The organism is Streptomyces sp. NPDC051064 (genome assembly GCF_044455985.1).
Classification (GTDB): Bacteria; Actinomycetota; Actinomycetes; order Streptomycetales; family Streptomycetaceae; genus Streptomyces.
The window spans coordinates 1-56,475 of sequence record NZ_JBITFK010000007.1; the positions used below are offsets into that span (position 1 = coordinate 1).

Here is a 56,475-nt window from a genome sequence, read left to right on the forward strand (position 1 = left end):
CTGTAGGCGAGGCGGGAGTGGTCGTCGACGGCGGTGTGGATATAGCTGTAGCCGGCTTTGGAGCGGGTCTTGCGGCCTGCCTGTCGGCCCAGGGCTTTGTGGCCGCCGCCGTCGGGGATGTTGCCGAGTTTCTTGATGTCCACGTGCACGAGTTCGCCGGGCCGGTCGCGTTCGTAGCGGCGGATGACGCGGCCGGTGGCCCGGTCGAGGTGGGTGAGCCGGGCCAGGCCGTATCGGGTCAGGACGCGGTGCACGGTCGATGGCACCAGGCCGAGCAGATGGGTGATGCGGGCCGGTCCCCATCGGCGAAGGACACGGACCTTGATGATGCGTCGTTCGGTGCGGGTCGGGGTCCTGTGGGGGCTGTGGTGCGGGCGGGAGGAGAGGTCCGTCATCCCCGCCTCGCCCAGGGTCCGGTAGCGGCCGGCCCACCGCTGGGCGGTCGTGGGCGAGACCTGGAAGCGTTCGGCGGCCCGGCGAAGCGGCCAGCCGTCCTCGACAACGCAACGCGCCGGCCGCAGGCGTCCGGTCTCGGTCAGGGGTGCATTACGGTGGGGCATGAGGGCCTTTCGGGCTGGTGTAGACGTCGCAATCCACACCGAACCCGGAAGGCCCTCACTCGTTCAAGATCCCCAGACGGTGATCACTGTCACCGCACCCAACCTCCGCGGACAGAACACCTAGAGCTGCGACGCCCCTCCGTCGACAGGGAACTCCGTTCCCGTCGAGAAGGTCGCACCGAACGCCAAGTACGCCACCGCGGCGGCCACTTCCTCGGACGTCCCCAGCCGCTGCATCGGGTTGGTGCTCCGGTAGGTGTCCTTTATCGTCTCGGCGACATCGGCGGGGACGGAGCGGTCCAGGATGCCCGTGTCGGTCGGGCCGGGGCTCACGGCATTGACCCGCACCTCGTGCGGCAGCAGCTCGCGGGCCAGGGTGCGCGTCATCGACCGCAGGGCTGCCTTGCTCGCCGAGTAGACACTGAGCGTGTCGAGGCCCAGGACGTTCACCACCGACGTGGTGAGGACCACGCCGCTTCCCTTGCGCAACAGCGGCGCCAACGCCTGCACCGTGAAGTACGGGCCCTTGGTGTTGATGTCGAACAGCGTGTCGTACATCTCCTCCGTCGTCGAGTCGAACGGCGCGGACTCGGTGACGCCGGCGTTCACGAACAGCGCGTCCACCGCACCGAACCGCTCCTGGACCGTGCCGGCCAGCGCCTTGATGTCCTTCAGGGACGCGGCGTCGCTGCGGACGCCGACCGCCTTGTCCCCCAGCTGCTCAAGCGCGGCGTCCAGAGTGGATCGGGTGCGGCCGGTGATCAGTACGTGCGCCCCACCGTCCGCGAACAACCGGGCCGTAGCCAGGCCAATACCGCTGCTTCCGCCCGTGATCACGATCTTCTTGCCGTCATAAGTGGTCATGCCCTCAAGCCAATATCCACCCGCACACCCTGTCCAAGACCTGTTCCGTATGCCGTCATGCCCCAGGCGTATGACGACGCGCGACGTACCCTGAGCGAATGGACATCGATCTCCGGCTCGTGCGCTATTTCACAGTCGTGGCGGAGTACGGCAACTTCGGCCGGGCCGCCACCAAGCTGCACCTGGCACAGCCGTCGCTGAGCCGCCAGATCCAGCGACTTGAGGCTCAGCTCGGTGTCCGGCTTTTCGACCGCTCGCCGCAGGGCAGCAGCCTCACCGACCCCGGTCAGGCATTCCTTCCCAGGGCCCGGATACTGCTCCAAGAGGCCGAGCAAGCCGCTCGCACGGCCAGAGCCGCCGTCCAGCCCCGTATCGTCACCGTCGGCTGCGCCGAAGGACTGGTCATCACCGCCTGTGTGCAGGAACTGCGCCGCCGGCACCCCGACGGCCAGGTCCTCACCCGGCACCTCGACTGGCGGGACACGCGCGCCCTCGCCGAGGGGCGGGTCGACGCCCTCGTTGTGTACAGGCCCCTGCCCTTCCCCACGGACGGCTTCCGGGTGACCAAGCTCCATCAGGAATCGCGGGTACTCGTCACATCGGCAAGCCATCATCTGGCGAACGAGAAAGCCGTCAGCCTGCGGGCTCTGTCGGACGAGGAACTGGTGGCCTGCGTCAGCACTCCGGTTGTCTGGAGCACGCCCAAGCCGGTCGACGACCGCCCGGCACCACCCCCACCCGCGATCGACGACAGCTACGAGGACAAGCTGGAACTCATCGCCACCGGCCACTGTGTCGCGATCTTCCCTGCCGCCGATCGACGCCCTGCTGTGCGCGAGGACATCGCCCTGGTGCCCGTCATCGACATCGATCCCTGCGAGCTCGTGCTCGTCACGCGCGCTGGCGACCCAAACCCGCTGCTCGGATCCCTGGAAGACGTCGCACGTACATTGCTCGGCACAGCCTCCCGACAGGAGAACAGCACGCTGCCGATCGGCTGACCCCTCGCGGCGGTGTCTCCAAATGATCTTGTTTGGTGGATCATGGTCGGGTGATACGTCGCCATGAACTGTCCGACGCCGAGTGGGAGTTCGTCCGTCCTCTGTTGCCTCGGTCGGAGCGAGGGCGGAAGCGGTCGGATGACCGGACGGTCCTCAATGGGATCATCTGGAAGTTCCGTACAGGCACGGCCTGGCGGGACGTGCCGGAGCGGTACGGATCCTGGGCCACGCTGCACACTCGCTTCCGCCGATGGGCCAAGGACGGCACCTTCGAGCGGATGCTGCGGGAAGCCCAGGCACGGGCGGATGCGGCCGGTGAGGTCGATTGGCTGGTATCGGTCGACTCCACCATCGTCCGGGCCCACCAGCACGCGGCCGGGGCCCGAAAAGGGGGCTCCGGAACCCCGCGCTCGGCCGCTCCAGAGGCGGACTGACCAGCAAGATTCACCTGGTCTGCAACGCTGTCGGCCGACCGCTCGCCTTCGTTCTCACCGGCGGGAACACCAATGACCGCACCCAGTTCACCGCCGTGATGGAGGCGATACGGGTGCCCCGCATCGGTCCTGGCCGACCCCGCGTACGGCCCGATCAAGTCCTGGGAGACAAGGGCTACAGCTCGAAGGCGATCCGGGCCTGGCTGCGGCGCCGGGGCATCACGCACACCATCCCGGAACGAGCCGACCAGATCCGCAACCGGGCCCGGCGCGGCAGCCTCGGTGGACGTCCGCCAGTGGTCGATCGCGAAATCTACAAGCAGCGCAACGTTGTGGAACGGTGCTTCAACCGCTTGAAGCAATGGCGCGGCATCGCGACCCGCTACTACAAAACCGCCGCGTCCTACCAGGCCGCCGTAACCCTCGCCTCGCTGCTGATGTGGGCGTGACACTTTGACGACAACTCCTAGGACAGTCCGGGTCACCGTGTCCGCGGGCATCGCGGGCGCGACGGTGATCGGTCTCGGTGCGGGGGTGCTGCCCTGGTGGCGGGTACTGGCACTCGCCCGGCCCGCGACCGGACTCGCGGGCTGGACCGGATCGCGGATCGGCCGTATCGACGGCATCCGCGCCGCCCGTCTGGAACCCGGGGAACGCGTGATCGGCACCTACGCGGTGCGGCCCCCGTACACCGAGCACACCCCGCCTTCGCCCCACGAAGGGGTGCAGTACCACCTCCGTGTCACCTCACGCGGCGTGGAGATGTGGGAACGCGCCGAGCTGCTCTGGAAGCACCCCTGGCCCGAGCTCCGGGTGATCGTCGACGGTCCCCGCCTGCACATCCACCACCTGGGGCAGGAAGCCGGAACGATGCTGCTGGAACAACCGGGCGCGGTCGCCGAGGTCCGACTGGCTGCCCAACGCCACGGCGTCGAGGGGGGCTGGGAGATGGACCCGAGGACCTGGCCCACATCTCGCCGTACCTGACCGAGCACATCCGCCGCTTCGGCGAATACTCCACCCACGAACTCGGCATCCAGCCCGAGGCGTACGACCCGCACCTGGACGTCGATTTCAGCCCGCTGCGCGGCGACGACCCCGGCACGGACGGATACGGCCAAGCGGCCTGACTCCGCCCCTGCCGGGGGCCCACAGCCTGCCCCTAAAACGTAGGACAGCTTCTCAGCTTGTCCTTTGACCTCCGTCAGCGCCGTGAGTGCCGGGCCGTTGGATCTACTCCATCTGGCTGAACCAGTGACTGTTTGCCCTGGTTGGCGCCGCCCCTGACGCCATGATGGGGCCGCTATGAGTACCGACATGTCTCGCACCGTAGTGCTATTCCGCCATTCGAAGGCCGACTCCTCGTTCGAGGGCGATGATCACCAGCGTCCGCTCGCCGAGCGCGGCCGCCGTTTTGCCGGTAACCCGGGGGACGGACAGGACCATCCCCTGGGCGCGGGCTTCCCAGGGGGCACGGACAGTCAGCGGAACAGGCGGAAGAACCCGCGCACCTGCTTGACCAGCGACTCCGGCTGCTCCAGTGCGGCGAAGTGGCCACCATGCGGCAGCTCCTCGAACCAGCGCAGGTCGGTGAACCGCAGCTCGGCCTCCCGCCTCGACGGGCGGGTTATGTCGCGCGGGTAGACCGACAGCCCGGAGGGCGCGGTCACCTTGTCCCGGAAGTTGGCGAAGCTCTCCCAGTACAGGCGCGCCGACGACGTGGCCGACGCGGTGAACCAATAGACCGAGATCTCGTCGAGGATCGTCTGCCGCGACAACGCGTTCTCGGGATGGCCGTCGTTGTCCGTCCATGCCCAGAACTTCTCGGCGATCCAGGCGGCCTGCCCCGCCGGGGAGTCGGTGAGGGCGTAGCCGAGCGTCTGCGGCCGGGTCGCCTGGATCGCCGAGTACCCCCGGCCGGTGCGCTGCATCTCCTTCTCGGCCTTGAGATTCGCCAGCTCCGCGGGCGTCGGGTCCTCGAACGTGCCCGCCGCCACGGATCCCAGGTTCAGGTGCACGCCGGCGACCCGCTCGGGCGCCACCCCGCCCAGCACCGCGGACACCGCCGAACCCCAGTCACCGCCCTGCGCGCCGTACCGTTCATAACCCAGCGAGACCATCAGCGTGTCCCAGGCGCGCGCGGTGCGAGTGATGCCCCACCCGGTCGTCGACGGCTTGTCACTCCAGCCGTACCCGGGCAACGACGGCGCGACCACGTGGAACGCGTCCGCCGGGTCACCGCCGTGCGCGCGCGGGTCGGTCAGCGGGCCGAGGACCTCCAGGAACTCAAGCACCGAACCCGGCCACCCGTGCGTGAGCACGAGCGGGAACGCGTCCGGCTCCGGCGAGCGGAGGTGCAGGAAGTGGATGCCCAGCCCGTCGATCGTGTCGCGGTACTGCGGGAACACGTTCAGCCGCTCGGCGAACCCGAAGTCGTAGTCCTGAGCCCAGCTGCGGCAAAGCTCCTGCGCGTACGCCAGCGGCAAACCCTGTGACCAGTCGTCCACCGGCTCGCGCTCGGGCCACCGTGTCCGTCGCAATCGTTCACGCAGGTCCGCGATCTCGGCTTCGGTGATGCTGACCTCGAATGGCTCGGCGGACATGGCAAGGCTCCTTACTGGTCAAGGCGTCAAAGGCGTTATCGGATCAGGTGCAGGTGGACCGTCATCGCGGGCTCCCACGCGTGGCGTCGGGTTGGGGGCGGCGGTCGGCGGTAGGGCGCCGGGTCAGGCTGAGGACGAGTCCGGCCAGGGGAAGTGCCGCGAGCGCGGCGAGGGCCACCGGCACCGGCACGATGCCGGACAGACCCGCGACAGCGGCCGGACCGATCCCGCCACCCAGGGCGTTCATGAAGTTGAGCAGGCTCTGTGCGGTGTCGCGGTCGGCCGCGGCGACCAGGTCCGGCGCGAGGCTCACCAGTACGGCTTGGGCGCCGGCGAACCCGCACACCGTCAACGCCGTGCCGACGACAACGGGGATCGGCCCGGTGAAGATCGCGACCACGAGCACGCCGACGACGGTGAGTGCCGCAAGCCCGGCCGACACCTGCCAGCCGGTGAACCGGTCGGTCAAGGTGCCGACCAGCCGCCCGGCCAGCACCGAGCAGGCGGCGGCCGGGACCAGGAGCACGCCGGCTTCCAGGGGGCCACCGCCCGTGGCCTGCTCGATCAGGGACGGGGCGCGGAACAGCACCCCGTAGTAGCCGGCGAAGACGGTCCCGCCGATGAGCCCGGCCGCCAGGAAGCCGCGGGATGCGATCACCCGCCGAGGCACGAACCCGTCGGGCGTGCTTCGCACGCGCCACCACAGTCCCACGGCGGCGAGCGCCCCGGCGGCAGCCACGACGAGGGTGACCGGAACGGGCAGGCCGACCGAGTGTGCCTGCAGCAACGTGATCAAGGAGCCGGCGAGCACCGACAGCACGGCCGCGCCGACGATATCGAGTTGCCCGGTCGAGCCGTTTCGCTCACCGCTACCGCTCCGCGTCAGCGCGCGCCTACTCGGCAATGCGGCCAGCAGGAGGGGCAGCGCGAGGACCGGGATCGCGAGCACGGCACGCCACCCGAGCCATGTGGTCACCGCCCCGCCCAACAGCGTCCCGCACCCCGACGCCGTCGCGCTGGCGGCCGCGATGATTCCCAGGGCGCGGATCCGTTGCCGCCGGGGGAGGGCGGTGGCCGCGGCAAAGACGGCGATCACGGTCGCGCCCGCCCCGGCGCCGCCGATCAGCCGGCCGACGATCACGACGGACAGTGTCGGCCCGGCTCCGGCGAGCGCGGAGCCCGCGGCGAGCGTCACGACCCCGGCGACGAGGACCTGGAAGGGGCTCCAGCGGACCAGCAGCCGACCCGCGACCGGCATCGCGAGCGCGGAGGTCAGCGACCACGCGGCGAGAATCCATGCGGTGGCCCCGAACGGCACCGCGAGTGCGCGGCCGATGGCCGGCAGGGCCACCGACGGCGCTCCCAGTGCCACGTACATCGGCAGCACCAGCATCCCCAAAGTCAGCCCCAGCCGACGCCCGTCCGGGGCGTCGGTTCGCTCCGGTGCCGGGGCCCTTCCAGACGGGATCGTCTGCGGCGTCGTCCTCTGCCGGGTCTGTTGTGACATGCTAAAGCTCCTTTGGGTGTAACATTACGGAGCAGTGAGGAGACACGTCAAATGCGGGATGCGTATTACAGCCCATTGGTGGTCCAGACGGCCGTCGACCTGGCCAACACCTTGAGGCCGATCAAGGGAGAGGACGCGCTCGAGACCGTGGAGCAGCTCCGGGACTTCCTTGACGACCATCCCGCGGCTGAGCCTCCGAGTTCGGCCGCGAACCAAGGGACCGGTCCGCGGCATCTCACCCGCGCCGACCTGGCGGAAGTCCGCGCGTTGCGCGAGACGGTGCGTGAGGTGCTCGAACGGGCGAACGCGGACGCGGTCGAAGCTGCGGCTCTGATCAACGACGGTCTGCGTCGCAGCCGCGCCACCCCGGTACTTCGCCACGAGGACGACCGCTGGTGGACCGAGGTGACCTCCGACACCGACCGCTGCTCGGCGCACCTTGCCGCGACTACGCTCAGCGCACTGGCCTCCGTGATCACCACGCTCGGTCCCGCTCGTCTCGGCGTATGCGCCGGGCCGACCTGCCGGGCCACTTTCGTGGACCTCTCGCGCAACGGCTCGAAGCAGTACTGCACCCGAACCTGCTCACACCGGGCCAGCGTCGCGGCCTACCGGAGTCGGCGCAGCCCGCGTTGAGCGCCGGCACCTGACCCTGCCAGGCCGGCTCCGGGGTTTCGTCCGAGCCCGCCTTCGACGAACTCGTTCGGGCCTCCGAGGGCGCTCCTCACGATGCAATCTGCATCGCCGCGAAAGCCGCAATGCAGGCCCGAGACCGCAAGATCTCCGCAGAAGCTCCTCAATGTCGAATGCCGGTTCGCGCGGCCTGTTCCACTCGGGCGACGAGGCGGCTGTTGTGTGCGGCGTGCTGGAACCCCGGGGTGTGTTGGGTCCCGTTCGCGATGTCGCGGGCCAGGCCGGCGTAGACCTCGCCGACGTTGATGGATGCGCCTGTCCAGATGTCGGCGGCGGTGGCGCCGGTGCCGGTGGCGACGGGACGGTCCGGAGCCGCGAAGTCGACGTTCGACGACAGCGTGAGGTCTCCGACCTGCACACCGGCCGGGTGGTGGCCCGTCAGTCTCAGCCAGCCGTCCGATCCTCGGACTTCCAGGCAGAAGTGGGCGTCGGGGGCGGGTACACCCGCCAGGATCTGTATCCCCACCGGGGCGCCGGACGAGGTTTTGACGATGGCGTCGAGATGGTCCGGGACCTCGCGGACGGATGTCTCGCCGGTGTCCACCAACTTCACGTGTGGCCACAGGAGTTCGGTGCGGGCGTCGATCTCGGTGATGTCACCGAGAACCGCCTCGACCACGTCCAGGACGTGCGCCGCGGCGATGGTGAGGAAGCCGGCTCCTGCCGCCGCCTTGTCGAAGTACGCGTACGGGCTCGCCGACTCCGGGCCGTTGCCGAAGGTCGTCGCCGAGACGCGCGCCGAGAGCAGCCGGCCGAGCCCACCCTGGGCGATGATCTCGGCGGCGCGGCGTACGGAGGGATTCTGGCGGCCCTGGAGTCCGATGGCCGTGTGGAGCGAACCGGCCGCGGCGGCCATCTCCTCCGTCTGCGCCGGGGTCGCCCCGAGGGGAGACTCCGAGTACACGGCCTTCTCGGCCGCGAGGGCCGCGAGCACGAGGTCACGGTGGGCCGGGACCTTGACCGCGACGGTGACGAGATCGATCGACGGATCCTGGATGAGTGCGAGCGGGTCGGCGAACCAGCGTTCGGCGCCGAAGGTCTCGGCGGCGCGGCGGGCGCTCTCCTCGCGCCGGGTCGCTACGGCCGCCAGGGTGAACTGCGGTTGTGCCGCCAGGGCGGGGATGTGTGACGCTCCTGCCCAGCTCGCCCGGGTGTCGGCGCCGATGACGCCGACGCGAATCGGATTCTTCGACATGCTGCGATGCTCCGTTCAACGGTTTGGGAGGGCGGCACGGCCGTTCCGTGCCGTCCTGCACGTGGTTCTGTCGGTTGGCACCTGGTCGCGGCCGAACCGCTCTCAGAGATCGACGACAGCCATGTCAGCCGGTGCGTGCCGGTCACCGGACGCCGGTGTCAGGCCGCCCAGGCGCGAGATCTGATCGACGGTGAGCCGAACGGCGTCGGCGGCGCTGTTCTCCTCGAGGCGGTCGACGCGCTTGGTGCCCGGGATGGGCGCGATGCCCTCCCCTTGAGCGAGCAGCCAGGCCAGAGCGACCTGCCCAGGCGTTGCCCCGACCTCGTCGGCGATCTCGCGCACCTCGTCGATGATGCGCAGGTTGCGGGTGAGGTTCCCGCCGGTGAACCGGGGGTTGGTGCGGCGCCAGTCGTCGGCGTCCAGCCCGTCGAGCGAACGGATGCCGCCCGTGAGGAAGCCGTGCCCGAGAGGTGAGTAGGGAACGAAGCCGATTCCCAACTCCCTCAGCGTCGGCAGGATCCGGGCCTCGGGGTCACGGGTCCACAGGGAGTGCTCGCTCTGGACGGCGGCCAGCGGGTGGGTCGCGTGGGCCCGGCGGATCGTCGCCGCGGCCGCCTCGGACAGTCCGATGTGGAGCACCTTGCCCGCGGCCACCAGTTCGCTCAGCGCTCCCACCGTCTCCTCGATGGGCGTGCCGGGATCTACCCGGTGCTGGTAGTAGAGGTCGATGCGGTCGGTCCCGAGCCGCCGCAGGGAGCCTTCGACCGCCGCGCGGACATTGGCGGGGGTACTGTCCGGACCCGGTCGGCCGGTGTGGGACACGAGGCCGAACTTGGTGGCGAGAACCACCTCGTCCCGGCGGGCCCTGACGGCACGGCCCACCAGTTCCTCGTTGACGTAGGGCCCGTACACCTCGGCGGTGTCCAGATGCGTGACACCGAGGTCCACGGCGCGACGGATGGTGCGCACCGCTTCCCCCGCGTCACGGCCTGCACCTGTGTAGTACGCCGACATTCCCATCGCCCCCAGGCCGATGCGCGGCACCTCGAGCCTGCCCAGACGCGTGATCCGCATCCTGGTCCCTCCTTTCGGTCGACTGCCCGCGTCACGCTCCCCCGGGAGAGCCTCCGGGAAGATTCGAACTTGACGCGTCAACATCGAAACACGCTCGTACTTGATGCGTCAAGAAGTCGAGGTAGAGTGGCCGGCATGGCCAGGACCACGAAACGAGAGACCGACCCGGGCACCGGTGCGGAGACGTCCGCGACGAGAACGTCCGAAGCGGCGGAGTCCGCCGACCCGGCTGCCGACACGCGCTGGCTGAGCCGCGACGAGCTGGAGGCATGGCTGGCCAACTCCGCGATCATGATCAGCCTGCCGGCCGCCCTGGACGCACGCATGCAGCGCGAGGCGGCACTGACGTTTTTCGAGTACATGGTGCTCTCGGTGCTGTCCGAGCAGCCGGAACGCACCCTGCGGATGAGCGATCTCGCCACGAGAACGTCGGCGTCGCTGTCACGGCTCTCGCATGTCGTCGGACGGCTGGAGAAGCGTGAGCTGGTCGAGCGAGCCCGGGTTCCGGGCTCCGGCAGGCGCACGGTCGCGACGCTGACGGAGACCGGCTATCAGGTGGTCGTGGCAGCTGCGCCGGGGCACGTCGCGGCGGTCCGCGAGTACCTGATCGACGAGATCGAGCCCCGTGACCTCGCAGCGTTGCGTCGCATCGGCGCGGCAGTGGACGCTGCCATCAACCGCGAGACCCGCTCCCCGCAGCAGGGGTGATGCGAGGGGGTGGCGGCTGCTCGGCAGGACCCCGTGGTGTGGTGCCCGAGGTCGCGACCCCGCGCCGCTGCGGCCCCTGCCCGACCTGCTGACGGCTCCGCACGGCGATGTCGATGCCTGGCGGGCCGTGCAGGAGGCCGGCGGTCCCACCACCTTGCGGACCAGAGTTCACCAGACACCGGACGCTTCGACAGATCGGCGCCCACGACCGGCGGTCGTGCCGCACGTCACGTCACATCACCTCACGTGGGACAGCCTCTGAGCCTTGACCGGTGCGGCCGACCTGGCGGCCTGCTCGATCTTCGCGCGGTAGGCCGCACGCCCTTCCTTGTCGAGCTGCCTCTCGTGCTCGCCGCCCGGGCTCCGCGCCTGGATCGCGCGCTGAAGAAGGTCGCCCGCGCCGGCGGCGTGGTGGTCCTCCTCGACGGCACCCTGGTCCGCACCCGCCGCCGCACCGGAGTGGACAACCGGAAGAACTGATGAGTCGGCACGGAGCGCGGTGCCGGTGTTGCCATCGGTCCGTTTCTCCGTGCCGCTCGCCGAACCCGGCGTGCGGCTCTCACCGCACCGGGCTCTCCACGGTCTCTGCCGTTCAAGCGTGGTTGAGTGTCCAGGGGTTGGGGATCGTGTTGCCCCGGTAGCGATAGCGGGTGACCGCCGTCGAGACCATGGGGAACAGTTCGATCCCGTCCGCCGAGAGCCTGTGCCACCGGCCGTTGTGGTCGGTGAAGCGTCGGCGGACGTCCTTCCACCTCCAGCGGTGCAGCACCATCCACCAGCTGGTCACCCGTCGCCATACGAACTGGTCCAGGGCTTTCAGCGTGGTCTTGCATACCGCATGCTTGAAGTAGTTGACCCAGCCGCGCAGAATCGAGTTGATCCTCTTGAGCACGGTCCCCGGGTCCTGCTGCGACGTTCTGTTCGTCAGGGCACGGATCTTGTCCTTCAAGTGCCGGATGGGTCTCTCGGCGATGAAGGTGTAGACGTACCACTTGTTCGAGCCTCGCTTGCAGCGCCATTGGATGTGGAACCCCAGGAAGTCGAACCCGTCCGACATGTGCACGATCTGGGTCTTGGCCGGTGACAGCCTCAGCCCGAGAGGGTGCAGTACGTTGGAGATGTCCTCGCGCAGGCGGGCGACGTCGTCACGGCTGCCGTCGACCAGCACAACGAAATCGTCCGCGTAGCGGACGATGCGCCAGTTCGGGCGGCCGTGGTGACGGTGGTGCGCCCGCCTGCCTCTGGTGGACATCCGACCGCCTGGTTCCCACGGCCCCATCACGTGCTCGTCGAGCTCGGACAGAGCGATGTTCGCCAGAAGCGGGGAGAGGATGCCGCCCTGCGGGGTGCCGGTGAAGGTCTCTTCGCGGCCGCCGCCCTCGGTGAGGACACCGGCCTTGAGGAACGCCTTGACCAGCCGCAGCACACGCTTGTCCTTGACTCTCGCGCGCACCCGGTCCAGCAGGGCCGTGTGGTCGATGGAGTCAAAGCACGCCTCGATGTCCGCGTCCAGCACCCAGCGATAGCCGTTGGTGCCGTAGCGGTGGATCTCGGCGATCGCGTCGTGTGCGCGCCGCATGGGCCGGAAACCGTAGGAGACCGGCAGGAAGTCGGCCTCGAAAATCGGCTCCAGCACCAGTTTGAGGGCTGCCTGGACCACACGGTCGGAGACGGTCGGGATGCCGAGCTTGCGCACCTTCCCGCTCCCGCCGGGTTTGGGGATCTTGCGCTCGCGCACCGGCAGCGGGCGGAATTCACCCGTCTTCAGTACGCGTCGTAGGTCCTCCAGGTAGCCCGGGAGGCCGAGTTCCCGTTCGACGTTGACGATGGTGAGGCCGTCGACGCCCGGGGTTCGGGCTCCCTTGTTTCCCGCGACCCGTTCGAACGCCACGAGCAGCGTCGCCGGGTCGCATACGAGGTTGAACAGATCGTCGAACCTGCGGCCATGGTCGGCCGCCGCCCAACGGTGAAGCTTGGTCTGCATCCCCGATACCCGCTGGTGAGACCCCAACGGGGCCTCGGGGGCACTGCTGTTCAGCAGCGCGTCTTTCGGCATTGCAGCCTCCTTCCCTTCTTGAAACCGCTGCCGCCCTTCCCCATGTGCCGGGCTCTCCCCGGCTCGGAGTACTACGGCGGCTCCGCCCCGTCCCGGCCCGATCGGCCGACGATGGACCCAGCCCATCCGCCGTGCTGGAGGCGCGGTTTGAGGGCGGGGCCGGGACGGTTCCCGTGTTCACTCGCTGTTCGATCGTCGGAGTAGGAGCCCGGCTATGCCCCCGCGGCCTCGCCACGGCTACCCCGCAGCACTTCACCGTGGCCTCCCCGCGCGACCGAAGTAGACCGCGCGGAAAGTTCCCCGCCAACGGACCAACCAGCGGGGACGCACCGCATCCAGCCCAGATCCACCAGGTTTGAGCTGGCGTGCCTTAAGGAGGCGTAGACGCCGGTTCCTCGCGTACTCCTCTCCGTCTCGCTCGCCGGACCCGCGCCATCTGGCAGTACTGGCACATCCCGGCTTTGTCAGGGCTGCTTCCCGCCCTCCCCGGCACCTCCCGGGTCAGGCTGCCCCCAGCTTCAACCGCCCTGCTGCGACAGCGCGGCGGTGGTGGTCTTTCACCTCCACTCGAACAACAAGCGCCTCACGGCGCACACAGCGGGAAGCACAAGGCCCATGGCCTGCTCTTCCTCGCGCTCACCGACGAACGCGGCAACCTGATCTGGATCTCCGCCGCCCGGCCCGGCCGGTCCAGCGAGATCACCACCACCCGCCACAGCAAGGTCGCCCACCACCTGCGGGAAGCCGGCCCCGGCGCCCTGGCCGACCTCGGCTTCGTGGGCGTCGACGACACCGCCGAAGCCGACGACGACCCGGTGATCATCACCGGCCGCGAAGCCGTGCGCAACCACCGCCTCACCGCCGCCGAGAAGGAAGCGAACCGGCTGCTGAACCGCGAACGCGCCGCGGTCGAGCACGGCTTCGCAGACCTCAAGAACTGGCGCATCCTGACCAAGCTCCGCACGAACACCCGCCAAGCGACCACCCAGTTCAGAGCCCTGCTCGTCCTGACGGACACCGAACTCCAGAGGTGACCGACGATCTCGCCCCGACGATCAGCCCGGGCACCTGCGCGAGCATCCCGACGGAACACCACACCAGAACCCTGACCAGCACTTTTAGGATGAAACTCCTCATTGGACGCCCGCCGCGCCTGTCGTCATTCGTTCGTTTGGCGACAGGGCGGGAAGCGGCGGGGCGGAACGGTGGCGTCGGACGCTTCGAGGGTGTCGATCTGGGACTGGGGCTTCTACGTCCGGCGGGCTCGACCGCCTCAAACCATGGTCATCGTGCTGGTAGGCGCGGGCCCACAGAACCGGCCGGCGCCGCAGTCCCCGAAAGGTTCCTCGCAAGATCCACCTCCGTGCCTATGGTGAGGCTTGAGGTGCTGTCGCAGCGAAAGGGACGCGCGGGTGACGAACACAGGTGAACGTGCGGCGCAGGTCCGCGAGGTGCGCCGACGACTCGTGCAGGACGGTCCGCCGCGCACGCGGGATCAGGAGGGAGACTTCGAGACCGTCACGGTGCCCGAGCAGCACTGCGACCAGCTGCGCGACCTCCTGATCGCCGAGGAAGCAGAGACGGTCGTCGAGGTAGGTCTCGCCTATGCCAGTTCCGCGCTCGCGATTGGCGAGGCGCTGGCAACCATCGATCATCCCAACCCCCGGCACATCATCATCGACCCGTTCCAGGAGCGCGAGTTCTCCAACGCCGGCTGGGACCTGCTCTGCTGGGCGGGGCTTGAGACGATCGCCACGCTCATAGCCGAACCGTCCTCTCTCGCGCTCCCTCAACTGCTGACCGAAGGCTTCGTCGCGGACGCTGCCTTCGTGGACGGCAGCCACCGGTTCCATGAAGTCTTCGTCGACCTGTACTTCCTGCGCAAGGTCGTCCGGCCCGGTGGGCTGATCGTCATCGACGACAACTGGTGGCCGTCGGTGCACACCGCCGTGCAGTACTACGAGAAGAACCTGGGATGGACGGGGATCCCCGACGCATTCCCCGTTGAGACGGCCGGCGTCGGACCGAAGGGCAACCACGGGGCCCGGTGCAAGGCCTACCGCTTGCCCGATGCTCCGTTTGAGCCCTCCTTCGAGGACTTCCGCGCGTTCTGAGCCGGACCTCAACTGACTGGTTCGAGAGCCCCGACGATCTGTACGCCGAAAACGTTGATGCCCAAGAGGAAGAGGAGGAGGGGGACGACGATCCGCAGTGGATGCCGTTGCGGTGAGCCGTGGCCCCCCGAGTGGACGGCTCAGGCCGAGGCCTTGCTGCGGCGTGGGTGAGCTTGCCGTTCCCGGCCTCGCCCGGTCAGGCCGCGGTCCCGAAGCCCTCGTCGCGCAGGTCCTGGTCGCGGAGCTGGGTGAAGTCGACGTCGAGTTCCGGGTCGTACGCCTCGGGCTGGATGCCGAGTTCGTGGGTGGAGTACTCGCCGAACCGTTTGATGTGCTCGGTCGGGTACGGCGAGATGTGGGCCAGGTCCTCCGGGGCGATCTCCCAGCCCTCCTCCAGGAGCTGGCGGATGATCTCCGCGATGTCCAGGGCGTTGTGGAAGATCACCGCGTTCGTGAGCAGGGCGTTGAACTTCATCGCCTTTTCCTGCTCGATGGGGTCGTTGTCGGCGAGGACACCCTGGTTGCCGAAGCCGACCCACTGCGAGAACCTCGTGGCCCTCGGCCTGGAGCTGGGCGACGGCGGCGTCGAGGTAGCGGGTGGTCCAGAGCACGATGGCGTTGAGGACCAGGCCGAGCGCGCCGAGCTGGTCCTCCATGCCGTCGCGGTACGCCTGGTGGATGGTGCCGCGCTTGCCGTGGCACACGTCCCGGGCCAGCTTGGGGCGGGACTCCTGCACCGTGAGCTGCCGGTTCATCTGACGCCGGTAGGTGTCGTCCACCGGGTCGACCACCCGCAGCAGGTGCTCGGTCTTCGCGATCCGCCCGTACTCCGCGAACACCGTCCCCAACGGAGTCGGGCGCCCCTCGCGCCCGAACATCCGCAGCAGGTCGTACGCGCGGACCTGGTTGGCGACCAGAGAACCGGCGACCTTCAGCATGTCCGGCCGGTGCGTGATCACCTTGTTCAGGTTCACGCGGTTGCGGACCAAGTCCTCCACCGCGAGCACGCCGAAACCTCGATGCTCGCCCTGCACCTGCTCCAGTCGAGCCTTGTGCACGTCAACACGCTGCTGTTGCAACAGGTCTTGGCCGAGCCAAAGTGGGCGGAGAAGCTCAGCGCCGAGGACCGGCGGCCTGACTGCGCTGTTCTGGTCCAACGTCAACCCGTACGGCACATTCCGCCTCGAGATGGACAAGCGGCTCGGCTTCGGCCTACCGCTCTCCGTGCCGTAACCCCCTACCCCTGCGGACGCCGGCGACCGGCCCCGGGCGGAGAAGCGATGAGTGCCGGTGCCGCCCGAGTGAGGAACCCGTTCACCACGATCATGTCACTCAGGCCGCGGCGCGTTCAGCAAGTGGGCGGCGCCGCAAGGCGGTGTCGGTCAGTGATCGCGGAGGGAGGGAGGCGTATGGATCGTACAGGTTCACCCCGGGTGGCACGATCTTGTCGATCCGGTCGAGCGTCGCGTCGTCGAGGGTTAGCGCGGCGCCCTTGAGCAGACCCTCCAGCTGCTCCATGGTCCGCGGCCCGATGATCGCCGAAGTGACGGCCGGATGGGCCACGGTGAAGGATACGGCGAGCTCCGGAAGGGTGCAGCCGATGCTCGTCGCGAGTTCGATGAGCTGCTCGACGGCGTCGAGCTTGGCGGCGTTCGCCGCAATTGCGGGATCGAAGAGTGCCGGCCGGATCGCGGCACGGCCGGTTTCCAGGTCGATCGGCTGGTTCTTGCGGTGCTTGCCGGTGAGGAACCCGAAGGCGAGCGGGCTCCAGACGAGTGCGCCCATGCCGTGGCGCGCGACGGCGGGCAGAAGCGATGCCTCGATCCCGCGGGCCAGAATCGAGTAGGGCGGCTGGGCGGTGCGGAAGCGCCCGAGGCCGAGCCGCTCGGAAACGTGGTGTGCTTCGACGATCTCATCGGCCGGGAAGTTCGAGCAGCCAAAGGAGCGGATCTTCCCCTGGCGCACGAGGTCGCTGAGCACGGACAGCGTCTCCTCGATGTCCGTGGTGTGGTCGGGGAAGTGAACCTGGTATAGGTCGATCCAGTCGGTGTTCAGGCGCCTGAGGCTGTCCTCGACCGCCTTGAGTATCCACCGCCTCGAGTTGCCACTGCGGTTACGGCCCTCGCCCATCGAGAAGTGCACCTTGGTGGCGAGCACGATGTCGTCACGACGCCCCCGCAGCGCCTTCCCCACGATCTCCTCCGACTCGCCCTGTCCGTACATATCCGCGGTGTCGACGAAGTTGATCCCCTGGTCGAGGGCAGCGTGGATGATGCGGACACAGTCGTCGTGGTCGGAGTTACAGCCATCCTGGAACATCATCGTCCCGAGGCAGTGGACACTGACCTCGATACCAGTTCTGCCGAGGGTGCGATAGCGCATGGCGATGCTTCCTTACTGGGTCAACCGATGAGGCAGACCGACAGATCGTCGACCGCACGAGCCACCCTAGGAACTAGAGTCCCCTCTAGATCAACCCCCGATCACCCCCAGATACCCTGGCGGCATGGCTGAGGTCACAACAACTCTGAGCATCGGAGAGGTCTCCGAGCGCACCGGCTTGAGCGTCCACGCGCTGCGCTTCTACGAGCATGAGGGCCTCTTCATCAACACCGTGCGACGCGGACCTAGCGGGCGCCGCGCCTACAGCCAGGACGACGTGGCCTGGCTGAACGTCTGCATCATTCTCCGCGCCTCAGGAATGCCCGTGACCGCGCTCCGCCAATACGCCGACCTCGTCAGAGAGGGCGCCGGCAATGAGGAAGAGCGACTCGCGCTCATGCGCCAGCACCAGGAGCGCGTCACCACCGAGATCGGCAGGCTCACTGAGTCCCTGGACCTGATACGGTTCAAGGTCGGGGTGTACGAGGACCTTGTCGACCAAGGCAGCGCCGCCGCCCACCAATGTCATGCCCCATCCCCTTCGGCTGACGAAGAACGCACGCCACTGCTTCGCCACAAAGTAGTGGTCGAGTAACCGGCAACGCACTACGATCGCCCGTCGCGCTTCGCAGGGACCTTCACCGTCCGACCAGTGGGCGCAACCGCCAGACCTCAGCCATCGCCCCCCTGCCCGACACCACCTTCGATGGCCTGCCTGCCACCCACTCGCGGGAAGCGGCCAGAAGCTCGAACGGCAGATCGACGCACTCACCACCGCCGGATGCCGGAAGATCTTCGCGGACAAGAAGTCCGGCAAGACCGCCCTCCGCCCGGAACTGAAGGCGTGCCACGCCTTCCTCGACGCCGGCGACACCCTCGTCGTCCCGAGCCTGGACCGCTACGGCCGCAGCCTCCAGGACCTCATCACCATGGTCGCCGAACTGCGCGAGCGTGGCATCGGCTTCACCTCGCTCCACGAGAACCTCGACACACCACCCCTGGCGGCCGACTCGTCCTCCACGTCTTCGCCGCCCTGGCGGAGTTCATCCGCGAACTCATCGTCCAGGGAACCCGCGAGGGCCTGGCCGCCGCCCGCGCCCGCGGCCGGGTCGGCGGACGCCCCACCGTCGCTACCGAAGAAGTCATCCGTGCCGCCCGCGACCTCCTGCCCGACCCCGGCCGCTCCATCACCTCGATCGCCAAGCTCCTCGGCGTCTCCCCCGGCACCCTCTACAACCACATCCCCGACCTCCGCGAACTGCGCGACAGCACGGTCCCGCATCAGCTCGAAGCCACGGAGCGGTGATCACTTGCCGATCCGAGAACCGCGACCGGCATCCCGCCGACTGGCCAGAGATCTCCACTACGACCGTGAACACCACGCCCACACCCGGACCCAGGCCCGTCGTACCGCGCTCGAAACCAGCGGGCAGCTGACGTTCGAGCTGTAGGCGAACGTACCAAGATCAAGTGCTTAGCGTTACTGGCTGTTCTATTGGTCCCCAAGGCCGTCCTCCCTCACCCACCTCGGCGAGCAGGGCGCTTCCCTGTTGATGCTGATGGCGAAGTCCCGGCACAAGAAACCGGAGAACGTCCGCCGCTGCTTCAAGCCCTCCCCGGAGGCCATCGCCGAGCTCACCAGCCTGCTTGCGCCGGGTGACAGCAGACGCTAAGTCACCCGGCAGCCGGAGTCAGGCCCTCAGGGCCGGCTTGAGTACGTCCTGGCACCACTGGCGGAAGCTGGTCGGGCCGGCGGTCTGCAGGGTGCGCTGCTCGGCGTCGTAGATGCCGTCGTTCTGGGCTGTGGCCATGTCGACCAGTCCCTGTGCGAATCCGTCGGTCATCCCGTACTGCAGCATCGTCGTCTTGTATGCCTCGCTGCTGACCTGCTGGAAGCGGACCGGTCGTTCCAGGACCTCGGACAGAACCTCGGCCATGCCGTTGGGGGACAGCGCGTCGGGGCCGATCACCGGGACGCTGCCCTGTCCGCTCCAGGAGTCGTCGAGCAGCAGGTCGGCAGCCGCCGCGGCGATGTCGCGGGTGGCGACGGTCGCGAGGGGGCGGTCCGCGGAATTCGCCAGGAAGAACATCCCCTGGCTCTTGATCGCCTCGACCTGGCCGAGCAGGTTCTCCATGAAGAACGGCATGGCCAGCGACCGGTAGTTCACGCCGGTGCTCTCGAACAACTCGTCCACCGCGAACGCGGGTGACAGAAGCCCGGCGGGCTTGCCGTACGCACGGCCCAAGCTGGAGACGCCGATGACGCGCTTGACTCCTTGGCTCTTGATCGCGTCGCACGCCGGCCGGGTGAGGTCCAGGTAGTAGTCCTCGATGTTGTCGGCCTGGGGGTTCGGGGGCACCAGCCACAGCACGCTGTCGGCGCGCGCGAACGCCTCGGCGACAACGTCGCTATCGCCGTGCGACCCCTGGACGATCTCGACGCGCTCGCGGACCTGCGGGGAGAGGCGGGCGGGGTCGCGGGCGATCACGCGGAGCGGCTGACCGCTGTCGAGGAGCCTGGCAAGGGTCTGGTGGCCGATCTGGCCAGTGGGGGCGGTGATGACGATCATGGAAACCTCCGGGAGGGATTGCTTCGAGGATGTGACGGTGTGCCTTCGGATCGCTGCCCGTCGACACCGTTTCCACTGATAACGAAAATACGTTATCAGTGAATCCATCAATCGCTAACGAGCTTCCGTTAACATTGGAAACATGGAGACCGATCGCTCTGCCTCTGCGGACAGCTACCGTTCCCGAATCATCACCGCCGCAGCCCGGCTCCTCGCCGAAAGCGGCCGCGAGGCGGTGTCGACCCGGGCAGTGAGCGCTGCGGCCGGCGTCCAGGCCCCGACCATCTACCGGCTCTTCGGCGACAAGCAGGGCCTGCTCGACGCGGTGGCCGCCCACGGGTTCGCCGCGTACCTGGACGAAAAGACCGACCTCACGCCCAGCGGCGACCCGGTCGAGGACCTGCGCGCCGGATGGGATCTGCACATCGGCTTCGGCCTCGCCAACCCAGCCCTGTACGCCCTCATGTACGGCGAGCCCCGCCCCGACGCGACTCCGCCGGCAGCGCTCGCCGCAGCCCAAGTCCTCGCCGCCCACATCCACCGGATCGCCGAGGTGGGCAGGCTTCGGGTCGATGAGGAACGCGCCGCGCAACTCGTCCACGCCGTCGGCGGCGGCACGGTCCTCATGCTGATCGCCACTCCGGAAGACCGACGAGACCTCACCGCGTCCGACCTGGCACGGGAAGCGGTCATCGCCGCGATCATCACAGACGCCCCCGCCCCGGCCGAGCCCGGGCCGGCCGGCGCTGCGGTCGCCCTCCGTGCAGTCCTCCCGCAGACTTCCGCACTGAGTGCCAACGAGCGCAGCCTGCTTACGGAATGGCTCGACCGCATCGCCAGATGCTGATACCCCTCCTCACTCGTCGTCGGTGCGTCCGGATCGCGCAGCGGCCGCAGGCCACCAGGCAGTTCGGGAAGCTGGAACGAGTACCGGCCCGAGCATGTTGATGTGGTGCCGGACGAACGGGGAGAGACGGGCCACATCCTCGTCGCGGACATCGAACCCGTGCTCGCGCAGTTGCTGCACGGCGGCGTCCATGTACCGGGTGTTGAAACAGCACCAGCGCGTTCAGCATCAGGCCCAGTGCGCCGATCTGGTCTTCCATGCCGTCCTGGTAGCGCTGGTAGAGCTGTCCGGCCTTGCCGTGGAAGCTCTTCCGGGCGAGCGCGTGGCGGCCTTCCTGGAGGTTAGCCTGCACTTTGATCTTCCGCCGGTAACCGGGCTCGTCGGCCAGGCGCAGGATGTGCAGGGTCTTGGCGATCCGCCCGTAGCGGGCGATCGCGTCGCCCAGCGGGGTGGGCCGGCCTCCCGGGACAGCATCCGGATCACGTCGTAGGCACGCACGGCATCGGTGTGGATGGAGCCGATGATCGGCAGGATGTCCTCCCAGTGCCGCTCAATCCGGACCAGGTCGACTCGGCCGCGGGCCGCGTCCTGGAACACGCCGTAGTCCGCCGCGCGGTCGATGCGCCACATCTTCTGGTCCGGCAGGTCCGCCCACTGCGGTGCATAGGTGAACCCCGCCAACGTCAGGAGGCCGAACACAATGTCGGACGGCCTTTGTCTCGATCGGTGCACCTTGGTCGGAGCACATGATCAGGCGAAGGCCGCTTCAATGTCCGGCGACTGCCCAGGTGAGTGATCCAGTTCGAGATGTCGTTCGATGCCAGGAGCCAGGCACGGGCACTGATGCCTCAGCTGGCGAGCAGGGCCTGCATCCACTGGTCTTCGCGTTCCTCGATGTATTCGGCGTCGTTTCGCCAGGCGTCGCCGTGGCCTTCAGCCCACAGCCTTGCCCAGGGCGGGGTTCCTTGGGCTGCCTGGTCGCGCAGGAAGTCGTACATGGAACGCGTACGGCGCCCCAGTAGAGGGACCAACCGACGGCGTTCGGACTCAGCCAGACCGTAGGCGTCGGCGAAGACTCGCAGCCGGTCCGCCGCGTCCGGGCTCTGCCAGTCCGGATGCGCGGACAGCGGGATGAACCCGTGCATGGCGTATGCGACATCCCACAGGCGCGAGCCGGGACCTGCAGCGTCCCAGTCGATGAAGGCCCACCGCGCCTCGTCTGCGACCACGAGGTTCCAGGGGGCCAGGTCGTTATGGGCGATGATGTCACTGCCCTCAGCGGGGATCAGCGTCTGCCACCGCGCATCGGAGGGCGCCGTGAAGTCCTGCACGGCGTCGTGGAAGTCCCGGATCAACCGTGCCACGCGAGCCAGTTGTCGAGCGGGTTCCATCAGCGAGAACCGGTCGGGCCAGACCACGTCTCCCGGCATGAAGGTCAGGACCTCACGCCCCTGATCGTCAATGCCGAGCGGACGGGGCGCCGCGCCGAATCCCACCTCGTGCAGGTGGGCAAGCAAGGCATGCACAGCGGGAGTCCATGGTCCGGCCGGACGGCGAACGGTGTCCCCGACGCGAACGACACCATCACTGACGTTGCCACCGGACAAAGGCTGTTCATCATCATGCCGCATCGAACCAGTGTGTCGGATCAGCTCGTCATGATCACCCCATTAAGGGGCAGCGTCAGAGTAGGGACGGAGGTTGAAGAACAAGCTGAGAACTTCGCATGATCGTAGGCGTTGATCGAGCACTTCCACGCGATCATGAGCAGCGGTAACGGTCCGTAGCTGTCGGCATTCGCGTGTTAGCGATCTTCTGGTTTGGGTCGTGCGTATACCGCCGCCCGGCCGGGGCTGACTTCATCTCCGCGGTGTACGGCAGGTGAGATCAGATGGTAACTACGATCTTTCCCTGCACGTGTCCGCGCTCGGAGTGGGCGTGCGCCTTCGCGATCTCCTCCAGGGGGTAAGACTGTTCGATGCGCGGCACGTAGCGGCCCTGCCCGCCGAGAGCGCCCGCTTCGGCCAGGAGCGTGGAATCGTTGACCGCGTTGGCCACCCGGACGCCCAGACGCTGAGCGTTCACGTGGTCGGCGACCGTCACCACGCGGTCCGGGCCGCCGGCGATCTTGACGAGATCGGGCAGGGAGCCGGAAGCGGCGGCATCGAGGACAAGGTCGACCCCGTTCGGGGCCAGGCCGGCGAGACGCTCCCCCAAGCCCGCACCGTAGGTGACGGGAAGGGCGCCCAGGGAGGTGAGATACGCGTGGTTGCGCTCACTGGCCGTCCCGATCACGGTGGCCCCTAGGGCGCGGGCGATCTCAACCGCCGCGCCGCCGACTCCTCCGGCAGCCCCTTCAACCAGCAGGGTGCGCCCCTCCAACTGACCGAGCGCCTTGAGTCCGCCCAGCGCCGTCACGGACGCCAGGCCTGCCGCGGCAGCCTCCGTATCACTCCAGTTGGCGGGGGCAGGAGCCCAGGCCGAGAGGACCGCCAGCTCGGCCGTCGCGCCCGTCACTCCGCCCAGGCCGAAGACACGGTCACCGATGCCGACCGAGCTGACTGCCTCGCCGATCCTGTCCACCAGACCTACGGCGTCGCGCCCCGGGATCGCGGGCAGATCGACCGGGAAGTAGTCGCGCACCGAGCCGTTGCGCACCTTCCAGTCGACGGGATTGACGCTGGCCGCCGTGACCCGGACGCGGATCTCCCCGGGACCGGGCAACGGGGCCGGGGCCTCCTCGACGACGAGGGTGTCCGTACCGCCGTACTCGTGGTACCGAGCTGCGCGCATGATGACCTGCCTTGTTTGTGCGGATGGCCTGGGATGCCTTGACATCGACTACGCTAGAACCTGACGTCAACGTGAGGTGCAAGTCGAGACTTCAGCCGGGAGGAAGGAGGACGCGTGCGGATCGGTGAGGTGGCCCACCAGGCCGGGGTGAGCGTGAGGGCATTGCGCTACTACGAGGAGCAGGACCTGCTGCACGCCGAACGTAGCTCCGGCGGCCAGCGCCAGTATCCGGACTCTGCCGTCGACCGGGTCCACCTGATCCAGCAACTATTCGCCGCCGGGCTGCCGAGCAGGGCTGTGCGAGAGGTCCTGCGCTGCGTGTACTCCGGCACGGTGGAACCGGGCCTTCTGGATCAGCTGGAGAGCGAGCGCGCACGGATCAGCGAGCGGATCACCGGCCTCGTCGCTGCGCGCGAACGGCTCGACGGCGTGATCGCCACCACCCGCAACCCTCCACCCGAATGCACCCACGCACGGGTGCTGGGTGCCCCAGCTCGCAGCGCTGCACCAAGTTGATCCCCGCGTTACCGTTCCAGTGGTGCTTCGTTACCTTGAGCGATCTTGCCTGGTGGTGGGCATCTTTGAGGTGTGAAGCTGGGGGATGTCGAGCGGCTCCGGGGTGAGTTGGCGGAGTTCGTGGGTGATGTGTTCGGGTCGTTGCCGCGGCGGGATCAGCGGGGGTGGGGCGCGTGTTATCTGCGGGGCCCGATGCTGGAAGGCCGGCGCAAGTCGATCCAGCTGATGGCTGAGCGGTTGCCGGACGGGAACATGCAGGCGCCGGTGGACGCCTGGCCTTCGAGGGGCTGCTCGCGGACGTGTACTTCTCTGCGAGTGACTCACCGCAACCGCCGCTGCACACCGTTCCACCGTGCGTCACACCCTCTTCCACAGCGCAGGGCGGCTTGTGGGGTGCATGCTCGCTCGACAGTCCCGTGCCTTGACGCGGGTCGGAGTCATCGGTGCGAGGGCGGCTCCGAGGTGTCAGCAGGGGATGGCGAGGCGGAACGTCGTGTTTCCGGGGCTGCTGGTGACGGTGGCCGTTCCGCCATGGGCGGTGATGACGGCGTGGACGATGGCCAGGCCCAGACCGGTGCTGCCGGTGGCGCGGGAGCGGGCGTGGTCGGCGCGGACGAAGCGGCCGAAGACCTCGGGCTGGATCTCTTCGGGAATTCCAGGGCCGTTGTCGCTCACCTCCACGGCGACGCCGGTCCGATCGGTGGTGAGGGCGATGGTGACGTCGGTGCCGGGCGGAGTGTGGGTGCGGGCGTTGGCGAGAAGGTTTCCGATGGCCTGCTGGAGGCGGTGTGCGTCGCCGGTCACCATGACGGGTTCTCCGGGGAGGTCGAGGAGCCAGTGGTGCTCGGGGCCTGCGGCGCGTGCGTCGTCCGTCGCGTTCAGGATCAGCAGGGTCAGGTCCACCGGCTCGTGTTCGAGGGGGCGCCCGGCGTCCAGGCGTGCGAGGAGCAGGAGGTCGTCGACGAGGCGGGTCATGCGCTGCGACTCGCCGTCGATGCGTTCCAGGGCGTGGCGAACGGTGGCGGGGACGGGGCCGGGGTGGCGCAGGGCGAGTTCGGCGTGGCCGCGGATGTTGGCGACGGGGGTGCGCAGTTCGTGGCTGGCGTCCGCGGCGAAGTGCCGCAGACGTTCCTCGCTGGCCTGGCGGCTCGTGAGGGCGTTCTCGACGTGGCCGAGCATGTGGTTGAGGGCGGCGCCGACCTGGCCGACCTCGGTGCGCGGGTCGGTGTCCGGCAGCGGTCCGGGCATGGCGACCTCGCCGCTGGCGAGCGGTAGGCCGGCTACCTCCGAGGCCCGGGCGGCGACGCTCCGGAGCGGGCGCAGGGAGACCCGTACCCACAGGGCCCCGGCGACGCCCATGGCCAGGAGTGCGGCACCGAACAGCACCGCCTCGACCGCTGCGAGACGGTGAACGGTCTCTTCCACCGGGTGCAGGGGCAGGCCGGTGATCAGTGTGTCCTGGTCGTCGCCCTGGACAGCCGAGACGCGGTACTTCCCCAGAGAGGAGAGGTGGATGCTGCGCCCGTCTCCGTCCACAGGGACTCCGGCCAGAGCGTGGCGATCCTCGGGGGTGAGTTGAACGGGGCGGTCCGCGGCGTCGTCGACGACGGCGGCCTGGGTGACGACGTCGTTCAGCAGTCGGGCGCCGAAGGTCGATTCGGCCTGGCCCCGGGTGTCGGGCCTGTTGTCGGCGTCGGGCTCGGTCTCGTGTTCCAGGCTGGCGGCGAACCGGCCGCCGGAGGAGGCGAGCTGTTCGTCCAGGCGTCCCATGAGGAAGCCGCGAAGGGCGAGGGCGGTGCTGATGCCGACGGCGACGCAGGCCAGGGCGAGCAGAGTGACGAGTCCCGCGGTGAGCTGGCCGCGAAGGGTGCGCGGTGGCGGGCGCCTCACGGGGAGTCCGGCTTGAGGACGTAGCCGACGCCGCGCACCGTGTGGATCATCGGGTTCCGCCCGGCGTCGATCTTCTTGCGCAAGTAACTGATGTAGAGCTCGACAACGTGGGCACGGCCGCCGAAGTCGTAGGCCCAGACCCGGTCGAGGATCTGCTCCTTGGACAGGACACGGCGCGGATTGCGCATCAGGAACCGCAGAAGTTCGAACTCGGTCCGGGACAACTCGATCGTGACTCCGCCGCGCCGGACCTCCCTGGCCTCCTCGTCCATGGCCAGGTCACCGACCGTGAGCCAGTTCGCGCCCGGCTCCGCCGTCATGCCGGCCCGTCTGAGCAGTCCGCGCAGCCGCGCCAGGACCTCCTCCAGGCTGTAGGGCTTGACGACGTAGTCATCGCCGCCCGCAGTGATGCCCGCGATACGGTCCTCGACCGCGTCGCGGGCGGTCAGGAACAGCACGCACACGCGAGGTGCCTCACGCCTCAGGGCGCGCAGGACCTGCAGGCCGTCCAGGTCGGGCAGCATCCAGTCCAGGACCACCGCGTCGGGCCGGAAGTCACGGGCGGTGGCGAGCGCGGTCGCACCGTCGGCCGCTGTGCGGACCTGCCACCCCTCGCCGGCCATGACTCCGGACAGGACATCGGTGACGTCAGGTTCGTCATCCACGACAAGGACCCGCACGGGTTCTCCGTCGGGGCGGTGCAGAGATGAAGGCGCAGGTGGCTCGTCCATGGTTTCTTCAGGATCCCCCAACGCAGGTCGCGGCAGGGCGAGCCACGTCTCTGAGTTCCCTCTGAATTCGCACTCAGGCCGGCTCCCATAGGCGTCTTCAGAAGGTACGCAGAGGTCGGACTGTGAGGCTGGCCGCCCATCACCGGAAGTGAGCCCCCATCCGGAGGAGTCCCATGACCACCACGCGGACCGCCACGTACGCCGGCGGGAGCGTGCGCCATCGGCGCCCGCGCCGCGACGTCGTGCCCTTCGTGGCTCGGCTGCTGATCTGGGCGGGCGCCGCCGGGGTACTGGCACTCTGGTGGAGCGACACGGCCTCGGTGGTCGGCCCGGCGGGCTGGCTCACCGGTGCGGGACGCATCACCGGTCTCCTGGCCGGCTACGCCTGCGCGGTACTGCTGGCCTTGATGGCCCGCGTACCTCTCCTGGACCACACCGTCGGCACCGACCGGCTCGCCCGCTGGCACGCCTGGGGCGGCCGCTGCACCGTGTCCCTCGCCCTTGCCCACACCCTGCTGATCATCTGGGGCTACTCGCTGACCTCGCACAGGAACGTGGTGAGCCAGACCTCCACGCTCATCCTGCACTACCCCGACCTCCTCAAAGGCACGGTCGGCTTCCTGCTGTTCCTGGTCACCGGAATCCTCTCCGCTCGTGCCGCCCGCCGAAGGATGAGCTACGAGACCTGGCATTACCTGCACTTCGCCACCTACCTGGCGGTCTTCCTCGCGTTCGGTCACCAGCTCTCCGACGGAGCCGACTTCGTCGGCAACCACCTCGCACAGGCGGCCTGGTACACGCTGTTCCTCGGAGTCGCCGCGTTGGTGGCCTGGTACCGGTTCGCCGTCCCCGTCCGGCGCGGCCTGCGCCACCGCCTCCGCGTCACCGCGGTCCATCCCGAGGCACCGGGCGTGGTCTCCGTCCATCTCACCGGCGAGCACCTGGAAGAGCTGGGCGGTGAGCCGGGACAGTTCCTGCGCTGGCGCTTCCTGGCCCGCGGCCTGTGGTGGACCGCCAACCCCTATTCGCTTTCCTCCCCCGCCCAGCCCCGGCACCTGCGCATCACGGTGAAGGCGGCAGGCGGCCACAGCACGGCACTCGCCCGTCTGAGCCCCGGCACCCGGGTGTGGGCCGAGGGCCCCTACGGCGGGTTCACCGCGAACCGCCGCACCCTCCCCAAGGTGCTCCTCCTGGCGGGTGGCGTCGGCATCACCCCCCTGCGCACACTGTTCGAGACCCTGCCGGGCCAGGTGACCCTCGTCTACCGGGCGCGCCGCGCCGACGACCTCGCGCTGCGCGGTGAACTCGACGCGATAGCCGCCGGCCGACGGGCCACCGTGCACTACGTGGTCGACGAGCCGACCGGGTACTCCTCTCCCCTCACCGCCCAGGCCCTGGGGGCCCTTGTGCCGGATCTGGCCGCGCATGACGTCTACCTCTGCGGTCCCTCCGGCATGACGCGGGCCGCGATCACCGCCCTGCGCGATGCCGGGGTCCCGGCACGGCGCATCCACCACGAGTCGTTCGCGTTCTGAGGAGTACCGTCATGCGCCGAGCCGTCCTCGCCACCACCGGGACCAGCGCCCTGATCTTTGCCCTGCTCGCTCTCAAACCCCACCACCTCACCACCCTCGGGACGGCTCCCCGTGCCCCCGCGGCCTCGCACTCCGCGGGCGCCTCGCCGGGAGCGTCCGCCGGGACGGGCACGTTCACCGGGAGCCCCGTCGACACCGAGTACGGGACGGTGCAGGTGGCCGCCACACTGGTCAAGGGGAAAATCACCTCGGTCAGGGTCCTCCAGGCCCCGGACCGGAACGGCCGCGATCGGGAGATCGCCTCCTATGCCCTGCCTCGCCTCACCCAGGAGGCGCTCGGAGCCCAGAGCGCGCACATCGACGCCGTCTCCGGAGCGAGCTACACGAGCCAGGGCTACATGCGGTCCCTGCAGAGTGCCCTGGACCAGGCCCATGCCTGACACCGGATCCGGACTGCGCCACATCGAGCACGTCATGGGGACCGTCTTCTCCTTCGACATCCGCGACCGGCCCACCACCGCCATCCGCCACGCCCTCGCCGAGGCGGTGCGCCACCTCCACCGGGTCGACGCCGTCTTCTCCACCTACCGGCACGACAGCCACATCAGCCGCCTGGGCCGCGGCGAGATCCGCCTCCAGGACTGTCCGCCCGAAGTCGACGAAGTCCTGTCCCTGTGCGCACGGGCCACCCGCGACAGCGACGGCTGGTTCAGCGCCACCCCCGCAGGGAGCCTGGACCCCTCCGGGCTCGTCAAGGGCTGGGCCACCGAGGCCGCATCCCGGATCCTCCACGAAGCGGGCGCGCACCACACCTGCGTCAACGGCGGCGGCGATGTGCAACTCCGCGGCCGGGCGGGCCACGGCACCCCGTGGCGCATCGGTATCGCCCACCCCCTGCGCGCCGGCGAACTGGCCACCGTCATCACCGCCGCCCACGGCCTGGCCGTCGCCACCTCCGGCACCGCCGAGCGCGGGGCGCACATCATCGACCCGCACAGCGGCACACCCGCCGCCGCCTTCGCCTCACTCACCCTCGTCGGGCCCCGACTGACCCTGACCGACACCTACGCCACCGCCGCGTTCGCCCGAGGCGACGGCGCGCAGAAATGGATTGAAGCACTCGACGGCTACGAAGCGCTCGCGATCCTCCCCGACGGCCGCGAATGGCGGACACGAGGATTCCACCGCTATGGCTCTTAGGCGGAACGCGGACTCAGCCGCTCTCGGCGGTGAAGTTCCTGCTAGCGGCACCACCGTCGCCCCGCCACGCGCCGCACGGGCTCACCAGCCGCGAACGTCCCACGCGCTGACGCCACGATCTGCCGGCTCCCCTGCCTCCGGGGCGTCTCCGTCCGCGTGGGACGGACCGCCGGTGCCGTCAGACCGTGCGAACCCGTACCGTCTGGGTAACGCCGTTCGTGGCGCTGAGGTCACCGAACCGCAGTGTCAGGACGGAGCCCGTGCCGACCCCGGTGACCAGGTCCGGCCGGGTCAGCACCGAGTGCACTCGACGCCTCCAGGTGAGGGTGAGGCCCTTGACCGTACGTCCGGGGTCCGCGACGCAGACAACCGCCGTGCCGTCGCGCTTCTCGTGTATCTGCACGCTGACCGGTGCGTCGGCCGTCACCGGTCCCACGGTTCCCGCTGCGAAGAAGTTGATGCCGGTGAAGCCGGACGAGGGCACCCGGACGCCCTGCTGGGCGCCCGAGTTGGCGAGGATGTCCAGCCATCGCGGATCGGCCGCCCGCGCGGCCGTGCGGGCACGGCTCGCTCCCGGCATCAGGATGTAGGCGTACTCGGCGTCCTTCGGATCCTCGCCGTGGTCGGCGAGGAGAGTGAGGTAGCGCCGGGTGACAGGATCGGCGGAGCCACCGCCGTTGATGGCCTTCCAGGTGCCGGTGCGCTCCTCGCGCAGTCCGGTCAGCGTCGTGCCGCCGGGGAAGACGTAGCCGGCGTGTCCCGCCAGGTGCGCCCATCGCACCTGGTTCAGCGTCCCGGACCAGGCGCCGCCTGGCCGGGTACGACCGTCGACCGTGAGCCCGGCCGTCCCGTCGGCACCCAGGCTGCGGTTGTCGACGACGGTCTCGACCCTGGCGCCGTCGCCGCAGGTGATGCCGGCCCCGAGACAGACCACGCAGTCACCGAGGAAGAACCAGGACTTCTTGGCCTCCAGGGTCGATGAGAGCCCCTTCAGATGCTGGCCCAGGCTGGCGAAGGTGCCGTCCGAGGCACCGCCGGCCCACACGGCGTCGGGCCTTGCCGCGCCCCAGATACCGCCCTCGCCGTCCGCGAGCGGCTTGGCGGAGGCGGTGGTGCCCGGCAGCCGGTACGGGTCCACGGTCGGCCAGTAACCGTCGCTGTACTGGCCCTCCCCCTCCGGCCCCCACCAGTAGAGCATCCCCGAACCGGTGTGCCAGGCCCGCAGGTTCTCGCCGTTTCCGTTCTCGTAGTAGGTGATGCGACTGGAGGCCATCGAGACCGAGGCGGTGAAGTCCCGGGTCCGGTGCACCGCGCGGTCCATGCCGGGGAACACCCGGTGGCCGCTCGGCTCCGGGGCCGGCCGGACCGAGGAATCCCCGAGCAGCGCGATGACCCGGGAGAGCGGTGCGACACCGAGGGTGCGGCCGGTGGTGACGTCGCTGTACCGGTCCCGGCTGAACCAGCCCTTGGCCAACGCCCGCCAGCGGGCGTTCTCCTCGGCTCCGGCGCCCTGCCCCAGGAGCAGGATCGACGCGATGACGGCATGACCGCGCAGATGGTCGTCCTGCTGGACCTTCGCCGGGGCACCGGCAACGAGTCCGCGGCTGATCGCCCGGCCCGAGACGCCGTCCATCATCAGCCCGTCGTGGAGGAAGGGAGCATAGGCGTGCTCCACGGAATCCAGGAAGATCTGCCGTTGCGGGTCGGTGATGGCCCAGGCCGAGTCGCCGAGCAGTGCGAACAGCTTGCTCAGTCCGTCGATGAGCACAGCGCCGTACGACCCTGTGTACGGGACCCAGGTGTGCTGGACCAGCGAGCCGTCCGCGTACAGGCCGTCGCCGGAGGTGACGTACGGAAAGACCGGCGAGACGGCGTCCCTGGCGAGAGCCACCTTGGCGGCCGTGCCGTCGAGGGCACCCCGCAGGGCCAGAACCCGGCAGAGGTCGATCCGGTTGGCACCGGTACTGGTCCCGCTGTACGCCGCCACGGAGGAGTCGGGCACGAAGTGGTCGATGGCTCGGGCAGTCGCCGACCGTAGATCGCCGGACAGGTGGTCGTCGAGTATGAGGCAGATGTCCAGGAGGGCCTGGGGGGCACCGATCTGCCAGTTGTACCAGTTGCCGTAGGGCGCCTGGGACTCGTTGTAGACCTGGGTGCCGAGGTGACCGATACCCGTGAGGACGGAGGCGAGCAGAGCGGGGTCGCCGGTCAGGCCGGTGCCGGGCTGTGCGTACGCCTCGGCCATCGTCCTCAGCCTGCCGTACGAATTCTGGATCTGCGCCGAGTAGGTGTAGGACTCGGTGTCCTTGTCGGGGTCAGGGTCCGCGTAGACGTTGTCGGGCCACAGCGAACCCTCGGCGGGTGCCATGGCGGACATGTACCCACGCGCCGTCGAACCCAGCGCGGCCAGCTTGGTCCTGAAGGGCTCGGCGGTGGGGCTGAAGCCCTGGCCGAGCAACAGGTCCCGCCACTTCCCCCGCAGGGCGGAGAAGTCGTCGGCGAGTGGTTCACCTGCGGGCGCGCTCTGCTGTGCGGCGGCGCCCGGGACGGGCAGGGCCAGAGCCAGCGCTCCGGCGCCGGACACGGCGAGGGCTCCGCGGCGTGACCAGAAAGTCGTCATGAGTACTCCGAGCTCGAGAGCGGACAGACACTGGGTAGGCGGTTTTTTAGCACGCTTCGATCGAACGGACAATGCTATGAACGCTATTGATCGAACGAACACGCAATCAAGGCAGTCCCGATCCGCGTCATGCATCGTGCTCCGGGCAGCGTCGAACTGGTGGTTTGTGCGCGTGAGCGCTCGCGCGACGTAGCAGGGATCGGCGTACCTCGTGTCGGTGTCCCCGAAAAGCGGACTGATCCGAACACAAGTGGATTGTTTGATCGACCGGTTGACTTCCCACGTCCCTTTCCCCAGGATTGCGGACCAACAGGCGGCCGCCGAGCACCAACTTCCGCCTCCCGCAGCGGCTTTGCCGGTCTCCACGCCCGCGCCGGCGACCTCTGACCGCAGTCCCGTGTCCCCTGCCGGGCGTCCGGCAGGGGGTCGCCACGGCACGAAAGTGCACTCCCCGCGAAGCCGTTCACGTGTGTCTCAGCGCCCGCCGCCCGCCATGGGGGCGCATTCCTGGCCGCCCCCCTAGACGAAGAGGCCCCCACATGGGAACCCACGCACGCACACGCACACCGGCAGCTCTCGCAGCCACAGCCGCAGCCCTTGTCGCAGCAGTGGCCTGGCCCCTGCTGTCGACCGCCTCCGCGCAGGCGGCAGGCATCTGGGACGGCGACGCCTCCAAGGGCACCGGCGTCTTCGGAAGTGTCGAGTGCCCCGCCCCCGGCAGCCTGGTCACGGCTGCCGGTGATACCGCGCACGGCACGGTCTTCCGCTACACGAAGCCGGGCGGTGACATCCGCTGCGAGTCGCGCGGTGTCTCCGTGAACGGCTCCTCGCGCTACGCCTTCGCCGACGGCTCCACCTACTACCTCGGGTGGGAGAGCCAGCTCTCCTCCGTGAGCGGAGATTTCGTCGTGTGGCAGTGGAAGTCCTACCCCAACGCCCAGCAGAACTACCCGCTCATCATGACGGTCAAGGACGGCTCGGCACGGCTCTTTCACGTCACCACCGGTGGAGACTGGCAGATGATCTGGTCCGAGCCCGTCACCGCCGGCGACTGGAACGCGTTCGCCATCGGTGTCCACACGTCCGGCTCGGCTTCCTCGGGGTGGGTGGAGCTGTACTTCAACGGCACCAAGCAGACCTTCGCCGACAGCAGCACCCGGTATCCATGCCGCACCTGGGACAGCGCGAACGAGCCGAAGTGGGGCGTCTACGACCGGGACGACGGCTCCACCACCCTCACCAACCGCGTCGACAGCCTGAAGATGGGGACGTCGTACGCCGACGTCACCTGACGGGCGGCACCGGCAGTGACGTCGCTCAGGGCCGATGCCTTCCCCCCATCCGGGTTCCGCGCCTCTCCCTCATGCTGTCCGGGTCAGTGCCTCGCCCCTTACGGGGTCGGCGTACGGGAGGCCGCGGCCGTACCGCTCCAGTTCGTCCAGCGCGGCGTGTGTCATCCGGGCCAGTTCGTTGCCGGCCGAACCGGCCACATGCGGGGTCAGAAGGACATTGGGCAGGTCGTACAGCGGTGATGCGGCGGGCAGGACCTCTGGCTCGGTGACGTCGAGCACGGCGTCGAGCCGGCCGGACACCAGTTCCTCGGTCAGCGCCGCCGTGTCGACCAGCGAACCGCGCGCCGTATTGACGAGTGTCGCGCCGTCCCGCAACAGCGCCAGCCGTTCCCGGTCGAAGAGGTGATGGGTCTCCGGGAGTTCGGGAGCGTGAATCGTCACCACGTCGCTGGAGCGGACGAGCGTGTCCAGTGCCACCGGGGCCACGCCCAGACGGCCGGCCTCCGCCTCGTCGACGTACGGGTCGTACAGCAGAACCCGGAAGTCGTGCGGGCGCAGCAGCTCGATGACCCGCCGCCCTATGCGGGACGCCCCGACCACGCCCACCGTGCGGCCGTAGTTGCCGCCGTTCCCGATCACATCGATGGCGCTCACCCTGGCGCGCTCACGCCGATAACTCCGCCGAGCGGCCATGATCCGTTTCCCTGCGAAGAGGATGGCCGCCACGGTGTACTCCGCGACCGGCAGGGCGTTCGCCCCCGCGGCGGAGGCCACGGTCAGCTCCCGCTCCCAGCAGGCGTCGGTGATGTGGTGTTTCACCGAACCGGCGGCGTGGACCACGGTACGGAGCCGGGGCATCCGCTCCAGGGCGTCCGCCGTCAGAGGCGGGCAGCCCCAGCCGGTGAGGAGCACCTCCGCCTCGGCGAGCGCGGAGGCGGAGGCCGGGTCCGTGAAGTCGTCCACCACGAGGGAGGGGTCGGTGTCGGCGATGGCACCGAGCCGGGCAAGTGACTCCTGGTCGAAGAGCGCGTTCCTGACCGACGGATCCATCGCAAGGACCGTGCGGGGGCGGTGGTACGGGGCGGGGGACGCGGACGTCACTTGACGGCTCCTGCGGTAAGGCCCGAGCGCCAGTAGCGCTGCAGTGCGACGAAGGCGATGGCGAGCGGGACGACGGACACCAGGGATCCGGTGATGACGAACGAGTAGAGCTGCGGCTCCTGCGGGAGCGTGGCGTTCCAGCTGAACAGGCCGAGGCCGACCGGATAGAGCGACGAGTCGTTCAGCATCACCAGCGGCAGGAAGAAGTTGTTCCAGCTGCCGGTGAAGGAGAAGAGGAAGACCGTGACGAAGGCGGGGGACAGCATCGGAAGGGCGACCGAACGGAAGGTGCGCAGTTCGCTCGCGCCGTCGATGCGGGCCGCCTCCAGCGTCTCCCCGGGGACGTAGCTCTCCGAGAAGACCCGTGCCAGGTAGACGCCGAACGGGTTCACCAGACCCGGGATCAGCACGGACCAGTACGAGTTGACGAGCCCGACCTCGGACGCCATCAGGTACATCGGCAGGGAGATGACGGTGTGCGGGACGAGGATGCCCAGCAGCACCAGGCCGTACAGCTTCTCCTTGCCCCACCAGTCGTACGTGTGGAAGGCGTAACCGGCGAGCAGCGAGATGAAGGTGGAGGCGAGGGCGCCGACCACCGAGTACAGCATGCTGTTGGTGAGCCAGCGACCGAAGACACCGTCCTGGTACGTGAAGAGGTCGGCGAGGTTGGTCAGCAGGTTGAACTCGGCCGGCTCGAAGCCGGGGCTGGAGAACAGGTCGCCGTTGCTCTTGCTCGCGTTGACCAGCAGCCAGCTCAGCGGCATCAGCGTGTAGACGGCCACGACGGCGAGCAGGGTGTTGACGACGGCTTTCGACGACCAGGCCGGTCCGGAGGTCCCCGCCCGCCGTGACGGGCCGGCGGTGTCGGCACCGCCCGTGGAGCGGACCGGGGCCGGAGTGCGAGGAGGCGCGGTGGCAGCCATGGTCACGCCTCCTTCCAGCGGTTGCCGAGCTTGGTGATCACGAAGGACAGAGCGGCGCCCAGGAGCGCCAGCAGGAGCGAGGCCGCGGCCGCGAGTCCGTAGTCGTGCTCGGTGAAGGCGGCCTGGTAGATGTACATCACCGGACTCCAGTCCTGAGAGATGGCGGACGACCGGCTGCGCAGCACCTCCGGCTCGTTGAACAACTGGATCGCACCGACGGCGGTGAAGAGCATGGTGAGGACGACGGAGGACCGGATCATCGGCAGCTTCACCGCCAGGGCCGTGCGCAGCTGGCCCGCGCCGTCGACCGTGGCCGCCTCGAGGGTCTCCTTCGGCACGGCCTGCAACGCGGCGTAGAAGATCACCATGTTGTAGCCGGTCCACTGCCAGGCGGCGGCGTTGGCCATGGAGAGGACCACCCCGTCCGGGCCGAGGAAGTCCCACTCCACGCCGACGGTCCGCAGGAGATCGATCACGGGGCTGAGTCCCGGTGTGTAGAGGAACCCCCAGATGATCGCGGCGATCAGTCCGGGCACGGCGTGGGGAAGGAAATACGCCAGCTGGAAGAACTTCTTCGCCTTGGCCATCGCGGAATCCACCAGCAGGGCCAGCGCCAGCGCCCCGCCCACCATCACCGGGATGTAGATCAGACAGTAGAGGGCGATGTGCAGGAAGCCCCGGTGGAACGACGCGTCGCCGAGGGCCCGCAGATAGTTGTCGGCGCCGACGAAGACGGTCTCCGTCCCGCCGAATCCGAGGCCGCTCGTGGCCTGTTCGCGGAACAGGCTCATCCACAGCGAGTACCCGACGGGGGCGACGAGCGTGGCGAGGAAGAGGACGAAGAAGGGGGCGACGAAGAGGACGGGTGTGGTGCGCTGCCCGCGGCCGAGCCGGGTAGTCATCGGCGTTAGCTCCTTGGAGGGGTCGGGGCGCCGGAGCGGGGGGACCGGGCCCCCGCCCCGACGGCTCGGGAACGCGGGGATCAATGGGCGAGCTTCAGCCCGCGGTCGGTGATGGCCTTCTCGGCCGCCGCTTGCCCGGCCTGGAACGCGGGCCAGAACTCACCGGTCTTCTGGGCCTTGCCGAATTCCGTCTGCATGGTCATCGTCGTGGAGTTGTGCACGGGGCTCCAGGTCCAGTCCTTGGCGATGTTCGGCACCTGGGCCCCGGCGACGGCGTAGACGTCCTGGCCGGCGAAGAACGCGGTGTCGAACGTGGACCTGGCGGCGGCGCGCAGCTTCTCGGCGGCGGGCAGTCCACTGGAGGTGCCGGCCGCGAGACGGGCCTTGACGGCCTCACCGTCGGTGGTGGCCCAGGCGATGAACTCGGCGGCAGCCTTGGCCTTCTTGCTGTCCTTCGTGATGGCGAAGGCCGAGCCGCCGACCGCGCCGGTGACCGGCGTGCCCCAGTGCGGCAGCGGGGCCTCGGCCCACTTGCCGGCCTGTCCTGGGTACGTGGTCTTGATGGAACCGGCGCTCCACGAAGCGCCGATCAGCGCGATGGCCTTCGAGTCGGTGACCGCCTTGGTGGCCTCGGGACTCCACCCCTTGTGGTTGAGGACCAGGTCGTCCTGGACCAGGTCCTTCCAGTAGTCGGCGACCTTCCTGGTGGCCGGATCGGTGATGTTCACCTTCCAGGCCTCATCTGTCGCGCTGTACCACCGGGCGCCGGCCTGCTGGGAGAGACCGGCCCAGGTGGCGGTGTCGTCGCCCCAGAAGTCGAGCAGCCGCGCCTTGCCCTTGGAGGCGGTCTTGACCTTCTCGGCGGCGGACCTGAACTCGGCCCAGGTGGTGGGGACCTCGATGCCGTACTGCTTGAAGAGATCGGTGCGGTAGTAGAGCGTCTGCGGGCCGACGTCGTAGGGGGCCGCCCATGTTCTGTCCCCGAGCGTGACCAGGCTTCGCACCGATTCGGGGGCGTATTCCTCGACCGACTCGCCGAGCTCGGCGCTGGAGTCGCGAAGGAGCCCCTGGGTCACGAAGTCCGGCACGGCCTGGTACTCCAGGTTGACGACGTCCGGGGCGTTGCCCGCCTTGACCGCTTTGGAGATCTTGTCGTAACCGCCGTTGAGTCCGGCCGGGATCTCGGCGTGCGTGACCTTGATGTTCGGGTGCGACGCGTTGAACGCTTCGGTCATGTCGGCGGTGCCGGGCATCCACGACCAGTAGGCGATCTCCACGGGCTTCCCGGCCGAGCCGGTGCCGGCGTCCGACGTGGTGGTGTCCTCGCCTGCGCAGGCGGTGAGGAGGAGGGCCAAGGAGGCCACCGCGGCGGCGAGGGCCGTGGAGGACGAACGGGTGCTGGGCTGCATGGCGGAACTCCTACGAGAGGCCAACGGATGGCGGCGAGTTGACGACATCTTTCGGCCAGAAACGCTCAGAGTCAATAGGAAATGAACAAACGAACATCAAGAAGCGATATCGATCGGATTCCGTGATCATGTAGCGGGTCGGCAACCCACGGAGCCCGCGCCGCGGCTTACGCGAACACCCCCTGCCCGGGCCGGCAGGGGGTGTTCGCGCGTGCGGCTGCCCACTCGGGCGTCGAGCCCAACGTTCAGCGGAGGGTGGGGCGTCGCACCGAGGGTTCAGCCGAGGCCGGGGGCTTCGCGCAGCTCCACGACGGGATGCTCGACGCCGTCGAGCTCGAGGATCACGACGTCGTTGCGGCCGGCGCGGAGGAGCGGCCACGGTACGTACAGCGTCCGTTGCGGGCCCCTCGCTTCCCAGTACCGCCCCAGGCAGAAGCCGTTGACCCACGCGTAACCCTTGCCCCATCCGGGCAACGCGAGATAGGTGTCGCCCGGCTCGGCCACCTCGAGGAAGCCCCGGTGGAAGACAGGCCCCGAACGTGAAGTGGGCGCGTCCTCGACGCCACCGGACGAGGTCTCCCACGGCAGCCCGTCCGGGGTCCCGTGCCCCAGCTCCACCGCGCGCGCCGTCCAGCCGTGCAATATCTGCTGGGTATGGAGGACCCGGCTCACCCCCTTGCGCTCTCCGAGCCCCGCGCCGTAGTTGACCCTGCCCATCGACTCCACCAGCAGCTCCACGCGCGCATGTGTCCCGGGGACGCGGACACCGTCGACCGCTTCGGCTCCGTCCCGCTCCAGTACGCCGGCGGGCGTGCCGTCCACGAAGACGTGCGCGCGGTCGGCGAGTCCGTGCACGGACAGAGGGTACGGTCCGCGCGGTCCGGGGATGCGGGAGGTGTAGAGCACGAGACCGTGCCCGATCCCGAGCTCCTCGAACGACGGCGGCTCGGCGGCTCGCACCTCCGTGCGGGCCAGCTCGTCGAGGACATCGAACAGCCGGATCGACTGTGTGAGTTCCAGGGACCCAGCGGGCAGCAGGGGAGCGGGAGTCTCCGGTTCGGGCAGTGGCTCGTCGGTGTACCGCTGGAGCACCTCCCTGAAGGCGAAGAACTTTTCCGTCACGCCGCCCCGCTCATCGATCGGCGCGTCGTAGTCGTACGACGTCACGGTCGGCAGATAGCCCGCGCCGGTCGCAGGGTCCTCGGTGTTGGCGCCGGCCCACGTGGAGAAGTTCGTCCCGCCGTGTGCCATGTAGAGGTTGACCGACGCCCCCGCCGCCAGGATCTCCGCCAGCGAGTCCGCGGCGTCCTTCGCGTCGCGTATGACGTGCTCGGCGCCCCAGTGGTCGAACCAGCCGCACCAGAACTCCATGCACATGGCCGGGTCGTCCGGCCGCAGCCGCTTCAGGCCGGCGAAGGCCTCGGTCGCGCGGCTGCCGAAATTCACGGTGGCCAGACGCCCCGGAACCGTGCCCCCGGTCAGGAAGAAGTCGTCCGGCCCGTCCGACGTGAACAGCGGTACGTCGATGCCGCGCCCGCGCAGCCCGGCGGCCAGGTGCTCCAGATATCCGGTGTCCGTGCCGTAGGACCCGTACTCGTTCTCCACCTGCACCATCAGGACGTTGCCGCCCCGGGTGACCTGATGCGGTGCCAGGAGGGGGATCAACCGGTCGTACCAGCGGTCGACGCGGGCCAGATACCCCGGATCCTGGCAGCGCAGCGCCCGTACCTCCGGGTCGGCGAGGAGCCACCAGGGCAGACCGCCGTTCTCCCACTCGGCGCATATGTAGGGCGACGGGCGGACGATCGCGTGCAGTCCGGCCTCGCGCGTGGCGTGCAGGAAGCGGTCCAGGTCCGCGACCCCCGCGAAGTCGTACTCCTGGGGACGCGGCTCGTGGAGGTTCCAGGGGACGTACGTCTCCACGGTGTCGAGACCCATGGCGCGCATCATCCGCAGCCGCTGAGGCCACTGCTCGGGCAGGACGCGAAAGTAGTGCAGGGCACCCGACAGCAGGCGCAGGGGGCGGCCGTCGAGGGAGAACCCCTCGGGCGAGATGTGGAACATGAGGGGCTCTCCGGGTGGGCGTACCGCGTGAACGGGGATCAGGTGGAGGCGCGGACGTGCAGCTCCGGCAGGATCGAGAGCAGGTGGCGGGGGCGGCTCGGGTCCGCGACGCGCTTGGCCAGCAACTCGACGGCGGAGACGCCCACCGCGAGCTTCGGCGGGGCGACGGCGGTCAGTGGGATGTCGGCGAGGGAGGCGACCTCGTCGTCGTACGCCACGATGGCCAGGTCGCCGGGGACGTCGACACCACGGGCCCGGAGGCGTTGGAGCAGCACGAGGGCGTCGTGGTCGTTGTGGATCAGTGCGCCGTCCAGCCGGCCGTCGGCGACCGCGTCGGCGAAATCGCCGAGTATCTCCTCGCGGCGGACGGCGTCACCGGCCGGCGGCGGCATGCGGAAGATGCCGTCCGCGGGCACGTCCAGCGCGGCCGCGGCCAGGCCGCTGCGGTATCCGTCCACCAGGGGCTCGCTGTGCGGGCTGTCGTCACGCACCATAAGTCCGATCCTGCGACGCGTCGAGGCGAGATGGTGAACGGCGAGCCGGGCCCCGTACACATGGTCGGTGACGACCCGCTCGGCATGGGAGATCTCGTCCCCCGGGCGGCGCTCCACCCACACGTGCGGAATGGTCAGCTCGTCGAGCCAGGCGGCGGCCGCCGCGACGTCGCAGGTCGCGATCATGAGCCCGTCGAGGCCGTCGGCCAGCATGCGTCCGACCTGCGCGCGCTCCTCCTCCGGGCTGTACTGCGAGATGCCCAGGACCAACCGGATGCCGCGCTCGCCGGCGGCTTCCTGAGCACCCTTGATCACTTCCGGGTAGTAGTAGTCGGCGGCCGGCACGATCAGGCCGAAGGACAACTGCCCGCGGCCTGACGGGGGCCTGACGGGGGGCTCCGTACCCATGGTCCCGGCGCGGGTCGTCGGCAGGACGGCACCGCCGTGCACGCGGGCGACCAACCCCCGGTCCGCGAGGCTCTCGATGTCCCGGCGAATCGTGACGGGCGAGACCTGCAACTCCTCGGCGAACTCGGTGACCCGGAGCGTGCCCCGCTCGCGCAACCGGTGAAGTATCGCCTGATGCCTCTCTTCGGCATGCATGCTGCAGCACCCCCTCTTCCGTGCGTGGCTGAGCGCCAGTCTATCTGCCGGATGAGCACATGTGAACGTTTCTGTCCGAACAATCATTTTGGGCGGAGTGGACGCTCAGTTTGATGCTTTTGCCGGGCGAGAAGTCGGACCCGACCGCGGTGATCGTCACGCAGTGCATCCGGTCAGGACTGCCCGCACTCCGCTCGCCCGGAGCCCTTCCCGGTGACGCCCTGCCGACCGGTCCTCCCGGCGGCGAGCTGCGCCTCCGGAAGCACTCCGGGAGCCCGTTCCGTCTCTGCCTGCGAGAACGCGTGGGCTACTCCAGCTCTTCGTGGGTACTCGCGTTCCGAGGCGCGTCGGCCACGGCTCGCCGAAGAGTATGAGCCCTCCGACGCAGTGGGAGAGGATATGAGGCTTCGCGACTTCGCTCAGGCGACAGCTTCCCGGTGCTCCACCGAGGTGCTGAGTGGCCGATACCGTCTTGACGGGCTTCTCGGTTCGGGTGGTGCTGCGGATGTCCACCGGGGTTTCGATCTGCGGTTGAGACGACCGGTCGCGGTCAAAATCTTCCGGCCTGACGCCTGCATCAACAGCGAGGAGAGCTGGCACAGCGAAGCAGTGATCCTAGCTCGGCTGCATCACCCCGGACTCGTCACCGCCTTCGATGCCGGGCAGCACGACGGAAGCGCCTTCCTGGTCATGCAGCTGATCGAAGGCACCACGCTCAAGGAGCGCATCACCGGAGGCCCGCTGCCCCCCGATGTGACCGCCGCACTCGGCGCCGAACTCGCCCAGGCGCTGGCTCACGCACACGAAGCGGGAATCGTCCACCGGGACGTCAAACCGTCCAACATTCTCCTGGACTCCGCTCACCGGCCCTATCTGGCCGACTTCGGCATCTCCCGGATGCTGGACGCCACCACCCGCACCGCCACCGGCACGCTCATGGGCACCGCCGCCTATCTCTCTCCCGAGCAGGTACTCGGCCGGCCCGTCGGTCGGCCCGCCGACATCTACGCCCTCGGCCTGGTGCTGCTCGAATGCCTCACGGGCAGGCTCGAGTACGACGGCGGGCCCCTTGAGGCCGCCATCGCACGACTGCACCGTCACCCCGTCCTGCCTCACGGGCTCCCCGAACAACTGAGCCGTCTGCTGCGGAAGATGACAGCTCTGGACGAACAGAACCGCCCAACAGCCCGCGACTGCACCCTCGCTCTGACGGCGTTGACCGACATAGTCCCCGTGGCGGCCGGCCCGTCGGCGCCCGCCACACGCCTCGTCGTCGGCCAGGAGGCACCGGAGGCGACACACACGCACGTGAATCCGGCGCTCGTCAGGAATCAGGACACTGCTCGAAGCACGCCGGCGCGTGGGCGCACCCTCATGGCCGGAACGACTGTCGCACTCGCCGCTGTCGTGGCAACCGCCTTCGCCGTCACCGGCAGTTCCGCCCCTCAGGACACCGACCGGAGCACGACCAGGGCTTCCGGCGCCCCCACCGGAACGCCGCGTGCTTCTGGCGACACAGGACAGCGGAAGGCGGTCACACCGTCTCCGGCGGCGCGGTCCTCCGACCACGACGCTGCTGTGGGCACACGCCCCGAGGACACCCCCGGGCTCAGCGTCCGCTCCGCTTCTCCCAGTCCTGTCGGCGAACCCGCTGACAGCCTGAGCGTAGGCAGCTCAGCACCCACAGCGGCGCCCACCGTGAGCACGGCGCCCACGGCACCGATCACACCGAGCAACGGAAGCTCATCGTCAGCAGCAACAACAACACCGGACGCCACACCGACCACGACCCCCCACCCACCGCCCGGCCAGGCAACGAAGACAGAAGCAGCGAAGGACGGGGCCGACCAACCAGCACGGTGACGCTGCCTCGCCGAAACAGCCCGGCTCGGCGGAATCCTCGGCCGAGATCTCGCTCACCCGTCCATAACCTCCCTGGACAGAACAACTGGCGCCCGACGCACGCACGCGTGCTGCCGATGCCTCCTGCCAGCCCTTCTTCAGCCGCCGCCAACCAGATCACGCCCCCGTAGCGGTCACCCGCACACCGTTAACCCGAACTATGGTGTCCCGCCACATACGCCCCTGACCTGCCCCTTCCTACGGTATGGCGACACGGAAACGTCCCCGCCAACTGTCCGGAAGTGGTATCCATGGCCGTACCGACAACCGCTCCCCCACCGCCGTCCAACCTCCGCCGCATCGTCGCCGCGAGCCTCGTCGGGACCACGGTGGAGTGGTACGACTTCTTCCTCTACGGCTCCGCCGCCGCGCTGGTCTTCAACAAGCTGTTCTTCCCCGGGTCCGACCCGCTCGTCGGTACTCTCCTGTCCTTCCTCACCTACGCCGTGGGCTTCGCCGCCCGCCCGATCGGGGCCCTGGTGTTCGGGCACTACGGCGACCGGCTCGGGCGCAAGAAACTGCTGGTGCTGAGCCTGCTGATGATGGGCGGCGCGACCTTCGCGATAGGGCTCCTGCCGACGCACGCCACCATCGGTTCCGCCGCACCCGTCCTGCTCACCGTCCTGCGGCTGGTGCAGGGGTTCGCCCTCGGCGGTGAGTGGGGCGGTGCCGTGCTGCTCGTGTCGGAGCACGGCGACGCGAAACGGCGAGGGTTCTGGGCGTCGTGGCCCCAGACGGGGGCGCCCGCAGGCCAGTTGCTCGCGACCGCGGTGCTCTCCGCCCTCACGGCGCTCATGTCCGAGTCCGCCTTCGAGGCGTGGGGCTGGCGGATACCCTTCCTCCTCTCGGGGGTGCTCGTGATCCTGGGTCTGTGGATTCGTCTCTCGGTCGATGAATCACCTGTCTTCAAGGCGGCCCTGGCCCAGGCCGAGCAGCGCAAGGCGGCGGCCGCCCCCGCCGAGAAGATGCCTCTGGTCGCGGTTCTGCGGCATCACTGGCGCGATGTGCTGATCGCCATGGGCGCGCGGATGGCGGAGAACATCAGCTACTACGTGATCACCGCGTTCATCCTCGTGTACGCGACGACATCCGCGGACCTGAGCAAGCAGGCGGCGCTCAACGCCGTACTCGTCGCGTCCGCCGTGCACTTCGCCGTGATCCCGCTGTGGGGGGCGCTGTCCGACCGGGTGGGGCGCAGGCCTGTCTATCTGGTCGGCGCCATCGGTGTGGCGCTGTGGATGTTCCCGTTCTTCGCGCTGATCGACAGCCGGAGCTTCGGGAGTCTGCTGCTGGCCGTCACCGTCGGGCTGATCTTCCACGGCGCCATGTACGCGCCGCAGGCAGCCTTCTTCGCGGAGATGTTCGCGACGCGGATGCGTTACTCGGGCGCGTCGATCGGCGCCCAGTTCTCGTCGGTCGCCGCGGGCGCCCCGGCGCCCCTCATCGCCACGGCGCTGCTCGACGACTTCGGCAGCTCGACGCCGATCTCGTTGTACGTCATCGCCGCCGCGCTCCTCACCGTGCTGGCGATCATCTGCGCGAAGGAGACCAGGAGCCGGGACCTCGCCGACATCGAGCCGGACGCCGGCCGGCAGGCCGAGGACAGCGCGACGCTGCCCGTCGACGCCCGTAGCGTCTGAACCGGCCGTGCCGAAGGGCCCGTCTCCGCCGGGGAGCCGGGCCCGTCAGGCCTCGGGAGTCCGCTCGAACCAGGTGGGGCCGTCCGTGAGGGACTGCTTGATCCGGAAGACCGAGAACTCGCTCAGCGGCGGCAGCGCGTCGACGTCGAACCACGCGACTTCCAGCGACTCGTCGTCGTTCACCCGTGCCTCGCCGCCGGTGGCCCGGCACCGGAAGGTGATGTCGACATACTGGCAGCGGTCGCCGTTGGCGTACTGCACCGGCTTCAGCGCCTGGGTCAGCACGACCCGCTCCGCGACGCAGCGCACCGCCGTCTCCTCGTACACCTCGCGCTCCGCTGTCGCCGCGGGCTCCTCGCCCGGCTCGCCGATCCCGCCGATGACCGACCACTTGCCGGTGTCCGACCGCCGGCCGAGCAGCACCCTGCCCTGGTCGTCGAAGACGACGGCGGTGACTCCGGGCAGCAGGAGCAGCTGGTGGCCGGCGGTGGCACGGATGTCGCGGATGAAGTCTGGAGTAGCCATGCGACCGAGCCTACGTGGCGGCCGGACCTTCCTCCGGACCGGCCGACCCGTCCTGCCGGACCTTCCTCGCGCGCACCGAACGGGCTGTCGCCCAGCCGAGACCGGCCACGGCGAGCAACGCCAGGATGGCCTCGGGCAGGGTGCCCAGACGGGTGGCGGGGGTGAGTGAGGACCGCAGCGGCACCTCGTCGACCAGGGCGTCCGGGGTGAACATCTTCGTCTTCTCCACGATCGTCCCGTCCGGCCGGATCACCGCGCTGACGCCGCTGGTGACGGGCACGACGACGGACCGTCCGTGCTCGACCGCCCGCACCTGGCTCATCGCCAGCTGCTGGTAGGTCATCTCGCTCCGCCCGAAGGTCGCGTTGTTGCTCGGTACGGCGATCAGCTGTCCGCCGTCCTTGACGGTGTCACGTACGGCGTCGTCGAACGCGGCCTCGTAACAGGTCACCAGCCCCACCTTCGTGCCCGCCAGGTCGAACACGCCGACCTTGCTGCCGGGGCCGAAGTCCCGTTGCACCCGGTCGACGTCCTTGCTGAAGATCCGTGCCACCGACCTCATCGGCATGTACTCGCCGAACGGCTGGATGTGCCGCTTGTCGTAGGTGTCCACGGGTCCGCTCTCCGGGTCCCACTCGATCAGGGTGTTGCGGAGCGGTCCGGTGTCGGGGGTGAGGACGGCGCCGATGACGGTGGGGGCGCCGATGGCCCGCACGGCCCGGTCGATGGCCTCGCGGGCGTCGGCGTTGCGGTAGGGGTCGAGGTCGGACGAGTTCTCCGGCCACAGCACGAAGTCGGGCTGGGGCACCTTCCCGGCCTTCACGTCCCGCGCGAGCTGTTCCGTACGCTCCGCGTGGTTGTCCAGGACGGCCCGGCGCTGGGAGTTGAAGTCGAGCCCCAGGCGCGGCACGTTGCCCTGGACCGCCGCGACCGTCGCGGTGCCGTCCTCGGGCGAGTCGTCCACGAGCGGGAGGGCTGCCAGGGCGGCGGCGACCGGGACGGCCACGGTGACGGCCGCGGCGACGACGGCGGAGCGGGGCACGGTGCCGTCGGCCCGGTAGCGGCGGACCTGCCGGACGGCCTCCAGCAGCCCGAAGCCGCACAGCACGACGGCGAACGTGAGCAGGGGGGTCCCGCCCACCGCGGCGAGCGGCAGGAACGCGCTGTCGGCCTGGCCGAAGGCGATCTTGCCCCAGGGGAAGCCGCCGAACGGGACACGGGCGCGGAGCGCCTCGTCCAGGGTCCACACGCCCGCTGCCCAGACGGGCTGGTACGGGAGCCGGGAGACCGCGGCGATCCCGACGCAGCCGACGGCGATGAACAGGGCCTCCGCCAGCGCGAGCGCGAGCCAGGGTACGGGGCCGACCTCCTCCCCCGTCCAGTGCAGCAGGGGCAGCATGAAGCCGAGGCCCGCGAGGAGGCCGAGGCCCAGTGCCGACCGCAGCCGCCGTGCGGTCAGGACCCATCCCAGCAGGGCGAAGCCGGGCAGCACCAGCCACCAGAGCGGCCGGGGCGGAAAGCTCGCGTAGAGCAGCACACCGGACAGCACGGCGGCGGCAGGCCGGACGAGCCGCGGCCACAGCTTCCTGCTGCGGGACACGGGGGCGGGCGGCGGTTCGGCGGTGGTGACGGTGGCGCTCACCTGCCGGAGTCTACGGTGGGCGGCTGTGAGGGCGGCAGCCGCTCCTGCCGTCCCGTGCTCCGGCCGGCTCAGCTCCCCGTGGTCTTCCCGGGGGCGGGGAGGTGCAGGCGGTCCCGGATGAAACGTACGGCGGCCTCCGCGTCGTCCACCGTGACCGTGAAGGTCATGCCGTCACCCAGCCGGAGCACCAGCGCCTCCCCCCGGCGCACGACCACGGCCGTGCCCTGCTCGGGGCGCCAGCGGTAGCCCCAGCCGCCCCACTGGCGCGGAGTGACCTTGGGGGCGAAATCCGCGCCCACCACATGCGTGAGGAGGATCCGGCGCCTGGGCAGCCCGGCGTGGCCGCAGCGCACCTCGAGGGCGTCGCCGTCGACCTTCACGGCCACGTGGACGAAGGCGAGGGTCCCGAAGAGGATCAGGAGCCCTGCGGCGACACAGCCGATGACGGACATGAGCAGCGGGGCGAACCCGCCGTGCCAGGCCGAGTCGACCGCGAGTTCGATGCCGAGCGCGAGACACGCGGCGCCGATGGCCGCGAGCAGCCACTGGAAGCGATTGGTGGCCCGTCCCGTCCAGACCGTGCTCGGGGCCTGGCTCGAACCGTGCCACGTGTTACCGGGGTGGTCCGTCATGCCCAGCAGCGTACCCACGTTCCGCGCCGCGGGGAGGGGGCGTGCGTCCCGGCGGGGCGCCGGGCTGCCCTCAGAGCGCGGGGGTGACGGTCTTGAGCAGCAGGCCCTCGGCGTAGGCCAGAGCGGGTTCGGGCAGGTCGCCGGCGTGTCCGGCGAGCAGGACGGTGAGAGTGCCGACCGGTTCGGCCGACGGAGCGGGCACCGCCCCGACACGGCGGAGCGCCTGGGCGGCCACCGCGTCGGCGGAGCCGTGGAGCACGAGGGGTGCGCGGCCGGGCCGGTTGCTCTCGACAGCGGCGCGAATGCGTTCGGCCACGAGTTCGTAGTGGGTGCAGCCCAGGACGACGTCCGTCACCCCGGAGGGGGTGAGGGCGGCGGCGGCGGCCACCGCGCGGTCGATCGCCTCCTCGTCTGCGTGCTCCACCGCGTCGGCGAGGCCCGGGCAGGGCACTTCGGTCACGTCCACGGAGCGGGCGAATTCATTGATCAGCCCACGCTGGTAAGGGCTCCCGGTGGTCGCCGGCGTGGCCCAGATCGCGAAGGGGCCGCCGCCCGCGGCGGCTGGCTTGATCGCGGGCACCGTGCCGATGACCGGCAGTCCTGGCTCCAGTTCGGCCCGCAAGGCGGGCAGGGCGTGGACGGAGGCGGTGTTGCACGCGACGATCAGGGCGTCCGGCCGGTGGGCCGCCGCCGCCCGGGCCACGGCGAGCGCGCGCCGGGTCACGTCCTCGGGCGTACGGGGCCCCCAGGGCATCGACCCGGGATCCGACGACACCACCAGATCGGCGTCGGGCCGCAATCGGCGTACCGCGGCCGCTGCCGCGAGCAGGCCGATTCCCGAGTCCATGAGTGCGATCTTCACCCGGTCACCATAGTCGACGGCCCTTGCGGCGCCGCCGGAGTGGGGCACACTTCGACGGATGAGCGCCGTTGCCTGGATCGCCGTGGGTTCGCTGATCGTGTGGATGTGGCTGTTGCTCGGCCAGGGCTTCTTCTGGCGGACCGACCAGCGGCTGCCCTTGCGCGGGGACCCGACGCGCTGGCCCTCGGTGGCTGTGGTCGTACCCGCGAGGGACGAGGCCGAGGTCCTGCCGATGAGTCTGCCGTCGCTGCTCGCCCAGGACTATCCGGGTGAGGCGGAGGTCTTCCTGGTCGACGACTGCAGCGGCGACGGCACGGGCGGGCTCGCCCAGGCGCTGTCCGAGCGGTACGGCGGGCTGCCGCTGACCGTGGTGACGCCCGGTGAGCCGGAACCGGGATGGACGGGCAAGCTCTGGGCCCTGCGGCACGGGATGGAGCGGGCCCGGCAGCGGAAGCCCGAGTTCCTGCTCCTGACGGATGCCGACATCGCTCATGAGCCGGACAGCCTGCGGGAACTCGTCGCCGCGGCCGGGAACGAAGGCGCTGGCGGTTTCGACCTGGTCTCGCAGATGGCCAGGCTGCGGGTGACGAGCACCTGGGAGCGGCTGGTCGTGCCGGCCTTCGTCTACTTCTTCGGGCAGCTCTACCCGTTCCGCCGGGTGAACGGCAAAAGGTCGCGGACGGCCGCGGCGGCGGGCGGCTGCGTACTGCTGCGGGCCGGAGCCGTCGAGCGGGCGCGGATTCCGGAGTCCATCCGTTCGGCGGTGATCGACGACGTGTCGCTGGCGCGTGCCGTGCGCCGCAGCGGCGGCCGCATCTGGCTCGGACTCGCCGACCGGGTGGACAGTGTGAGGCCCTACCCTCGGCTGGCGGACCTGTGGCGCATGGTCGCGCGGAGTGCGTACGCGCAGCTGCGGCACAGCCCCACGCTGCTCGCGGGCACGGTCCTCGGCCTGGGCCTGGTCTATGTCGCGCCGCCCGCCACGCTGGTGGCGGGGCTGCTGACAGACGATCCGGTGGCAGCGGCGGCGGGCGGGGCGGCCTGGGCGGTGATGGCGGGGACGTACATGCCCATGCTCGGGTACTACAGGCAGTCGCTGTGGCTGGCACCGCTGCTGCCCTTCACCGCGGTCCTCTATCTCCTGATGACGGTGGACTCCGCGGTGCAGCACTACCGGGGGCTCGGTGCGGCCTGGAAGGGGCGTACGTACGCCCGTCCCGAGGCCGCGCCGGAGCCCTGAGCCCGGCGGGTCACTTGCGCCCGGGTGTCCAGTTCATGCCCCACCCGTAGGCGGCGTCGATGGTCCGCTGGGGGCTGACCCCGCGCTCGGGGACGAGGTAGCGGGCCTCGCGCTGCACGGTGAGGTCTCCCCCGCTGCTGGTGATCAGTGCGAGCGCGCACACCGTGGAAGGCACGGTGCATTCGTCGAGGGAGAAGTCGATCGCCGCCCCGTTCTGCGGCTGGAGTGTGACCGTGGCATGCAGGTCGGCGAAGCTCCGGGCGCCTTCGTAGACCGTGACGAAGATCAGGACACGGCGCAGCCGGTCCTTGTGGTCGAGGTTGACCGTGAGGTTCTCGCCGGACGAGACGGCGCCCGTACGGTCGTCCCCGTCGAGGTGGATGTAGGGCGGCTGCCGGAGAGAGCCGAAGGCGTTTCCCAACGCCTGCACGACTCCCTTGCTGCCGTCCGTGAGCTCGTACAGTGCGCAGAGATCGAGGTCCAGGTCCGCGTGCATGGCGACGGCCCTGCCGAGTTTCGCGCCCCAGCCCTTGAACTGCTTGCGCACTTCCCAGTTGAGATTGACGCGCAGCGTCCCTGACGTGCCGCCCTGTTTCGACAGCGACACCGTGGGGGCTTCCTTGGTCAGCGTGACCTTGGTCAGCCGCACGGCCTGCACGACGGGCGGGGCGGGCGGAGGCGTGGGGGCGGTCGCGGGTGCGGCCGGGCGCGCGGGCGGCTGCGGAGCGCTCTGCGGCTGCCGGGGCGGCGGCGCCTGCTGCGGTTCGTCGACGGAGATGCCGAAATCCGTGGCGAGGCCCGCGAGTCCGGTGTCGTATCCCTGTCCCACGGCCCTGAACTTCCAGGCGCCCTGGCGGAGGTAGAGCTCACCGAGGATGAACGCGGTCTCGACGGTCGCGTCGGCGCTCTCGAAGCGCGCGATCTCGGAGCTGTCGGCCGTGTTCACGATCCTCACGTAGAGGCCGGCCACCCGTCCGAAGGTGCCGCCGTCCGCCGACGCCGCGATCACGACACGGTCGATCGCCGGCTCCATCCGCGCGAAGTCCACGGCGAGGCTGTCCGTGACAGCGCCCCCGGACGTCCGCTTGCCTTCGTGGCGCACCGCACCGGACCCGTGCGCCGGCTGGTTGTAGAAGACGAAGTCCGCGTCGCTGCGTACCTTTCCCGACACCAGAAGGAGCGCCGAGGCATCCACGTCCGGTGTCCCGGGTGATGTACGCCAGCCCAGCTCGACCCGCACGGCCCGAGCCGGCACCGCGACATTGGTTCCCTTTTGCATGGTCATGCTCGCCCCCATCACGAGTCCGGCTGCCCGGAGAGTCTCCCGACAACCTAATCCCCGGTCCTGAGGGGAGCCCACACTCCCGACGGGGCAGCAGCCGGCGATCCTCCGGCTGCTGTCCCGCACGAGGCGCACTCACATGTTTGGGACCAGCCCCTTCGCCGACGTGGTCATCGTCGGGCCGAGGCCGCGAGCATCGGCAGCGAGAGCGTGTCGGCCAGGGCCTGCTGCCCCGAGATGTTCACGTGGACACCGTCGCCGGTGTCGTAGGGCGGGTTGATGGCGTTCGGCTTCAACGGGTCCTTCAGAACCTGGTCGAAGCCCATGATGCCGTCGCAGGTGCCACTGCAGTCGTTCCGGTTCAGGACGAACGAGTTGACGGTGTGGCGGACCCTGTTGTGCTCGTCGGTGTAGCCCGGACGGGGGGTCACCGGAGTGACGTACACCTTGATGCCGGCGGCGTGCAGCCGTCGGAAGGTGTCGCGGTAGCTCGCCAGCACCTGCTCGGTCTCGCATCCGGCGGGCAGGTCGTTGGTGCCGTAGTAGTAGAGGACCCCGGTGACTCCGTGCAGGGCCAGGACGTCCCGTTGCAGGCGCGCCCCCGCGTCCAGACCGCGCAGGGGTTCGGCGAGCTTCGGGCAGTCGGGGACGCTGGTGGTGCCGTTGACACCGGCGTTCGCCACCGCGAGCCGGCCCGTGGGGGGCAGCTCCGTGGTGATCCGCCGTGCGAGGTCGTCGGTCCATCGGCGGTTGGCGCCGAGTTGTGTGCAGCCGGGGCCGCAGTCGGTGGATCCGACCCCGTCGACCACGGAGCTGCCGTAGGCGACGAGGCCGCCCTTCAGGCGCGGGTTGTGTACGTCCACGGCGGTGACCAGGTAGGTGGACTCGGTCGTCTCCGTGTAGGCGGCGGGACTCGTGTCGCGGGTGTGGTCCCCGGTACCGGGCGCGGTCAGGTAGTTGGTGCGGAACGCGGTGCCGTGCCGGCCCGGGACGACGGTGCCGGAGACGGACAGGGAGACCGCGACGTCCGCCTGGGCGTGGGTCGTCAGGGCGGTGGCGTCACTCCAGAGCTCGCCGCCGGCCGGGATGACTGCCTCCGGCCGGCCGTCGAAGGTGACGGGCCGGGGGCGCCCTTGTGTGGCGGCGCTCCTGCCGTCCGTGAGTCCCATGGTGGCGGCGTCCACGGTGAGGGGGGTCGTGCCGAATGTGTTCTGGATCCGGATGCGGAGCGCGTCGCCCCCCTGGCTGAGGTGGCTGACCATGCGAACGGTCTGGTCACGCAAGGAAGTCGGGGCGAGGTCGTGCTGTGAGTTCGCCCAGGACGTGAACCAGCCGCGCGAGCCGGACCGTTGTCCGGACGCGGTGTCACCCGCGGCGTCGGTCGTCGGTGCGGAGACGGCGAGGGCTGCCGCCAACATGGTGGCGGCCAACCCGATCGAGGTGCGTCTGACCGTCGGCACCCGGAGGCGACGGGCTCCGGCGAGGAGGGAACGGATCAACGGCTTGCCTTTCCGTGGGGAGAGGGGAAGGGTTTCCGTGCTGGGGTCCTCCGGCCGCGCTCCGACGGGAGGCTCAGGGGCCCGTGCGCCTACGCCCGTCCGTTCCGAAGCCTCACGCGCGAAGAGCCCGCTTCATGATCTTGCCGAGGTCGTTACGGGGCAGCTCGGTCAGGTAACGCACGGTCCGCGGACGCTTGTGCGGGGCGAGCTGAGCAGCGACGTGATCAGCCAACTCGGATGCACCTGGGCGGTGTTGGAGGTCCTCCGGTACGATCCACGCCACGATCCGCTCGCCGAGGTCGGCGTCCGGCTCACCCGTCACAGCCGCGTCCCTCACGCCGGGGTACTCCATCAGTGCGTTCTCGATCTCGCCCGCACCGATCTTGTAGCCGCCGCTCTTGATGAGGTCGGTCGCCTTGCGGCCGACGATGCGGACGTAGCCGTCCGGATCGAGCACCGCCATGTCTCCGGTGCGGAACCACCCGTCCCCGGTGAACGCCTCGGTGGTGGCTTCTGGCCGGTTGAGATACTCCGTGAAGAGGTTCGGGCCCCGTACCTGGATCTCGCCCACGACGTCCGGACCCGTGCCGGCCGGTTCGCCCTCCTCGTCGACGATCCGCAACTCGACCCCGCGCAAGGGCACTCCGACGGTTCCGGCCCGACGCTCACCGTCCGCGCGCACGCTGGTGTTCATCAGGGTCTCCGTCATCCCGTACCGCTCGATGACGGTCCGGCCTGTCGCCTCCGCGATCCGCTCGTGGTCGCGTGCCGGAAGCGCCGCCGATCCCGACACGAGCAGGCGCGCACCTGACAGCGCTCGGGCGAGCGCGGCGTCACCCGGCCCCACGGAGAGGGCCTCGGCGATGCGGTAGTACATGGTCGGGACCCCGAACAGCATCGTGGCCCCGGCGCTCAGCTCCCGTGTCACGCCCTCGGTGCTGAACCGGCCGAGGTGGCGCACCGATCCCCCGCGCCGCAGGGGCCCGAGGATGCCGAGGATGAGCCCGTGCACGTGGAACAGCGGCAGCGCGTGGACCAGTACGTCGTCGGCGTCCCACTCCCAGGCGTCCCGAAGGGCGTCCAGCGTGCTGGTCAGGGCCCGCCGCGGCAGGACGGCGCCCTTGGGCGGGCCGGTGGTGCCGGAGGTGTAGACGATCAGGGCGGGATGGCCCGGGCCGGGTTCGACGGGAAGTGCGCCCGCCGGCCCCGCGTTCGCGTCGATGTTCTCGCGAGGCAGTCCGTCCAGCGCGGCGGGGAGTGCGTCGTCCGCTGCGGCCAGGACCAGCGACGGCGCGCTGTCGGCCACGATGTGCGCCAGTTCCCGCTCGCCGGTCCGTGGATTGAGCGGCACCGCGGGCACTCCGGCGAGGACGGCCGCCACCACACCGACGACGGTCTCCAGGGTCGGCGTCGCCCATACGGCGACCCGGCGAGCCGTACCCAGGGTCGCGGCGAGGGAGCCGGCCGACGCCGCGAGTTCCTCGTACGACAGGGTGCGGTCCCCGAATCGCAGGGCGGGCCGCGAACTGCGCTCGGCGAGTGCGGGGAACAGTGCCGGGGGGGCATTCACGCGTCGTACTCCGATCGACGGAACGGCGGAAAGGGGAGTGCCGCGGGGGGCTGTCTGCCGGGAGTCACCCGAATCCCGGCACCACCAGGACGAGCCACGCCGCGGCGGGCACCACTGCGACGACGACCCCGCCGTACACCATCAGCTGCTTGAAGAAGCGTTCCCGGTCGACGTCCGGCGCCGCCGCGAGAACGAGTGCGCCGTTGGTCGAGAAGGGGCTGACGTCCACCACGGTCGCCGACACCGCCAGCGCCGCGATCATTCCGATCGCACCGATCTCTCCCTGTGCGAGGAACGGCACGGCCAGCGGGATCAGCGCGCCCATGATGCCGACCGAGGAGGCGAACGCCGAGACGATCGCGCCGATGTAGCACAGCAGCAGCGCCGCGAGCAGCGGTACTCCGATGCCTCCGACGCCCTCCCCGGCCCACTTGATCGTGCCCATCTCCTCGAGCACGCCGACGTAGGTCAGTACGCCGCAGATGAGCAGCACGGTGGGCCAGGCGATCGCGCCGACCGCCTTGCGGCTGGTGTCCGGCCACGCGGCGCTGATCAGCACGGCGAGCGTGATGGCGGTCAGGCCCGCGTCCAGATCGAAGCCGAGTACGGCGACGACCAGGGCGATCAGTGCGAGAAGGGTGGCCGCCCGGGGCGCGTCGAGCCGGGTGGTCTCCTCGTCCGCGGGAGGTCCGGGTGAGTCGTCGCCCTCCGCGGCACGGTGCCGGGCGAGCTTCAGGCCGCCGAAGAGCACGAACACCACACCGGCGATGACCAGGTTGGCGGCCAGCGAGGCGAGGAACAGGGCGATCTCGTTCCCCGGCAGGTTCTCGCGCTCCACGATGCCGTTCACGATCGAGCCGTAGATGCTGATCGGGGAGAAGCCGCCACCCTGCGCCCCGTGCACCACCATCGCGCCCATCAGGAGCGGACTGATGCCGTAACGGGCGGCGAAACTCAGAGCGATCGGTGCGACGATCGCCACCGCGGCGGGGCTGACCGCGCCGATCGCCGTCAGCGCCCCGGTGATCACGAACATCACCCAGGGGATCAGAGCGATACGCCCGCCGACCAGGCGTATGGACGCGTGCACCAGCCAGTCCGTGGTGCCGTTGGCCCGGGCGATCGCGAACAGATAGGTGACGCCGACCAGGACGACGAAAAGGTCTCCGGGAAACCCGGCGAAGATTCCGTCCGCGTCCAGGTCGGCGACCAGCTCCCCCACCACGAACGCGGCGGCGAAGGCCAGCGCGCCCATGTTGATCGAGCGGGTGGTGGCGATCACGAAGACCACCACGAGTACGAGGATAGAGATGAGTTCCGCGGACATTGCGGGCTCCTGTCCTGGGCCGACCCTCATTGGTCTGGTGGATGAGCCACTTCGCCTGTTGACGGCACTCAGAGTCCGGGGCGCGGCAACAGCCGTCAAGGGGGTGCGCAGCAATTGGTTCGGCCTCCGGACCACTGGGCGCTGCTACGCTGCCGGTGCCAAGAGGGCGCGGGGGCCCTCCGGAACAGGGGCAGGGGATGTCCGACGCACTGCGGCCCATGGGGCGCACACGACTGTACGAGCAAGTGCTCGACCGGCTGCGCTCCTTCGCCGCCGAGAGCGGTCTGGTGGCCGGCGACAGGCTTCCGCCTGAGCGCGACCTCGCTCAGCGCCTGAGAGTCTCCCGGGCCTCGGTGAAGCAGGCCATCGTCGTCCTCGAGGTGCAGGGGCTCGTCGAGGTGCGGCACGGAGGCGGCACCTACCTCCTCGGGGACGGGCTGGACGCCGAACCCGTCGAGCGGCTCGTCGAGCGCCGGCGCAGACTGCCGGACGTGCTGGAGGCACGTGAGGCGCTGGAGACCAAACTCGCCGAACTCGCGGCGGAGCGGCGCACCGAGCAGGACCTGACCGCACTGCGGGCGTCGCTCGCCCACATGGCCGCGGAGATCGCCGACGGCGGCCACGGCATCGAAGGCGACCGGCGCTTCCACGCCGCGGTGACTGCGGCCGCCCACAGCGCGCTGCTGGCGGAGTTCATGCGGTCCATCGCCGACCAGATCACCGAGAGCAGGCACGAGTCCCTGCGCCAGCCGCGGCGGCCTGGCCGCTCCCTGACCCAGCACCAGGCCATCCTCGACGCCATCGAGGAGCGGCGTGGCAAGGCCGCCGCCGCGGCGATGCGGCGCCATGTCCGCACCGTCGCGAAGGTGAGGCTCCTGGACTGGAACCCCGAACCGGACACCGCCGACGGGACGTCCTGAACCGTGCCGGGCGAGGGCCGGGCAGGTGCCGTCCTCCGCGGCGCGTGCGCCGCTTCTCGTAAGCCATGGGGAAAGCCCCCGCCGTCAACGGAAGCTTGAGCAATGTTTCGGCAGGTCAGACGACCAGAACTGGCGCAAAACGGATAACCCCAAGATTGGGGCTCCCCAACCGGCACATCGTGGGCTTAACTTATGTGTCATGACCTCCCCCCGCTCCACCTACGGCAGCGGCTACTACGCCGCGCCGTCGTTCCCCGACACCCCGATATACGACTCCCTCGTCGCCGAGCGGGGGACCCCTCAGATCGCGCCGATCCGGGTTCCCGCCGCCTACGACACCGGGAACAGCTACCTGCCGGCGCTGCCGTCCGCTCTTCCGGCGCTGCCCGCGGCCCCGTCGCAGAACACCGGGTCCTATGGCTACCCGCAGCAGGCGGCGCAGCCGCAGTACCAGAACGCCGGGATGCAGCAGACGCCGATGATGCAGCCCGCACAGCTGCAGCACGCGCCGGCGCCGTACATCCCGCAGCAGCCGTCGGCGCCCCGCGGCTACCAGCAGCAACAGCAGCAACAGCAGCAACAGCAGCAACAGCGGCCCGGTACGGGTTACGAGGCGATGCGTCCCGCGTCGCCCCGGCCCGTGCCGGCTCCCGCGCAGTCGCCGTACGAGGATCCGTACAACCGCCCGTACCAGAGCCGGGGCTACTGACGGGCGCGGCCTGCCGTCGTCAGTGACGGCTGGCAGGATGA

At 69.6% G+C, this 56,475-nt stretch carries 48 protein-coding genes and 6 pseudogenes; 23 read left to right on the forward strand and 31 right to left on the reverse strand.

The genetic code is table 11. From position 1 onward, the window contains the following. Both ACIBCU_RS24375 and ACIBCU_RS24380 read right to left on the reverse strand, forming a co-directional pair. The coding region (locus ACIBCU_RS24375; RefSeq protein WP_399233944.1) for a helix-turn-helix domain-containing protein at positions 1-560 on the reverse strand (560 nt) is incomplete at its 3' end. A gap of 120 nt (positions 561-680) precedes the next feature. After that, positions 681-1,424: an SDR family oxidoreductase gene (locus ACIBCU_RS24380; RefSeq protein WP_399233947.1), complete on the reverse strand. Its 744-nt coding sequence runs from the start codon at positions 1,422-1,424 to the stop codon at positions 681-683. Between the two features lie 98 nt (positions 1,425-1,522). Between ACIBCU_RS24380 and ACIBCU_RS24385 the strand changes: the two genes are divergently transcribed. From ACIBCU_RS24385 to ACIBCU_RS24395, 3 genes and pseudogenes are all read left to right on the forward strand, one after another. Further along, a complete protein-coding gene (locus ACIBCU_RS24385) occupies positions 1,523-2,425 on the forward strand; it encodes a LysR family transcriptional regulator (RefSeq protein ID WP_399233950.1) in 903 nt (300 codons plus the stop codon). 50 nt (positions 2,426-2,475) lie between these two features. Continuing rightward, positions 2,476-3,308 (forward strand): annotated as a pseudogene (locus ACIBCU_RS24390) (IS5 family transposase). Positions 3,309-3,345: 37 nt separating this feature from the next. Continuing rightward, positions 3,346-3,846, forward strand: a complete 501-nt coding sequence (locus ACIBCU_RS24395; RefSeq protein WP_399233952.1) for a hypothetical protein — start codon at positions 3,346-3,348, stop codon at positions 3,844-3,846. 494 nt (positions 3,847-4,340) lie between these two features. Here the strand turns inward: ACIBCU_RS24395 and ACIBCU_RS24400 are convergent, their stop codons facing one another. Together ACIBCU_RS24400 and ACIBCU_RS24405 are read right to left on the reverse strand one after the other, a co-directional pair. Further along, a complete protein-coding gene (locus ACIBCU_RS24400; protein WP_399233954.1) occupies positions 4,341-5,462 on the reverse strand; it encodes an epoxide hydrolase family protein in 1,122 nt (373 codons plus the stop codon). 61 nt (positions 5,463-5,523) lie between these two features. Next, positions 5,524-6,969 (reverse strand): MFS transporter, encoded by a 1,446-nt coding sequence (locus ACIBCU_RS24405; protein WP_399233956.1) that lies wholly within the window; start codon positions 6,967-6,969, stop codon positions 5,524-5,526. Positions 6,970-7,020: 51 nt separating this feature from the next. On the opposite strand from ACIBCU_RS24405, the gene ACIBCU_RS24410 reads away from it, so the two are divergent. Then, positions 7,021-7,605, forward strand: coding sequence for a CGNR zinc finger domain-containing protein (locus tag ACIBCU_RS24410; protein WP_399233958.1), 585 nt, complete (start codon positions 7,021-7,023; stop codon positions 7,603-7,605). Between the two features lie 160 nt (positions 7,606-7,765). On the opposite strand, the gene ACIBCU_RS24415 is transcribed toward ACIBCU_RS24410, so the two are convergent. Beyond that, entirely contained in the window at positions 7,766-8,857 is a 1,092-nt protein-coding gene (locus tag ACIBCU_RS24415) for a Gfo/Idh/MocA family protein (RefSeq protein WP_399233960.1), read from the reverse strand. A 102-nt stretch (positions 8,858-8,959) separates the two neighbouring features. Further along, positions 8,960-9,931 carry an aldo/keto reductase gene (locus ACIBCU_RS24420; RefSeq protein WP_399233962.1) on the reverse strand — a complete coding sequence of 324 codons (972 nt, stop codon included), beginning with the start codon at positions 9,929-9,931 and terminating at the stop codon, positions 8,960-8,962. Between the two features lie 135 nt (positions 9,932-10,066). On the opposite strand from ACIBCU_RS24420, the gene ACIBCU_RS24425 reads away from it, so the two are divergent. Both ACIBCU_RS24425 and ACIBCU_RS24430 read left to right on the forward strand, forming a co-directional pair. Then, the gene (locus ACIBCU_RS24425) at positions 10,067-10,639 is read left to right on the forward strand and encodes a MarR family transcriptional regulator (RefSeq protein WP_362929707.1); all 573 of its coding nucleotides are present in this window, start codon (positions 10,067-10,069) and stop codon (positions 10,637-10,639) included. 246 nt (positions 10,640-10,885) lie between these two features. Then, positions 10,886-11,119: a hypothetical protein gene (locus ACIBCU_RS24430; RefSeq protein WP_399233965.1), complete on the forward strand. Its 234-nt coding sequence runs from the start codon at positions 10,886-10,888 to the stop codon at positions 11,117-11,119. Between the two features lie 112 nt (positions 11,120-11,231). Here the strand turns inward: ACIBCU_RS24430 and ltrA are convergent, their stop codons facing one another. After that, entirely contained in the window at positions 11,232-12,695 is a 1,464-nt protein-coding gene (ltrA, locus tag ACIBCU_RS24435; RefSeq protein ID WP_399233967.1) for a group II intron reverse transcriptase/maturase, read from the reverse strand. Between the two features lie 461 nt (positions 12,696-13,156). Between ltrA and ACIBCU_RS24440 the strand changes: the two genes are divergently transcribed. Further along, complete coding sequence (locus tag ACIBCU_RS24440; RefSeq protein ID WP_399233969.1) at positions 13,157-13,729, forward strand: transposase family protein; 573 nt, start codon at positions 13,157-13,159, stop codon at positions 13,727-13,729. Positions 13,730-14,161: 432 nt separating this feature from the next. Further along, positions 14,162-14,809: a class I SAM-dependent methyltransferase gene (locus ACIBCU_RS24445; RefSeq protein ID WP_399233971.1), complete on the forward strand. Its 648-nt coding sequence runs from the start codon at positions 14,162-14,164 to the stop codon at positions 14,807-14,809. A 196-nt stretch (positions 14,810-15,005) separates the two neighbouring features. Here ACIBCU_RS24445 and ACIBCU_RS24450 read toward each other — a convergent pair whose 3' ends face one another. From ACIBCU_RS24450 to ACIBCU_RS24460, 3 genes and pseudogenes are all read right to left on the reverse strand, one after another. Then, the gene (locus ACIBCU_RS24450; protein ID WP_399233973.1) at positions 15,006-15,284 is read right to left on the reverse strand and encodes a Tn3 family transposase; all 279 of its coding nucleotides are present in this window, start codon (positions 15,282-15,284) and stop codon (positions 15,006-15,008) included. Positions 15,285-15,354: 70 nt separating this feature from the next. Continuing rightward, positions 15,355-15,792, reverse strand: a pseudogene (locus tag ACIBCU_RS24455) (Tn3 family transposase); the annotation flags it as partial. Positions 15,793-16,141: 349 nt separating this feature from the next. Then, positions 16,142-17,191, reverse strand: coding sequence for an aldo/keto reductase (locus ACIBCU_RS24460; RefSeq protein WP_362929715.1), 1,050 nt, complete (start codon positions 17,189-17,191; stop codon positions 16,142-16,144). A 124-nt stretch (positions 17,192-17,315) separates the two neighbouring features. On the opposite strand from ACIBCU_RS24460, the gene ACIBCU_RS24465 reads away from it, so the two are divergent. The 3 genes and pseudogenes from ACIBCU_RS24465 to ACIBCU_RS24475 all read left to right on the forward strand — a co-directional run. Continuing rightward, complete coding sequence (locus ACIBCU_RS24465; RefSeq protein WP_362929717.1) at positions 17,316-17,786, forward strand: MerR family transcriptional regulator; 471 nt, start codon at positions 17,316-17,318, stop codon at positions 17,784-17,786. A gap of 163 nt (positions 17,787-17,949) precedes the next feature. Next, a pseudogene (locus ACIBCU_RS24470) lies at positions 17,950-18,497 on the forward strand (recombinase family protein). A 199-nt stretch (positions 18,498-18,696) separates the two neighbouring features. After that, positions 18,697-18,864: pseudogene (locus ACIBCU_RS24475) on the forward strand (site-specific integrase); the annotation flags it as partial. Positions 18,865-18,882: 18 nt separating this feature from the next. Here ACIBCU_RS24475 and ACIBCU_RS24480 read toward each other — a convergent pair. Further along, positions 18,883-19,761: an NAD(P)H-binding protein gene (locus ACIBCU_RS24480; protein ID WP_399233975.1), complete on the reverse strand. Its 879-nt coding sequence runs from the start codon at positions 19,759-19,761 to the stop codon at positions 18,883-18,885. A 142-nt stretch (positions 19,762-19,903) separates the two neighbouring features. Between ACIBCU_RS24480 and ACIBCU_RS24485 the strand changes: the two genes are divergently transcribed. Further along, entirely contained in the window at positions 19,904-20,608 is a 705-nt protein-coding gene (locus tag ACIBCU_RS24485; protein WP_399233977.1) for a TetR/AcrR family transcriptional regulator, read from the forward strand. 23 nt (positions 20,609-20,631) lie between these two features. Here the strand turns inward: ACIBCU_RS24485 and ACIBCU_RS24490 are convergent. The 3 genes and pseudogenes from ACIBCU_RS24490 to ACIBCU_RS24500 form a co-directional block, all read right to left on the reverse strand. Further along, a pseudogene (locus ACIBCU_RS24490) lies at positions 20,632-21,316 on the reverse strand (Tn3 family transposase); the annotation flags it as partial. A 140-nt stretch (positions 21,317-21,456) separates the two neighbouring features. Further along, positions 21,457-22,239 carry a phosphotransferase gene (locus ACIBCU_RS24495; protein ID WP_362929723.1) on the reverse strand — a complete coding sequence of 261 codons (783 nt, stop codon included), beginning with the start codon at positions 22,237-22,239 and terminating at the stop codon, positions 21,457-21,459. Positions 22,240-22,495: 256 nt separating this feature from the next. Continuing rightward, on the reverse strand, positions 22,496-23,401 hold the full coding sequence (locus tag ACIBCU_RS24500; protein WP_399233979.1) for an NADP-dependent oxidoreductase: 906 nt from the start codon (positions 23,399-23,401) through the stop codon (positions 22,496-22,498). 114 nt (positions 23,402-23,515) lie between these two features. Between ACIBCU_RS24500 and ACIBCU_RS24505 the strand changes: the two genes are divergently transcribed. Both ACIBCU_RS24505 and ACIBCU_RS24510 read left to right on the forward strand, forming a co-directional pair. Then, positions 23,516-23,917, forward strand: a complete 402-nt coding sequence (locus ACIBCU_RS24505) for a MerR family transcriptional regulator (RefSeq protein ID WP_399233981.1) — start codon at positions 23,516-23,518, stop codon at positions 23,915-23,917. A 72-nt stretch (positions 23,918-23,989) separates the two neighbouring features. Next, positions 23,990-24,175, forward strand: a pseudogene (locus tag ACIBCU_RS24510) (transposase); the annotation flags it as partial. 207 nt (positions 24,176-24,382) lie between these two features. Here the strand turns inward: ACIBCU_RS24510 and ACIBCU_RS24515 are convergent. After that, positions 24,383-25,807, reverse strand: coding sequence for a sensor histidine kinase (locus tag ACIBCU_RS24515; RefSeq protein WP_399233983.1), 1,425 nt, complete (start codon positions 25,805-25,807; stop codon positions 24,383-24,385). Then, positions 25,804-26,538 (reverse strand): response regulator transcription factor, encoded by a 735-nt coding sequence (locus ACIBCU_RS24520; protein ID WP_399233985.1) that lies wholly within the window; start codon positions 26,536-26,538, stop codon positions 25,804-25,806. Before ACIBCU_RS24520 ends, ACIBCU_RS24515 begins: the two co-directional genes overlap by 4 nt. A 173-nt stretch (positions 26,539-26,711) precedes the next feature. Between ACIBCU_RS24520 and ACIBCU_RS24525 the strand changes: the two genes are divergently transcribed. The 3 genes from ACIBCU_RS24525 to ACIBCU_RS24535 are packed head-to-tail and all read left to right on the forward strand — an operon-like array spanning position 26,712 to position 29,273. Then, positions 26,712-28,073 carry a ferric reductase-like transmembrane domain-containing protein gene (locus ACIBCU_RS24525; RefSeq protein ID WP_399233987.1) on the forward strand — a complete coding sequence of 454 codons (1,362 nt, stop codon included), beginning with the start codon at positions 26,712-26,714 and terminating at the stop codon, positions 28,071-28,073. Between the two features lie 11 nt (positions 28,074-28,084). Next, positions 28,085-28,513 (forward strand): FMN-binding protein, encoded by a 429-nt coding sequence (locus ACIBCU_RS24530; protein ID WP_399233989.1) that lies wholly within the window; start codon positions 28,085-28,087, stop codon positions 28,511-28,513. After that, positions 28,506-29,273 carry an FAD:protein FMN transferase gene (locus ACIBCU_RS24535; protein WP_399233991.1) on the forward strand — a complete coding sequence of 256 codons (768 nt, stop codon included), beginning with the start codon at positions 28,506-28,508 and terminating at the stop codon, positions 29,271-29,273. The genes ACIBCU_RS24530 and ACIBCU_RS24535 overlap by 8 nt, the downstream gene beginning before the upstream one ends. Before the next feature lie 178 nt (positions 29,274-29,451). On the opposite strand, the gene ACIBCU_RS24540 is transcribed toward ACIBCU_RS24535, so the two are convergent. Continuing rightward, the gene (locus ACIBCU_RS24540; RefSeq protein WP_399233993.1) at positions 29,452-31,893 is read right to left on the reverse strand and encodes a polysaccharide lyase 8 family protein; all 2,442 of its coding nucleotides are present in this window, start codon (positions 31,891-31,893) and stop codon (positions 29,452-29,454) included. A 539-nt stretch (positions 31,894-32,432) separates the two neighbouring features. Here ACIBCU_RS24540 and ACIBCU_RS24545 point away from each other — a divergent pair. After that, entirely contained in the window at positions 32,433-33,185 is a 753-nt protein-coding gene (locus tag ACIBCU_RS24545; RefSeq protein ID WP_362929733.1) for a heparin lyase I family protein, read from the forward strand. A 69-nt stretch (positions 33,186-33,254) separates the two neighbouring features. Here the strand turns inward: ACIBCU_RS24545 and ACIBCU_RS24550 are convergent, their stop codons facing one another. The 6 genes from ACIBCU_RS24550 to ACIBCU_RS24575 all read right to left on the reverse strand — a co-directional run bounded on the left by ACIBCU_RS24550 (position 33,255) and on the right by ACIBCU_RS24575 (position 40,684). Further along, the gene (locus ACIBCU_RS24550) at positions 33,255-34,235 is read right to left on the reverse strand and encodes a hydroxyacid dehydrogenase (protein WP_399234548.1); all 981 of its coding nucleotides are present in this window, start codon (positions 34,233-34,235) and stop codon (positions 33,255-33,257) included. A 47-nt stretch (positions 34,236-34,282) separates the two neighbouring features. Beyond that, complete coding sequence (locus ACIBCU_RS24555) at positions 34,283-35,212, reverse strand: carbohydrate ABC transporter permease (RefSeq protein ID WP_362929735.1); 930 nt, start codon at positions 35,210-35,212, stop codon at positions 34,283-34,285. A gap of 2 nt (positions 35,213-35,214) precedes the next feature. Then, positions 35,215-36,114 carry a sugar ABC transporter permease gene (locus ACIBCU_RS24560; RefSeq protein ID WP_362929737.1) on the reverse strand — a complete coding sequence of 300 codons (900 nt, stop codon included), beginning with the start codon at positions 36,112-36,114 and terminating at the stop codon, positions 35,215-35,217. 80 nt (positions 36,115-36,194) lie between these two features. After that, entirely contained in the window at positions 36,195-37,523 is a 1,329-nt protein-coding gene (locus ACIBCU_RS24565; protein WP_362929739.1) for an extracellular solute-binding protein, read from the reverse strand. Positions 37,524-37,799: 276 nt separating this feature from the next. Continuing rightward, positions 37,800-39,587, reverse strand: a complete 1,788-nt coding sequence (locus ACIBCU_RS24570; RefSeq protein WP_399233997.1) for a beta-galactosidase family protein — start codon at positions 39,585-39,587, stop codon at positions 37,800-37,802. 38 nt (positions 39,588-39,625) lie between these two features. After that, complete coding sequence (locus ACIBCU_RS24575; RefSeq protein WP_399233999.1) at positions 39,626-40,684, reverse strand: substrate-binding domain-containing protein; 1,059 nt, start codon at positions 40,682-40,684, stop codon at positions 39,626-39,628. A gap of 399 nt (positions 40,685-41,083) precedes the next feature. Here ACIBCU_RS24575 and ACIBCU_RS24580 point away from each other — a divergent pair, with 399 nt between their 5' ends. Then, on the forward strand, positions 41,084-42,547 hold the full coding sequence (locus ACIBCU_RS24580) for a protein kinase (RefSeq protein ID WP_399234001.1): 1,464 nt from the start codon (positions 41,084-41,086) through the stop codon (positions 42,545-42,547). A gap of 290 nt (positions 42,548-42,837) precedes the next feature. After that, positions 42,838-44,226, forward strand: a complete 1,389-nt coding sequence (locus tag ACIBCU_RS24585; protein WP_362929746.1) for an MFS transporter — start codon at positions 42,838-42,840, stop codon at positions 44,224-44,226. A gap of 45 nt (positions 44,227-44,271) precedes the next feature. Here the strand turns inward: ACIBCU_RS24585 and ACIBCU_RS24590 are convergent, their stop codons facing one another. From ACIBCU_RS24590 to ACIBCU_RS24605, 4 genes are all read right to left on the reverse strand, one after another. Next, positions 44,272-44,751 carry an NUDIX domain-containing protein gene (locus tag ACIBCU_RS24590; protein WP_104790922.1) on the reverse strand — a complete coding sequence of 160 codons (480 nt, stop codon included), beginning with the start codon at positions 44,749-44,751 and terminating at the stop codon, positions 44,272-44,274. Positions 44,752-44,761: 10 nt separating this feature from the next. Then, complete coding sequence (gene lnt / locus ACIBCU_RS24595) at positions 44,762-46,393, reverse strand: apolipoprotein N-acyltransferase (protein ID WP_362929748.1); 1,632 nt, start codon at positions 46,391-46,393, stop codon at positions 44,762-44,764. Positions 46,394-46,461: 68 nt separating this feature from the next. Continuing rightward, entirely contained in the window at positions 46,462-47,025 is a 564-nt protein-coding gene (locus tag ACIBCU_RS24600; RefSeq protein ID WP_362929750.1) for a hypothetical protein, read from the reverse strand. A gap of 70 nt (positions 47,026-47,095) precedes the next feature. Beyond that, entirely contained in the window at positions 47,096-47,887 is a 792-nt protein-coding gene (locus ACIBCU_RS24605; protein ID WP_362929752.1) for an aspartate/glutamate racemase family protein, read from the reverse strand. A gap of 58 nt (positions 47,888-47,945) precedes the next feature. On the opposite strand from ACIBCU_RS24605, the gene ACIBCU_RS24610 reads away from it, so the two are divergent. Then, positions 47,946-49,127, forward strand: coding sequence for a glycosyltransferase (locus tag ACIBCU_RS24610; protein ID WP_399234005.1), 1,182 nt, complete (start codon positions 47,946-47,948; stop codon positions 49,125-49,127). A gap of 10 nt (positions 49,128-49,137) precedes the next feature. Here the strand turns inward: ACIBCU_RS24610 and ACIBCU_RS24615 are convergent, their stop codons facing one another. From ACIBCU_RS24615 to ACIBCU_RS24630, 4 genes are all read right to left on the reverse strand, one after another. Then, the gene (locus ACIBCU_RS24615) at positions 49,138-50,424 is read right to left on the reverse strand and encodes a TerD family protein (RefSeq protein ID WP_362929756.1); all 1,287 of its coding nucleotides are present in this window, start codon (positions 50,422-50,424) and stop codon (positions 49,138-49,140) included. Positions 50,425-50,579: 155 nt separating this feature from the next. Beyond that, a complete protein-coding gene (locus ACIBCU_RS24620; protein ID WP_399234007.1) occupies positions 50,580-51,827 on the reverse strand; it encodes a GDSL-type esterase/lipase family protein in 1,248 nt (415 codons plus the stop codon). Between the two features lie 193 nt (positions 51,828-52,020). Next, positions 52,021-53,478 carry an acyl-CoA synthetase gene (locus tag ACIBCU_RS24625; RefSeq protein WP_399234009.1) on the reverse strand — a complete coding sequence of 486 codons (1,458 nt, stop codon included), beginning with the start codon at positions 53,476-53,478 and terminating at the stop codon, positions 52,021-52,023. Between the two features lie 64 nt (positions 53,479-53,542). Continuing rightward, positions 53,543-54,805, reverse strand: a complete 1,263-nt coding sequence (locus tag ACIBCU_RS24630) for an SLC13 family permease (protein WP_362929762.1) — start codon at positions 54,803-54,805, stop codon at positions 53,543-53,545. A gap of 197 nt (positions 54,806-55,002) precedes the next feature. Between ACIBCU_RS24630 and ACIBCU_RS24635 the strand changes: the two genes are divergently transcribed. Further along, entirely contained in the window at positions 55,003-55,725 is a 723-nt protein-coding gene (locus ACIBCU_RS24635; RefSeq protein ID WP_362929764.1) for a FadR/GntR family transcriptional regulator, read from the forward strand. Positions 55,726-55,924: 199 nt separating this feature from the next. Next, entirely contained in the window at positions 55,925-56,434 is a 510-nt protein-coding gene (locus ACIBCU_RS24640) for a DUF6643 family protein (protein WP_399234012.1), read from the forward strand. Positions 56,435-56,475 lie beyond the last annotated feature (41 nt).

Coding starts and splice junctions, on each gene's coding strand:
- ACIBCU_RS24600 (WP_362929750.1), bottom strand. CDS start 47,025: ATGACGGACCACCCCGGTAACACGTGGCACGGTTCGAGCCAGGCCCCG.
- ACIBCU_RS24540 (WP_399233993.1), bottom strand. CDS start 31,893: ATGACGACTTTCTGGTCACGCCGCGGAGCCCTCGCCGTGTCCGGCGCC.
- ACIBCU_RS24415 (WP_399233960.1), bottom strand. CDS start 8,857: ATGTCGAAGAATCCGATTCGCGTCGGCGTCATCGGCGCCGACACCCGG.
- ACIBCU_RS24585 (WP_362929746.1), top strand. CDS start 42,838: ATGGCCGTACCGACAACCGCTCCCCCACCGCCGTCCAACCTCCGCCGC.
- ACIBCU_RS24580 (WP_399234001.1), top strand. CDS start 41,084: ATGAGGCTTCGCGACTTCGCTCAGGCGACAGCTTCCCGGTGCTCCACC.
- ACIBCU_RS24575 (WP_399233999.1), bottom strand. CDS start 40,684: ATGCATGCCGAAGAGAGGCATCAGGCGATACTTCACCGGTTGCGCGAG.
- ACIBCU_RS24425 (WP_362929707.1), top strand. CDS start 10,067: ATGGCCAGGACCACGAAACGAGAGACCGACCCGGGCACCGGTGCGGAG.
- ACIBCU_RS24620 (WP_399234007.1), bottom strand. CDS start 51,827: ATGTTGGCGGCAGCCCTCGCCGTCTCCGCACCGACGACCGACGCCGCG.
- ACIBCU_RS24535 (WP_399233991.1), top strand. CDS start 28,506: ATGCCTGACACCGGATCCGGACTGCGCCACATCGAGCACGTCATGGGG.
- ACIBCU_RS24610 (WP_399234005.1), top strand. CDS start 47,946: ATGAGCGCCGTTGCCTGGATCGCCGTGGGTTCGCTGATCGTGTGGATG.
- ACIBCU_RS24615 (WP_362929756.1), bottom strand. CDS start 50,424: ATGGGGGCGAGCATGACCATGCAAAAGGGAACCAATGTCGCGGTGCCG.
- ACIBCU_RS24460 (WP_362929715.1), bottom strand. CDS start 17,191: ATGCGCTATCGCACCCTCGGCAGAACTGGTATCGAGGTCAGTGTCCAC.
- ACIBCU_RS24545 (WP_362929733.1), top strand. CDS start 32,433: ATGGGAACCCACGCACGCACACGCACACCGGCAGCTCTCGCAGCCACA.
- ACIBCU_RS24480 (WP_399233975.1), bottom strand. CDS start 19,761: ATGATCGTCATCACCGCCCCCACTGGCCAGATCGGCCACCAGACCCTT.
- ACIBCU_RS24380 (WP_399233947.1), bottom strand. CDS start 1,424: ATGACCACTTATGACGGCAAGAAGATCGTGATCACGGGCGGAAGCAGC.
- ACIBCU_RS24630 (WP_362929762.1), bottom strand. CDS start 54,805: ATGTCCGCGGAACTCATCTCTATCCTCGTACTCGTGGTGGTCTTCGTG.
- ACIBCU_RS24635 (WP_362929764.1), top strand. CDS start 55,003: ATGTCCGACGCACTGCGGCCCATGGGGCGCACACGACTGTACGAGCAA.
- ACIBCU_RS24640 (WP_399234012.1), top strand. CDS start 55,925: ATGACCTCCCCCCGCTCCACCTACGGCAGCGGCTACTACGCCGCGCCG.
- ACIBCU_RS24525 (WP_399233987.1), top strand. CDS start 26,712: ATGACCACCACGCGGACCGCCACGTACGCCGGCGGGAGCGTGCGCCAT.
- ACIBCU_RS24495 (WP_362929723.1), bottom strand. CDS start 22,239: ATGCGGCATGATGATGAACAGCCTTTGTCCGGTGGCAACGTCAGTGAT.
- ACIBCU_RS24555 (WP_362929735.1), bottom strand. CDS start 35,212: ATGGCTGCCACCGCGCCTCCTCGCACTCCGGCCCCGGTCCGCTCCACG.
- ACIBCU_RS24485 (WP_399233977.1), top strand. CDS start 19,904: ATGGAGACCGATCGCTCTGCCTCTGCGGACAGCTACCGTTCCCGAATC.
- ACIBCU_RS24560 (WP_362929737.1), bottom strand. CDS start 36,114: ATGACTACCCGGCTCGGCCGCGGGCAGCGCACCACACCCGTCCTCTTC.
- ACIBCU_RS24410 (WP_399233958.1), top strand. CDS start 7,021: ATGCGGGATGCGTATTACAGCCCATTGGTGGTCCAGACGGCCGTCGAC.
- ACIBCU_RS24565 (WP_362929739.1), bottom strand. CDS start 37,523: ATGCAGCCCAGCACCCGTTCGTCCTCCACGGCCCTCGCCGCCGCGGTG.
- ACIBCU_RS24405 (WP_399233956.1), bottom strand. CDS start 6,969: ATGTCACAACAGACCCGGCAGAGGACGACGCCGCAGACGATCCCGTCT.
- ltrA (WP_399233967.1), bottom strand. CDS start 12,695: ATGCCGAAAGACGCGCTGCTGAACAGCAGTGCCCCCGAGGCCCCGTTG.
- ACIBCU_RS24550 (WP_399234548.1), bottom strand. CDS start 34,235: ATGGATCCGTCGGTCAGGAACGCGCTCTTCGACCAGGAGTCACTTGCC.
- ACIBCU_RS24590 (WP_104790922.1), bottom strand. CDS start 44,751: ATGGCTACTCCAGACTTCATCCGCGACATCCGTGCCACCGCCGGCCAC.
- ACIBCU_RS24520 (WP_399233985.1), bottom strand. CDS start 26,538: ATGGACGAGCCACCTGCGCCTTCATCTCTGCACCGCCCCGACGGAGAA.
- ACIBCU_RS24500 (WP_399233979.1), bottom strand. CDS start 23,401: ATGCGCGCAGCTCGGTACCACGAGTACGGCGGTACGGACACCCTCGTC.
- ACIBCU_RS24465 (WP_362929717.1), top strand. CDS start 17,316: ATGGCTGAGGTCACAACAACTCTGAGCATCGGAGAGGTCTCCGAGCGC.
- ACIBCU_RS24385 (WP_399233950.1), top strand. CDS start 1,523: ATGGACATCGATCTCCGGCTCGTGCGCTATTTCACAGTCGTGGCGGAG.
- ACIBCU_RS24530 (WP_399233989.1), top strand. CDS start 28,085: ATGCGCCGAGCCGTCCTCGCCACCACCGGGACCAGCGCCCTGATCTTT.
- ACIBCU_RS24420 (WP_399233962.1), bottom strand. CDS start 9,931: ATGCGGATCACGCGTCTGGGCAGGCTCGAGGTGCCGCGCATCGGCCTG.
- ACIBCU_RS24450 (WP_399233973.1), bottom strand. CDS start 15,284: ATGAAGTTCAACGCCCTGCTCACGAACGCGGTGATCTTCCACAACGCC.
- ACIBCU_RS24400 (WP_399233954.1), bottom strand. CDS start 5,462: ATGTCCGCCGAGCCATTCGAGGTCAGCATCACCGAAGCCGAGATCGCG.
- ACIBCU_RS24570 (WP_399233997.1), bottom strand. CDS start 39,587: ATGTTCCACATCTCGCCCGAGGGGTTCTCCCTCGACGGCCGCCCCCTG.